This window comes from Okeania hirsuta, from assembly GCF_003838195.1.
GTDB lineage: Bacteria > Cyanobacteriota > Cyanobacteriia > Cyanobacteriales > Microcoleaceae > Okeania > Okeania hirsuta.
In genome coordinates this window covers 1-40,608 of the sequence record NZ_RCBY01000050.1, presented here as the reverse complement: position 1 = coordinate 40,608, position 40,608 = coordinate 1, and the positions used below count along the sequence as shown (strand labels likewise).

At 35.4% G+C, this 40,608-nt stretch carries 32 protein-coding genes; 20 read left to right on the top strand and 12 right to left on the bottom strand.

Translation table 11 applies throughout. From position 1 onward, the window contains the following. Positions 1–679: 679 nt before the first annotated feature. On the bottom strand, positions 680–1,015 hold the full coding sequence (locus D5R40_RS11130; protein WP_124144647.1) for a hypothetical protein: 336 nt from the start codon (positions 1,013–1,015) through the stop codon (positions 680–682). A 439-nt stretch (positions 1,016–1,454) separates the two neighbouring features. On the opposite strand from D5R40_RS11130, the gene D5R40_RS11125 reads away from it, so the two are divergent. Together D5R40_RS11125 and D5R40_RS11120 are read left to right on the top strand one after the other, a co-directional pair. Then, positions 1,455–1,700 (top strand): hypothetical protein, encoded by a 246-nt coding sequence (locus D5R40_RS11125; protein ID WP_124154659.1) that lies wholly within the window; start codon positions 1,455–1,457, stop codon positions 1,698–1,700. A gap of 11 nt (positions 1,701–1,711) precedes the next feature. Continuing rightward, complete coding sequence (locus tag D5R40_RS11120; RefSeq protein WP_161564977.1) at positions 1,712–1,912, top strand: recombinase family protein; 201 nt, start codon at positions 1,712–1,714, stop codon at positions 1,910–1,912. Positions 1,913–2,886: 974 nt separating this feature from the next. Here D5R40_RS11120 and D5R40_RS11115 read toward each other — a convergent pair. Then, on the bottom strand, positions 2,887–4,275 hold the full coding sequence (locus tag D5R40_RS11115; RefSeq protein WP_124144648.1) for an ATP-binding protein: 1,389 nt from the start codon (positions 4,273–4,275) through the stop codon (positions 2,887–2,889). A 1,431-nt stretch (positions 4,276–5,706) separates the two neighbouring features. Between D5R40_RS11115 and murI the strand changes: the two genes are divergently transcribed. From murI to D5R40_RS11080, 9 genes are all read left to right on the top strand, one after another. Next, positions 5,707–6,609, top strand: a complete 903-nt coding sequence (gene murI / locus D5R40_RS11110) for a glutamate racemase (protein ID WP_124144649.1) — start codon at positions 5,707–5,709, stop codon at positions 6,607–6,609. 803 nt (positions 6,610–7,412) lie between these two features. Continuing rightward, positions 7,413–8,777: a spondin domain-containing protein gene (locus tag D5R40_RS39450; protein ID WP_240038918.1), complete on the top strand. Its 1,365-nt coding sequence runs from the start codon at positions 7,413–7,415 to the stop codon at positions 8,775–8,777. A 675-nt stretch (positions 8,778–9,452) separates the two neighbouring features. After that, a complete protein-coding gene (locus tag D5R40_RS11100; protein WP_124154657.1) occupies positions 9,453–10,529 on the top strand; it encodes an nSTAND1 domain-containing NTPase in 1,077 nt (358 codons plus the stop codon). A 92-nt stretch (positions 10,530–10,621) separates the two neighbouring features. After that, entirely contained in the window at positions 10,622–10,897 is a 276-nt protein-coding gene (locus D5R40_RS41950; protein ID WP_339379539.1) for a hypothetical protein, read from the top strand. A gap of 39 nt (positions 10,898–10,936) precedes the next feature. Further along, complete coding sequence (locus D5R40_RS41945; protein WP_339379538.1) at positions 10,937–11,290, top strand: hypothetical protein; 354 nt, start codon at positions 10,937–10,939, stop codon at positions 11,288–11,290. Between the two features lie 90 nt (positions 11,291–11,380). Next, on the top strand, positions 11,381–11,548 hold the full coding sequence (locus D5R40_RS41940; RefSeq protein WP_339379537.1) for a hypothetical protein: 168 nt from the start codon (positions 11,381–11,383) through the stop codon (positions 11,546–11,548). Further along, on the top strand, positions 11,545–11,835 hold the full coding sequence (locus D5R40_RS11090) for a hypothetical protein (RefSeq protein ID WP_124154656.1): 291 nt from the start codon (positions 11,545–11,547) through the stop codon (positions 11,833–11,835). The genes D5R40_RS41940 and D5R40_RS11090 overlap by 4 nt, the downstream gene beginning before the upstream one ends. Positions 11,836–11,953: 118 nt before the next feature. Further along, positions 11,954–12,565: a hypothetical protein gene (locus tag D5R40_RS11085; RefSeq protein ID WP_124154655.1), complete on the top strand. Its 612-nt coding sequence runs from the start codon at positions 11,954–11,956 to the stop codon at positions 12,563–12,565. Between the two features lie 195 nt (positions 12,566–12,760). After that, positions 12,761–15,484 carry an ATP-binding protein gene (locus D5R40_RS11080; protein WP_124154654.1) on the top strand — a complete coding sequence of 908 codons (2,724 nt, stop codon included), beginning with the start codon at positions 12,761–12,763 and terminating at the stop codon, positions 15,482–15,484. Between the two features lie 743 nt (positions 15,485–16,227). Here the strand turns inward: D5R40_RS11080 and recQ are convergent. Then, positions 16,228–18,423 carry a DNA helicase RecQ gene (recQ, locus tag D5R40_RS11075; protein ID WP_124154653.1) on the bottom strand — a complete coding sequence of 732 codons (2,196 nt, stop codon included), beginning with the start codon at positions 18,421–18,423 and terminating at the stop codon, positions 16,228–16,230. A 120-nt stretch (positions 18,424–18,543) separates the two neighbouring features. On the opposite strand from recQ, the gene D5R40_RS42560 reads away from it, so the two are divergent. From D5R40_RS42560 to D5R40_RS11065, 3 genes are all read left to right on the top strand, one after another. Then, entirely contained in the window at positions 18,544–18,672 is a 129-nt protein-coding gene (locus tag D5R40_RS42560) for an element excision factor XisH family protein (RefSeq protein WP_353734833.1), read from the top strand. A gap of 202 nt (positions 18,673–18,874) precedes the next feature. Then, positions 18,875–19,057, top strand: a complete 183-nt coding sequence (locus tag D5R40_RS39445; RefSeq protein WP_240038919.1) for an element excision factor XisH family protein — start codon at positions 18,875–18,877, stop codon at positions 19,055–19,057. After that, entirely contained in the window at positions 19,045–19,383 is a 339-nt protein-coding gene (locus D5R40_RS11065; RefSeq protein WP_124144653.1) for a XisI protein, read from the top strand. The genes D5R40_RS39445 and D5R40_RS11065 overlap by 13 nt, the downstream gene beginning before the upstream one ends. A 190-nt stretch (positions 19,384–19,573) precedes the next feature. On the opposite strand, the gene D5R40_RS11060 is transcribed toward D5R40_RS11065, so the two are convergent. Then, positions 19,574–20,506 carry an Rpn family recombination-promoting nuclease/putative transposase gene (locus tag D5R40_RS11060; RefSeq protein WP_124144654.1) on the bottom strand — a complete coding sequence of 311 codons (933 nt, stop codon included), beginning with the start codon at positions 20,504–20,506 and terminating at the stop codon, positions 19,574–19,576. Between the two features lie 531 nt (positions 20,507–21,037). Here D5R40_RS11060 and D5R40_RS11055 point away from each other — a divergent pair. Then, a complete protein-coding gene (locus D5R40_RS11055; protein ID WP_124144655.1) occupies positions 21,038–21,889 on the top strand; it encodes a methyltransferase in 852 nt (283 codons plus the stop codon). A gap of 188 nt (positions 21,890–22,077) precedes the next feature. On the opposite strand, the gene D5R40_RS11050 is transcribed toward D5R40_RS11055, so the two are convergent. The 5 genes from D5R40_RS11050 to D5R40_RS11030 all read right to left on the bottom strand — a co-directional run bounded on the left by D5R40_RS11050 (position 22,078) and on the right by D5R40_RS11030 (position 28,842). Beyond that, on the bottom strand, positions 22,078–22,638 hold the full coding sequence (locus D5R40_RS11050; RefSeq protein WP_124144668.1) for a Uma2 family endonuclease: 561 nt from the start codon (positions 22,636–22,638) through the stop codon (positions 22,078–22,080). 85 nt (positions 22,639–22,723) lie between these two features. Beyond that, complete coding sequence (locus D5R40_RS11045; RefSeq protein ID WP_124144656.1) at positions 22,724–23,869, bottom strand: glycosyltransferase; 1,146 nt, start codon at positions 23,867–23,869, stop codon at positions 22,724–22,726. A gap of 263 nt (positions 23,870–24,132) precedes the next feature. After that, positions 24,133–27,219, bottom strand: a complete 3,087-nt coding sequence (locus D5R40_RS11040; RefSeq protein WP_124154652.1) for a type ISP restriction/modification enzyme — start codon at positions 27,217–27,219, stop codon at positions 24,133–24,135. Positions 27,220–27,512: 293 nt separating this feature from the next. Further along, positions 27,513–28,175, bottom strand: a complete 663-nt coding sequence (gene nfi / locus D5R40_RS11035) for a deoxyribonuclease V (RefSeq protein ID WP_375339377.1) — start codon at positions 28,173–28,175, stop codon at positions 27,513–27,515. A gap of 283 nt (positions 28,176–28,458) precedes the next feature. Further along, complete coding sequence (locus D5R40_RS11030) at positions 28,459–28,842, bottom strand: hypothetical protein (protein ID WP_124144670.1); 384 nt, start codon at positions 28,840–28,842, stop codon at positions 28,459–28,461. 576 nt (positions 28,843–29,418) lie between these two features. On the opposite strand from D5R40_RS11030, the gene D5R40_RS11025 reads away from it, so the two are divergent. The 3 genes from D5R40_RS11025 (at position 29,419) to D5R40_RS11015 (ending at position 33,918) form a co-directional block, all read left to right on the top strand. Beyond that, entirely contained in the window at positions 29,419–30,675 is a 1,257-nt protein-coding gene (locus tag D5R40_RS11025) for an ATP-binding protein (RefSeq protein WP_124154651.1), read from the top strand. 1,130 nt (positions 30,676–31,805) lie between these two features. Beyond that, a complete protein-coding gene (locus D5R40_RS11020; RefSeq protein WP_124154650.1) occupies positions 31,806–32,468 on the top strand; it encodes a M23 family metallopeptidase in 663 nt (220 codons plus the stop codon). 1,009 nt (positions 32,469–33,477) lie between these two features. After that, positions 33,478–33,918 carry a hypothetical protein gene (locus tag D5R40_RS11015; RefSeq protein WP_124154649.1) on the top strand — a complete coding sequence of 147 codons (441 nt, stop codon included), beginning with the start codon at positions 33,478–33,480 and terminating at the stop codon, positions 33,916–33,918. Positions 33,919–34,222: 304 nt separating this feature from the next. Here the strand turns inward: D5R40_RS11015 and ftsH are convergent, their stop codons facing one another. Next, the gene (ftsH, locus tag D5R40_RS11010; protein ID WP_124154648.1) at positions 34,223–36,214 is read right to left on the bottom strand and encodes an ATP-dependent zinc metalloprotease FtsH; all 1,992 of its coding nucleotides are present in this window, start codon (positions 36,212–36,214) and stop codon (positions 34,223–34,225) included. Between the two features lie 455 nt (positions 36,215–36,669). On the opposite strand from ftsH, the gene D5R40_RS11005 reads away from it, so the two are divergent. Both D5R40_RS11005 and D5R40_RS11000 read left to right on the top strand, forming a co-directional pair. After that, the gene (locus D5R40_RS11005) at positions 36,670–37,254 is read left to right on the top strand and encodes a PadR family transcriptional regulator (RefSeq protein ID WP_124144663.1); all 585 of its coding nucleotides are present in this window, start codon (positions 36,670–36,672) and stop codon (positions 37,252–37,254) included. A 30-nt stretch (positions 37,255–37,284) separates the two neighbouring features. Further along, positions 37,285–39,183 (top strand): efflux RND transporter periplasmic adaptor subunit, encoded by a 1,899-nt coding sequence (locus tag D5R40_RS11000; protein WP_124154647.1) that lies wholly within the window; start codon positions 37,285–37,287, stop codon positions 39,181–39,183. 855 nt (positions 39,184–40,038) lie between these two features. On the opposite strand, the gene D5R40_RS10995 is transcribed toward D5R40_RS11000, so the two are convergent. Next, positions 40,039–40,242, bottom strand: a complete 204-nt coding sequence (locus D5R40_RS10995; protein ID WP_282433621.1) for a glycosyltransferase — start codon at positions 40,240–40,242, stop codon at positions 40,039–40,041. Positions 40,243–40,320: 78 nt separating this feature from the next. Then, positions 40,321–40,545, bottom strand: coding sequence for a glycosyltransferase family 4 protein (locus D5R40_RS10990; RefSeq protein WP_124154645.1), 225 nt, complete (start codon positions 40,543–40,545; stop codon positions 40,321–40,323). Between the last annotated feature and the right edge of the window lie 63 nt (positions 40,546–40,608).

The following is a 40,608-nucleotide window of genomic DNA, read 5'->3' as shown; positions in this document are numbered from 1 at the left end:
CAACTTCCCTCTAGATTTGGCTGCTGTAGAAGCTCCTTCTATCAATGGTTAATTTCTAGTTGATTGATTGAATTAAAAAAGTCCTCTATTTGGAGGGCTTTTTTTTTGCTTAAAAGTTTAATGAGCGATGGGTAACATGATCGCCTTTTTCAAAATCCCCTCTATCAAATATCACATGACTTGCGCAAAAACACCAGGTAGACAAAGTTCAAACTATAGTGTTTAAACTAAAACAGAGGTTAATTCAGAATTAATGGCTTAAGGTGTTCTTAGTAGTTTAGTAGTAAATTTTTTTAGCTTTTCAACCTCCTAATGTGAGGAAATATGCTGAATTTGCTAGTTTTTTTTAAAAGCCACAATTTCTGATTTGTTTTGTTTTTTACCTCCACTATAAAATGAAATTTAATTAATTCTTGCTCTATTTATTCAGTAGTTTTTTTGCGAGTAATTAACTTCATTAAAATGAGTGAGATAAATTTATTGAAAGTTTGTTAAAAAAAGATTATTGTAAAATTTGTTTATCTTTGTTCTTTATGGGTTTAATTCCCCACTGCCTACATGATGTCTAGAATTGCTTGGGGTAGATGCGGAGTGGCTTGTAAAAGACTATTCTAATACACTTTTTTTCCTTGTTCCTTCTTTCTTCCTCAAGCTCAAATAAATTATTTAATCATTAGAACTAAGTGCTTAAACCAAGAGTGCTTTCTAGAAATCTAACTTCAATATTTGCAATTTGTTTGCCTATATCGTGAAAGCCATTTAAATATTTAATTTCATTAGCATCATTTTCAGATGCTATATTTGCGAAAATACTGAGTTGATTTAGAGCAGAATTTGTATCAGTATTTTCAAGATAGTTATCTAGTAAAATTTGAAAATGTGCCATCAGCATTTTATTTGTTGTACATCTGATAATTTCTTTGAGGTTTTCTACTGAAAGTTGCTGATTATGGTTATTGGGATCGATTTTAAACTCCTCGCAGATTTGCTGAATAACTATTTCTTGAATATTCATTTTTATTTCTCCTTAATAATTGAGTGACTTGGCTCAGATAGATTCAGTTTCTCAATTTACTAGTGAAGAAGGCTGATAGCCTCATTTCACCTACAATTTGCATAATAGCCAAGGCTAGCAATGGATGTCAAGGTATTAGTGTAGATAAACAAGGTATTAGTGTAGATAAATAATATATAATTCCGATAATTAGTTATCGTATAAGTCAGTAGTCAGGAATCAGGAGTCAGAAGTTTAGAGTAGGGAGTCAGTGGTCGAGATCAAGGAAGGATGAGAGTAGGAATTATCTAGGGATATTCTGGGATTTTATGTCTGTTCTGTATTGAATGGAAGTATAAAGTGCGACAAATGTATAATCGGATTTCATATGAGTCTTGTTCTCAAACTCTATATCCCTTGCTAGAATAGAATTTAGCAATGGCTAGCAAAGGTTAAAGGTATGAAGAAACAAAGACCGAGAAACTCTGATGGGACATTTAAAGAAGACCCTGAAGCCTTGACCAAAAAATCTATAGGTCTGAGGATTAGCAAAAAGAAGATGCCCAAGTTAGAGAAAGTTGCGAAACAGAGCGGAATATCAACAACAGAAATTTGTAGAATGATTATTGAGGAATGGCTTGATGCTCTTGAGTCTAAAGATGAGCAAAAAAAATCTATGATTTCTGAGGGAAAGTTATTGGCCTGATTGGAGATTATTTGTCCAATCAAGTAAATCAACCTCTATCTTCAAAATATAATTCTACGAAACTTCACAAACAAAGAGCTTTAGAACTTTATTATGATGGACTTAGTTGTCAGGATATAGCTGAAAAATTAGAGTTTGAGGGTTATAGAAATCGTAAGAATAAACCTTTTAGTTCTACTTCAATTAGGAAATGGATTAAAGATAGCAGTTAGTAATTGAGTTGCACTAACCATACTGTAAAAGAAATAGCTAAAGTGCAACTAAAAGTTTTATTATCATCATTATTTAGACCGAACATGATATAGAAATCTGTGCAATAACTGTAAAATTTGCTTAACTAACTGAAAGCTGAATTACTGTTTGCGGGGCATTTCGTCAGAAAACACTTTTTAATATACACGAAAAAATCTAAAATTCTTTCTTAAATTAAGCTGTCTTATCATTAATTAATATATTTTCATACAACCGTATATTAAAGACTTCTATAGCAACTGCCATTACTACTCTTGACTTATGAAATATCTAAAACAACAGAATATTAATAATTAGGGTTTGCGCTCAAAAGTCTTTTAGTAGGGGTAGGAGACAGGAGACAGGAGACAGGAGACAGGAGAAATGGGAATGAGTGAGGAGGTAGGCGTAAGAATTGTCCCTTGATTTTTCTGCCATAATCGTCCCAAAATACTAGCTTTTTGAGCGTTTTAGACTGAAACAGGTACACTTTTTAAAGGCCCCAAAAAGGCACTTGTCTTTATATATCAATGCTTTTAGATTTATTCAGCAAGCCCTAATTAACTTTCTTCCTTCTTCCTTCTACTATATATAATTTTCAAAGAAGTTTTTAAGTTACCTTGAATGCTAGATATAAAAGATAATTTTGAGCGGCCGCTATAGACAAAAATAATCATTTCTCTTGCTTACCCTTTTAAGGAAATAAAAAGCGGTCGATTTTCGGAGTTTCCCGAAGGGTGGGATGGCAAGGAAACCCGCTCTTGCAGAGCAGCTCCGCTAACACCATATCCAATCCACCAAGAGAAAGAAAATTTTTGCATCTTATTGCCTCTCTATTACAGGAGGTACTGATAACTGTTAGCACAGTTCCTCCAAAGGAGGCTATCTGATAACTGAATTGATATACGTTCAAATTTTTTGCTAAATAAAAAACAACTAATTAACCTCATAAGTTTTACTTTATAGGCAACAATATTTCAAATTCAGTTCCTACTCCTGGAGTTGAGTTAATATGTAATTTTCCCTGATGGTTATCAACAACAATTTGATAACTAATTGCCAGTCCTAAACCAGTACCTTTACCTACAGGTTTTGTAGTAAAAAATCTATCAAAAATTTGCTTTTGAATTTCGTAGGCAATACCAAGACCATTATCAACGATACGAATTGAGAGCCAACCATAAATTTCTTTAGAATCTTCAGTAGAAGTTACATTACCTTTCATCTGATAATTAGAATTTAATTCTATGTCATGAGCAGATTTATCCACATTTTGATCTGTATTTTCAGATAAATCTTTAGCTTTAGTATGAATCCATATTTTACCTGGTCTACTATCAGTTTCTTTTTCTTGATACTCTTCTAGAGCATCAAGAGCATTCGTAATCAAATTCATAAACACTTGACTAATTTGACCAGAATGACACAAAATCAACGGTAAATCCCCATAATTTTTAATAATTTCAACTCCACTAACCTTCCAACGATTCTTTAAAATTAATAGAGTACCATCTAAACATTCATTAATATTTGTTTCTTTGCGTTTAGTACCTTCCATGTGAGAAAAATTGCGGAGACTACTAACCAATTGCATCATCCGGTCAGCCGAAATTTCTATACTATTCATCATCTCCAAGTAATCATGTTTGACAAATTCAAAATCAATATCTTCTTTTAAATCTTCAACTTCTTTTATTGGTTCAGGAATATTTTTCTCATAAGTATTAATCAATTTAAGAAAGTCTTGATAATAACCAGACATAAACTTAGAATTACCTGCCACACAATTAATTGGATTTCTCAGTTCGTGGGCTAAACCTGCCACCATTTGCCCTAACATTGCAAGTTTTTCAGTTTGAATTAGTTGTGCTTGAGTTTGTTTCTGTAATAAATCTTTAGCAAGTTGATGAATATAAGATTGAGCAATAAGTAATTTTTGAGTTTCTAAAACTTGATAATCTTCTGGAGAATTTTCTACAATAACTGGTTCATAAATAAATTCTTGAGGTCTCTTTACTGCTTTATCAGCAGCATCTACAATAGGTGTATCTCCTGAGAAGATTAATAATTCAGACTTAATAAAGTCGTATAAGACCTTAACGGAACGATTTAAAAAAATTTCTCTTCCATATTGGCGACTCAACGTTTTGAGAAATTGCTGTTGAGAAATCATACCAATGAATTTACCCGATTTTGTTAAAATAATACCTGGAAGTAGGGGATTTTCTTCAAAAACTTTAGCTAAACTAATTCCTGATGTATCAATTTCAACCCGGATACTATGAAGTTGTAAATCTTTTACAGTGGAACCTAAATCAAGATGGTTATTTAAGTAAGAAAACATAGGTAATAAAGAATAATTAATGACTATTGTAAAGTTTGAGTAATTTGTTCTTAAATCTTTTTAGCTAAGATACCGAGTGACTTAAAATACAGTTCCAGATGAAGTAATAACTGATAAATATTGATGGTTTTATCATACCAATTTTTTTAAATAAATTTAATTTTATGCAATAAAAGCATTACTAATTGAGGATGAAGCACCTGAGTTTACTCCCAAACCTGTTTAACATTACTAATCTCTATAAGCTTAAAAATCAGTAGACAATTTATTTGTCAGAAGGTCTTATAAATTGCTTTTCAGTTTGTTGAATAAAATATTTCGTTTGTCTTGATGTTCCAATCAAATATACCTTTGCCTATTTATTGAAGAGTTAATTGCCAAGATTCTTGAATTCGCAAAAGACAAATATAAACATATTTTACAACAATTAAAAACTATTTATTTTTCCATTTTACTTCAACTTAAGTATTTATACTAAACTAACATATAAAATCTATAAATTTCTTTATAGTTTTCATCATCTCCTTAACTTTTTCTTTGCCTGAAAATAATCTTTATCTGAATTTTTATCAAATTATTTTGGGCTATTTATCTCTATATAATTATGCATAAAAATTTATTGATAGATGATAACTTCAAACCATTTATAGCAATTTTAAATAAAAAAGTATTAGACATCTGTGAATATCAATCAAAATTATTAGCTAAAGAATATTGATTATTAATAAAATGCTTGAGAGTTACTTAATTCATAAAATAGAGTAAAATTCCTTATTTACAGAGCTAAATCAAATACTTCTTAGTAGAACCCATTTGATATCTTTGCACGCGGTATGTGCTTTTGGCATAGAAGTCAGAATTCAGTCCTGGTCAAGTCAGGAAATTCAGGAACGAGAATAGGGGAAAAAGCGGATGCAACCCCGTGCCGCCCTTAAGCGCAAGCTGTCGGAACCAGGCATTCCCATTCCGGGACGGTAGGGAACGGTGTCTTTGCCATGGGAACGCCGACCAAGAGAAGGGAACGCGCACCAAACAAGTAGAAAAATGCTCCCATCTCCCCATTTCCCCATCTCCCTATCTTTAACTATATAAGTAGTGAACACCGGATCTGGGAACAGCGGGAAAACATTCGGATCATCATCAGCATAAGTCCTAACCTACCTGTCTATTACTATAAATAAAATTTTTGCCCTTGTGTTTTCCATGAGGAATACCTCTAAATTGACTTGTGACTTTTTTAAAAAAACTTTTGACCAGGACGAGTAATCTCAATAATTAGATTTAAGATTCATACTAAATCCGGTTTCGATCAACACTATAGTGCTTAAAGGTAAAGGGTCAGCAGCAAATCATAGATGCTAACCCTAATTTATTCCTATTTAGCAAGGTTTGGCTCCAAACCTACTATTTTTTGTCAATTCTATTGTAACGATGACAAATATTTTTTATCAATTTAATAAGGGTAAATATATTACCTCTTACCCAGGGCAAACTCAATCTAGACAACTACAAAGATATCCAATTGGCATCTTTGATAGTGGTGTGGGTGGAATTGGTGTCTTAAAAGAATCATATCGCCAACTCTCCAGAGAGACCTTTATATATTTTGCTGATACAGCACGACTCCCCTATGGTACAAAATCTCAGGCAGAAATCGTACTATTTGTACGTCAAGTGCTAACATGGATGCAACATCAGGGTGTAAAAATGGTGATCGTTGCCTGCAATACTGCTACTGCTGCAGCAATAGATCGAGTAGCAGTTGAATACAATTTTCCCATTATTGGTATGATTGAACCTGGTGCAAATACAGTTGTCAACAGAGGGAACAAAAAAATAGGTGTCATCGCCACTCGACAGACAGTCAACAGCAATGCTTATCTAAATACTATTCTTAAATTAGATCCTTCAGTTTTAGTATTTCAAGTAGGAGCACCTGCTTTAGTACCATTAATTGAACAAGGCCGCATTAATGATGTGTATACTTTTGAGGTAGTGCGACAATATCTTAAACCCCTAATGGCACAACAGATAGATACCCTGATCTTAGGTTGTACCCACTACCCCCATCTACTTCATTTATTTAGACAAATTTTAGGCAATTCAGTACAGGTAGTAGACCCTGCCATTGCTGTTGTTAGCACTGCTGCTAGGGAACTTCAACGTTTGGGGATATCAAGCGATCGCCCTCCACACTGTACTAACTTCTATGTCAGTGGTAACCCAGAAGAATTTGCAAAAAAGGTGCAGCTATTCCTGGGTTTTACTCCGATAGTAGAGCAAGTTTGTTTAGAAGTGGAAAGAGTAACAGTTAAATCTGAATCTGTCGCTTGATTCATATAGCAGGGAACAGCGGTGCGACACCGCGGGGTGCGACAGAGGTCTGAACAAAGCGCCACCTGTGGGCGCATTCGCAAGCCAATCTAGCATCTGGTAGCGCACTCGGTGTGAGGGAACAGGCAACAGTGGAAAAAGAATTTCTAGGTTTGATCATCAGTCTATTTCCTAACCAACTTGTTCCTTGCTATAGCAATCCTATTTCAGTTGCGGGTAAAAATATCTTTGAATTTAGGGGACAGGGGTAAAAGTTTCAGAGTTTTTATATATCCTTAGATTTTTTACAAATCATTTAGGATTGTTATATAGCAAGCGTTAAAATATCCTTTTTATCGCACTCCTCAAAAAGAATTCTATACTTATGCAAAACTTCAATGATTCAGTAATTAGTAAGATTCAATGACGTTCATAGCTATTATTAGCCAGTAAGTGTATATTATTCTTATGTTTACTACTCCCACTCTCCATCTCCCCATCTCCCCATCTTCCCCACTGCCCCACTCAAGAAAACATAGAAAAGTTTTTGAGATTTGCTATGATTTGGTGCCGTTCTGAGACTTACATTGTATTCAACAGCGTCAAATATTTTTTTTAGTAGAAACTAGATTAATTTGATTTTTTTAGATATTATTTTTATTTTGTTCCATTTCAATTGAGCCTTAATTAGTTGATTTTAATCAAGTTCAATTAGTTTATATGTATCAAAATATAGGCATAAATATATCCTATCTATTCACAAATTGTATTTGTTATGCTAAACTCTTGTGCATCAATATGGTCATCACTAAGGAAAAAAATTTATGGCTGATATTACAGTTTTAGTTGAGAATGTAGCTTCTGGAGAAAGTGCAGATAGTAGTATATTCTTATCTCAGATGTGGGTGGGTTTTCATGATGGAAACTTTGACCTTTTTAATTCAGATCCAAGTGAAGCTGCTACTCCTGGTTTAGAAAGGTTAGCTGAAGATGCTATTATTGAACCAACAGGTGAATTTACAACTACTTTATCTACTGAATTTGACGATAGTGGAGCTGGTACTGTTCAAGGAATAGTTCAAGGACCAGTTGTTGAGGGGAGCAATTTTAGGGATTTTTTCCAAGGAGACATTGGTGTTGCCCAATTTACTGTGGATGAAAATGCTGACAGCAGTAGCTACTTTAGTTATGCTTCCATGATCCTGCCTAGTAATGATGCCTTTACTGGTAATGGAAATCCTACTAGGTTTGAAATTTTTGATGACAATGGAAATTTCTTAGGACTAGATTTTGTTGCTAATGGAACAGATATCTGGGATGCAGGAACAGAAGTAAATGATGAAGAACCTGCAAATACAGCAGCGCTAGGTCAAGAAGCTCCAGATACAGGAGAAGATGAAGATGGAACTGTTATGTTACATCCTGGTTTTATTGGCAGTGTGCGAGAAGGTGACGACGCACCAGGGAATATTTTACAAGCACGCCCTGACGCTGATTTCACCACAGAAGATAATGGTGTAGGTAATGAAATCGCCCGCATCAGTGTTTTACAAAATACGATCGATACTTCTGGTGAGAATCTTCTCAACGGTTCCGATACAGAGGATTTTCTCTCCGGTCTTGGAGGTGATGATACTTTAAATGGTCTTGGTGGAAGAGATTGGTTAGTTGGTGGTAGGGGTAACGACCTGCTCAGAGGTGGTGAAGGCGATGATATTTTGGCAGGTCGCATTGGGAACGATCGTATGCTTGGCGGTAATGGTGATGATATTTTAAATGGTGGTCAAGGTCGCGATCGCATCAATGGTGGTGCTGGTAACGATACTCTAACTGGTGGTGCAAGTATTGACCGCTTTATCTTCAACACTAATAGTACATTTTCTGCGAATGATGTAGGTGTAGATACAATTACTGATTTCAATCAAGGGCAAGACTTGATACTCCTTGACAAGACTACTTTTGCTGCGCTCCAAAGTGATGCTGGAGCAGGATTTAGTATTAGCAGCGAATTTGATGTGGTTGAGTCAGACGAAGCTGCTGCTACTTCTTCAGCTTTAATTGTTCACAGTACAGAAGCTGGTAATTTGTTCTATAATCCAAATGGTGCTGCAGAAGGTTTTGGTAATGGTGCTCAGTTTGCTAATGTACTTCCTGCTTTAACTGCAGACGACTTTGTTTTGCGAGCTTAGTTCCCATTTATACCTACACTTATAAGTAATAATTAGAGGGCAGGTTTTTAGAACTCGATCGCGCTTAAGTTAAAGCTTTCAATTAAACCTGCCCCTACAATTTTTTTTTACCTTTACAGGACTTACGCATAAGGTACGAAAAATTAGGATTTGAGATGGCTTCTGTGTGGGTCGCAATGACTAAAATTCGTTGTACTGTGTAAGTCCTATTTTAATTAGAGCTACCTACTTACCTCTGAATTTAATGCTTGTTTATTCACGAAATTTCAATCCAGGAAAAGGGTAGAAACAACTGCTTTTAGTACAATCAATAGCCCATATAATCCCCATTTTCTCTTGTTTAAACAACGTTCTCTACCACATCTAAGACACATATAATGGTTGCCGTTGTTGTTATCTTTTACCCACAAGCAATTATTTTTGTTACATTATTTTTGCATGATTTTTTTGCTCCTAAAGTCAACCTACAATTTCAGGATATCTAATTGTTATTTGGCTGTACAGGTAGACTTTTTGGCTCTACCCTAATTCTAGCTAGGAGTAATTTGGGGTAATTTGAGGTAATTTGGAGTAAATAATTTACCCTTTTGTTACAAAGTACATTTTCTAGTTATACTACATTAGGATAGAGTACTAATTGAGCTGATGGGGAACTTTGAACAGTGGGATTAATTTTTGAGAACTATTGCTAACCAAGCTGATTTGAAGGGTGAAGATAGAAAATTTTTTTTAAAGATATTTGACATAAAAAATGAAAATTTGACGGAAGAAAAATTTCGCGAGCAATTCCTTAGTAATTACTCTAAATACACATTTGAATATTACAGAAAAGCAGTTTTTCGTCAATTAAAAATTATTTGTAAAGATATAGACCATGATAGAAAAGGTAAATCTAAAGAAATCTTCAATTGGCTGAAAAGAGAATATGAAACTTGGTATACTCGAAAAGAACATCCTGATATTTTAACAGAATTTCCACAAAAAGTTTCTACTTTTAACAATTTTGATGTTTTACCAGAATCTCAACAACAAGTTTATAATCCATTTATTCCATTGACAGGAATTATAGATAATCCAAAGCTCTTTTTTAATAGAGAGCGAGAAATTAATAGAATTTTTGAGGTACTTAATAGTGGTAGTAGTGTTGCTATTATTGGCAATAGTGGAGTGGGAAAGTCTTCTCTGTTGAGGGCGATCGCTCAAAAAGCTACTCAGTATCTCAGGCAACCTCGAAGGCCAATTGATATAGATTTGCAGCATATTCATAGTGATAATGATTTTTATACAGCTCTTTGTGATGAAGTTGGTATTGAAAAGTGTAGCGGTTATAAATTAAAAAGAAATATCAAGGAATATCGAATTTTACTGTTGCTTGATGTGGTAGAAAATATGATTTATGACTGGTTTACCAATCAACTTCGTGGTCAGTTACGCGCTTTAGCAAATGATATTGTTCCTCCTTTACGTTTGGTAGTTGCTGCTTCTAAGAGACTAGATATTTTATTTCCAGATAGTGGGGAGAAAACTTCTCCATTTAAAAATATTTGTATTGAAGAATATCTAGAACCTTGGAATGAGGAAACTATTTGTGCTTTTATTAAGAGTCGCCTTCGGGCTAATTTTTTGGAGCAAGAATATCAAGGAATTAAGTTTAGTGAGGATGAGATTTCAGAGATTATTAAAACAAGTGGTGGCTATCCTGGTAAAGTGAAGCATCAATGTTATGAATTATTTGAAAGGAAAAAACTATAGTATTTCTTTAATCTATGAGATATAGTTCCAAATATTCCCTATTCCCTATTCCCTATTCCCTATTCCCTCCTATAATAACTGAAATAACTGAAATGACTATATTTCCCCACGACCAATTTGCCAAACAATATTTAGAAGAATTACTATCAAGTATTGGGGAAGTAAAAGCACCTCGTGAAGTTCGAGGAGAAGTCAGACAAATAGATGTTTGGTTTTCACCCCAACCACAACTTCAAGGAAATCCAGAAGAATTAGGATTATTAGGTCGCTTGGCTACAACTTCAGCTTTATTTGAACCTTATCGTAATCCTGTAACCCCTGATGAAATTGATAGTTGTCTTCTCAAATTACTGGAAGTTAAAGGATAAATTAAACGGGAAGCGAACCGAAATAAAACTCGTATTTCTATGAATGATTATCCTAAATTATGGATATTAACTCCTACAGCTTCCCAGAATATATTAGATGGATTTAGAGCTATATTAGATGAAGAAAACTGGTGTTCGGAAATTTACTTTTTAGGAGAATATTTCCGCACAGCAATAGTAGTGATTCATCAATTACCAAGAAGACCAGAAACAATGTGGCTGAGAATATTAGGTAGGGAAAAAGTTCAGTCTCAAGCCATTGATGAATTAAAAGCATTGCCCAAGGATAATATCCATCGAGAAAATGCTTTATTGTTATTAGCAGATTTGCTGAGTAATATAGAAGCAAATCCAGATAAAGATCCAGAAGATAGGGAGTTAATTATGAGATGATCACCACTTTTTTCTCAACGTTTAGAAGAAGCTACTCAGTCAGGAGTACAACAAGGAATACAACAAGGTGTACAACAAGGAATACGACAAATGATCGAAAACTTACTTGTATTTCGCTTTGGCCAATTAGATGACCAGCTAGAGGTAATTATTGAACAGATTATGGAGTTGCAAAAAGAAGATTTGAACAGGCTAATTTTACAGTTATCTAATTTATCTCGTGACGAATTATTAGCTAGATTTAGAGGAGAGAGATGAGATTATCACCACTTTTTGCTCAAGCTTTAGAAGAGGTTAATCAGTTGGAAAAACAAGAAGGAAGACAACAAGGTATACAACGAGATATACAACTAAGAAGACAAAAAGGGTATCAAGAAATGCTCGAAAGCTTGCTTATATTTCGCTTTGGCAAATTAGATAGCCAACTAGAGGTAATTCTTGAACAGATTATGGAGTTGCCAAAAGAAGATTTTAATAGGACAATTTTACAGTTATCTCACTTATCTCGTGACGAATTATTAGCTAGATTTGGAGGTGAAAATTGATGAAATTATAGTAATAATGTGGCAGGGACGTTCCATGGAATGTCCCTACAGAGTTATCATTTTTTTAATGTGGTTAATTCTTACTTTTGACTTTTGACTTTTGACTTTTAACTTCCCTATGTCTAAGCATTCTATTCTTCAGGCAAATAAATCTTACACTTTTCGTTCTTACTTTGAGTTGCCCTACGAAACTGAGGATATTTTAGCTGAATTTGACTACAATTTCAAAAGAGCAAGATTATCTTTGCCTACATCAAGTCGGCAACTGGAACGTTTGTCAGAATTACGTCAGCGAATTGAGGAAACTTTGCCTTTAGTTAGTTTGAGTAGTGAAGCAGCACGGCGAGAAATTTTAATTGCTCCGGTACTTTTAGAGGTTGCTCGTTACTGTCAATGTCAGCTCAGAATTGAATATCCTTTGAGTGTGAATGAAAGGTTAAAGGGTAATCTTGATTACTTGCTACAATCTAATTCTCAACTGTTAGTAATTGAAGCAAAACATGAGGATATGACGCGGGGTTTTACGCAGTTAGCTGTGGAGTTAATTGCATTATCTGAATGGGAACCGGAGCAGGATTTAATTTTTGGTTGTGTGACTATGGGGGAACTTTGGATATTTGGTATTTTGGATAAAAAGCAACGTTTAATTCAGCAAAATATTGATTCTTTGAGAGTTCCTGGGGATGTGGAGGCTTTGGTTGATGTGCTTGTGGGGATTCTGGAAGGCTAAAACTACACACCTAAACAAGAAATCTGTCATTGCGAGCGGCAGCGTTTGCGTAGCATTCCGTCAGGAAAGCAATCTCCTCAACCTCTGAGATTGCTTCCTTCCACTCCGTTCCAGTCGCAATGACTATAATAACAAATTATCCAGATTTGATATAAGTCTTATTCTATTAATTTTATAACCTATTTGCCAACAATAATGAAAAAAAACTATGACTCTGTTCCCCGTCTCGATCTAGCACCACAGTTGAAGCGACCCCTCTCTATTTGGAATCCTTTGGATTATTTGCGGTTGTTGTATTGGGTGTTTTTCTTTCCCCAGGCGTTGCGGTGGTATGTGGAAAAGTATGGAGGAGGAGAAGGTTTAGCGGAAGAAACAAGCTGGCAAAGCAAGCTAGAATTTCTGCGCGAGCATCCTAACCAGTGGAAATTATTGTTTCAGGGATTAATTTTGACTGTTTGTGTTCCCTATTTGTTTTGTGGACTTCTGGAGCAAATAGGTATTACGATTAATTGGGTCGGCGTGGCAGTTGGCGTGGCGGTTGGCGTTTGGGTAGGGGTAGGTGTAGCCTCAGGAGTGGGGGCAGGTATAGCGTTTGGCGTGGCATCAGGCGTGGCATTAGACGTGGCATCAGGCGTGGCATCAGGCGTGGCATCAGGCGTGGGGGTAGGTATAGCGTTTGGTATGGCATCAGGCGTGGCATCAGGCGTGGCATCAGTTGTAGTGGGAGGCATAGCGGTTGGCATGGCGGTTGGCGTGGCATCAGGTGTGGCGGGAGGCGTGGCATCATGTGTGGTGGGAGGCATGGCGTTTGGCATGGCGTTTGGCGTGATATTAGGAGTGGTGGTTGGCATGGCGTTTGGCATAGCCTTTGGCGTGGCATTAGGTGTGGCGATTTGGCATCCAGAAAACTGGTTAATTGGCGTAGGACTTAACTTGATGTCAATTCAGAATCGTAGTTGGCTCCTACCTAGAATCACCCCTATTCCTTTACCCTTACTAACAACTCGCTTAAAATTTTGGCTAAGAAAAGATTGGCAACTAGGTCTAGAAAATATAGATCAACTCTTAAGATATAGCCTACAGTTTATTCCGGTAGTTAATGCTATTAATCAAGTGCTAGCAGAAATTCCCCCAGACGAGATGATTTATCGAATTTCCCAGCTAGCAGAAAATTCCTATGATTGGAGACTTGTAAAATTTGCCTCTGCATCTCTAGTAGAAGAGTTGAAATTAGAGTTTTTTAGAGGATTAGATATTTTTAGCCTTATAAGAGTTTCATCAGCACTGACTCACTTAGACACTCCATCCCGTGCAATAGCTGCAGGTTTCTGGCATCTCTACGAAAAAGAACCTGAAAAAGCGACAGCAGCATTTGAGAAAGTACGCCCTCTCCTCTACGGCGAGGAAATATTCCTTTTAGCTCAAACCCTAAACGAATTTCAAGCAGCAGGATCTGCTAATGCCATTGCCAAAATACAAGTTCCCAACTTTCCACCTGAAACTCATCTACGGCCTACCACCTGGGAAGCGCTCAGAGGTTTACGTCGCGTTGTTGAAGATACACAACTTGCTTTAAAAGCTACCTCAAAGTCAGCTCGTGTATCTGCTCTTTCCAGAGCTATGAGGCAATTAACAGACATCCTAGATAATGCTGATAGACTTCCCCAAATTGAACAAAGTTTAATTGTCTATATTGCTAAAAACTGGCAAATTGCTATGGATGAAGAAAACATTGCCACACAGTTTAGAGATGCATTTATTCCTAAAATTAATCCCTACGTCATTGGTGACCCAGTAGAGGGTGACTTGTTTGTAGGTCGGCAAGATATTATGAAACAGCTTGAGGAGCTATGGGTGACTAATTCTCAAATGCAGTCTGTTGTTCTCTACGGTCATCGTCGTATGGGAAAAACATCAATTCTAGTCAATATTGCCAACTTTTTTGGTTCAGATGTTGAAGTAGTTTATGTCAACCTGCAAAATTTGGGAAGTATTTCTGAGGGAATGGGTGAAGTATTTTTAGCAATTAGTGATGAAATTTCAGATGCTCTCAACATTCTCCCACCGGACACAGATGAACTTCTGAAACTCCCCCAACGAACTTTTAAACTCTACTTAAAGCGAGCAATTCAACAAATTGCTAAAAAGGGATTAATTATTTGCCTGGATGAATTTGAAACCATTGAAAACCTCATTAATTCAGGACAACTTCCTACTAATTTTATGGCAGTATTACGGGGGTTTGTACAGATGAGCCTGAAAATTGCCTTTGCCTTTGCCGGGTGGTTCACTTTTGAAGAAATGACACAGGATTATTTTCAGCCATTTTTTGCCAGCATTATTCCCATCCGCGTCAGTTTTTTAAATAGAGCTCCAACCCACCAAGTCCTTGCCAACCCAAACCCAGACTTCCGGCTTACCTACGAACCAGAAGCAATGGATCACATCTACGACCTCACATTCGGACAACCCTACCTAGTACAACTACTGGGATTTTTACTTGTCCGTCGCTACAACGACCAAACGTTCGAGCAGGGAAGACCACGAGAGTCAGTTTTTACTGTTGCAGATGTGGAAGCTATTATTCGTCAAAATGAACTATTCCCGAGTTGGCGTTATTATTTCACAGGGGTTTGGGGTCAAGCTGCTCAAGATGCACCGGGACAGCAAGATATTCTCATAGCTTTAGCTGACTATCCAGAAGGTTGTAGTCGTGCCACTATCCAGGAAATTACAGGTTTAGAAGAAAGTATACTAAATAATGCTCTTGAAACTCTTGCTCGCCACGATGTCATTATCGAAACCGAGGGAAACTTGCGGTTTGCAGTGGAACTATTTCGGCGTTGGGTAAAGAGTCAGGAGTCAGGAGTCAGGAGTCAGGAGTCAGGAGTTAAGAGTCGGGAGAATAGAAAGCAGTAAGAATAAGGAGATTTGCTCTGTGTAAGAGGATAGGTTTTTTGATCGTTAAATAATCCAGATTTTACAGTACTTCCTGCTGCTCGTGAGGTACACATCTAGCGGGCAAGATGCCCGCACTACAAACATTTTACACTTATATATCATTTGCCCGAAATATGCTGTATATCATCAACAGAAGTTACGCACGGACACTGAGGGCGAATGCCATTTGCGTTCCGCAGAGCTACCGCTAACGCCCCTACATATGGCGTTTTTAAGGTGAATTTGCGTAAGTCCCGTGTAATTATTTTGGTCAAGAACAAAAATAGTGGGAGCATCTTGCTCCCTTGGTTGTGTTTTACTCCATTGGTCGTATCTTGCTCCCTTGGATATAGGGTTTGCTCAGTTACCGAATAATTAAGGTTTAAAGTCTCTCATGAGCAAGGAGAAACAAGAAAAAAATTTTCCTTTTATTCAATCCTCTTCCTTTTAGGGAGAGGTAATTATCAATTATCCATTATCAATTATCAATTATCAATTATTGAAGCTACTGCTAACACACCCTACCAATAGCTTTGTCCGTTACGCTACCGCTAACACACCCTACCAATAGCGTTCATGCGTAAGTCCTGAATTATAGCAATGTGCGCTGGCATATTTACAAATTGCAGGAGGTTTCCAATAGCTAAAAGCCTTATATTATCAACTTTTTATTCCCCTTGTTGCCTGTTGCCTGTTGCCTGTTGCCTGCGCGCAGCGCTATACTAAAAATCTAAGCGATCGCTCCGCCAATATGCTCTAACTAATTTAATTTCATTATAATTATAACGTTCTTGTAAATATTCATAAATAGGTTTCAATGCTCCATCTCCTACTTCTTCTATTGCAGCAATAATTTTTTCCTGATGTTTGGGTGTTACTAATTTATCAATATCTACTGGTTGCTCTTTTTCTATTAATTCAGCTAAATGACCAGTAACAGTGCCAGAACTAATTCCTCTTTGATTAGCAATAGCATCAATACTTAATCCTTGTTTATGCAATTCTAATGTTTCTATTTGAGTAAAAGAAGGAAAATTATCTACAACTTTTGCTAGCTCTCGGATAGGTTCTGAATTAGTAGATAAACCATTCTCTGCACAATAATTTCTAATCGCTTGAATAAACTTTTTGCCATACTTATCTTGTTTGCGACTACCTACTCCAGAAATATCCATAAATTCATCCAAAGTTTGAGGTCGTTTCTGTGCCATTTGTTGTAATGTTGTATCTGGAAATACCACATAAGGAGCTACCATTTGTTCATCAGCAATTCGTTTCCGTAATGCCCGCAATTCTTCAAATAATCGTTGTTCATCTGCAGCTAAAGAAGTAGTAGTTTTTTCGATTTTACGTTTTTTTTCTATCGCAATTTCTACCTTTTTTCTTCGCCCCATTACATCCCAACTATTTTGATTAAGTTTCAACACTGAATAACCATCAGTTGTTTCATCCATTAAACCTTGATGTAAGAGAGATTTTGCCAAATGTTTCCATTCATCAACACTTCTATCTTTACCAATAGCATAAGTAGAAAGTTGGTCATGTTTTTTATCTAAAACTTTCTGACTTTTAGAACCTCTTAAAACATCAATAATATGATTCATACCAAACCGTTCTTTAGTCCTCGCCACACAGGACAAAAACTTCATTGCCTCAATCGTCCAATCTTCTATTGGCTTAGGATATTTACAATTATCACAATTTCCACAATTTTCGGGCAAATCTTCACCAAAATAGCCTAATAAAATTCGGTGGCGACATTCAGTAGCATCAGCATAATCAAGAATTCGTCTTAACTGTTGATAACCAATTCTTTGTTCTTGTTCATCAAGTTTTTGAGCAATTAAATATTCAATACCTTTCTTATCGCCATAACTAAAAAATAGAGTACATTTAGCAGGTTCACCATCTCGACCAGCTCTCCCAGTTTCCTGATAATAACTCTCAATATTTTTAGGTAGATCGTAATGAATTACAAATCTAACATCTGGCTTATTAATACCCATACCAAAAGCCACAGTTGCCACAATTACATCAATATCATCTCGGATAAATTTAGTTTGATTAATAGCTCTTTCCTCATCATCCATTCCAGCATGATAAGGTAATGCAGATACATGATTTTGTCGTAATTTATGAGCAATTTCATCAACTTTTTTTCGACTATTACAATAGACTATTCCAGAACCACCAAGTTTTCTAATTATTTGCAATGTTTCAGCAAAAGTATTTTTAGCATTAGTTTTTTGACGGACTTCATAATATAAATTTGAACGGAAAAAACTAGCAATATGAATATAAGGTTGTTGTAAATTTAATTGAGCAATAATATCTCCCCGGACTCGTTTTGTCGCCGTAGCAGTTAAAGCCATCATCGGCACATCTGGATAACTTTCTCGTAACATTTGTAACTGTCGATATTCTGGGCGAAAATCGTGACCCCATTCTGAAACACAGTGAGCTTCATCTATGGCAAAATTAGAGATACCTTGTTGAGCATTAATTAACTCTAAAAATGGTAAAAATCTCTCTGACAATAATCTCTCTGGAGCAACATATAAAAGTTTGATTTTGCCCTGCATAATATCTGTTTCTCGTTTTCGAGTTTCTGTCAGTCCAAGACTGCTATTTAAAAATGTCGCAGCAATACCATTATCTTGTAAACTTGCTACTTGGTCTTGCATCAAAGAAATGAGAGGAGATACTACTATTGTTAAGCCTGGTTTGAGTAATGCGGGTAATTGAAAACATAAAGATTTTCCCCCACCAGTAGGCATAACAATTAGCATATCTTTTTGTTGAAGTGCTGTTTCAATAATTTGTTTTTGCCCAGGGCGAAATGAATCATAACCAAAGTAATTCTTTAAATGTTTTTCTAAAGATGGTTGATTAAATTTTGTTTGATTTTGCACCGACATAGTGATAATTAATTTAAAAATTTATTATATTGTAGGTTGGGTTAAGCGCCAGCGCAACCCAACAAAAAAATGTTAAATTAATTTTGCACAGGTACTTAAACTTTAAGGAAACTTCCTGGAATTTCTGCTAAAGATATTTTTCATCAATTAGTTAGAACTGCTCTTGAGAATCAGGGTTGGATAATCACTCACGACCCCTATCGTATTGATTTAGGATTTGTTTATTTTTATATTGAGTTAGGTGCATAAAAGTTAATTAGTGCAACAAAATATGGTGAAAAAATTGCTATTTAAATTAAAACTTTTTTGGCAGCTTCAACAATTTATGAGTTTCACACTGCAGTTGGAAAATTAATTAATTTTTGTATTGCTTTGGAGGAATAAGAGACAGAACGAAAATTATATTTAGTAATTCCATTAGAAATTTATATAGGAGTCGCCATTACTATATTTGACATATCAAAAGCTTAACACTCAGACAACACTAGATTTTTATTTCTTCCTTCTTCCTTCTTCCTTCTGCTATAAACGCTTTTTTAAGTATCCATTCATTCAAACTGTAATTCATCGTAACCAAATTCCATTAATTATTTATGATTTTGAAAAGGAGGCGATCGCTCAATGGATAAATTAGATTTATATCGTCAATTAATTCAGGAATTACTAACAGCAAGAGCTAAGTTACGTTCTCCTAATGACCCAATCAAAAGTCAAACAATTTTTGACCGCGAAGGAGAACACTATCAACTTGTTAATTTGGGATGGAAAAATAACAGTACCAGAATTTATGGTTGTGCTATTCATGTCGATATTATTGATGGAAAAATCTGGGTACAACATGATGGGACTGAAGAAGCGATCGCCGACCAATTAATAGAAAAAGGAGTTCCAGCACAAGATATTGTTTTGGCCTATCATCCACCTAATCTGAGAAAATATACAGAATTTGCCCAAAATTAACTATTATTGTAAAGTGGATGATATGGCTCGCCAAGCTCGCTAAGGATTTCAATCCTTGGCTAATAGTTTAAGTCATCTTAAGATGACTCTTGAGGAGTATGCCATCTTTTTAATAAATTTGACTTTTGATTTGAAAGTTTTGAACCTATCAAATCTTACTTTTAACTTTTGACTTTTGACTTTTAACTTTTCAGGGGTTGCGAGAATTTAACCAACTCTCCAAATCTTCTAGACTGTTGAAATCTAACAAATCTTCTCCTAAACTTTCTAACTCTTCAACAGCTAAATCTTCAATTTGATTATTTATTGAAGTGGGAATATCTTTAAATCTTTTTTTCAGTAAACGCATAACAAAAGCGATCGCTTTTGTTATGCGTCCTTCGACTTTTCCCCTAGCTTCTCCTTCTTGTTCTGCATAAGCTATTTGTCCTCTTTGATCCTGCAATGCTATGGCCCGACGCTCAACCATTTCTAACTCTTCTGGTGTCATATTAATTTTATTAGCAATGTTTAAAGCTTGTTCAATTTCTGCAACTACTCCCAAATTCTCTGGAATATAATCTAAGCGAGCAGCTTCTTTAAGAAAGAAAATCCACTTCTCTGTCAAAGTTTCTAACTCGGCCAAAGTTTTTTTAAACTTCGGTAACTCCACAAATATTAGCCGCAATTCTACATCGGGATATTTCCAGTTTTTATCTTCATGTTTAAACACAAAAGAATTAATTACATCTACTACTTTTTTGTCTTTAAAGAAAATAAAATCTGTAATTGTTACCGCTATTGCTGGACGTAGTAGAAGATAATCATCTCCTGTTTTTAACTGGTTGCCATAACCTTTAATTAAATTGTACATGACTCGCTTACTAAAACCAGTCATCGATGCTACTTGCATTTCAATAACTACAACCGAACCATCAAATAAAACAGCTTTTATATCTAAATAGGTATCCTTTAAACTGATTACTTGACCCTGATTAAAGGGGTTAATAATCCTTAAAGACTCAATTGTTTTTTCTCCATTATAAATTATGGCATTTAGGAAACTGATTAAAATTTCTGTGCTTTCCTCGGAACCAAATATTTTTTTAAAAGCATAATCAACCTTGGGACTAACAAAATCCATAGTGATTTTTCCCTTAAGAACATTTGAATTATTAAAAATATTATAGCAATTTCCAAAAAGCGTGAGGTACAAAATTCCTTGTCATATTTGACAATAATAATAGTTTTTGAGACACAATAATTATTATAAAATCAACAACTAAAAGTATCTATAAAATCATAAATTATAGTTAATTTGACCCCAGACAGGCAGTTGAAAATTCCTGCGGAAATTCAACAGCAACTTAATCCAGGCGATCGCTATACAATTACAGAAGATAGCTTAGTTTTTTAGAAGATTAAAAAGGGTTTTGACTGGGATGAATGGGAACGAAGAATTGAAGCAGCTAACCCCGAACCCAACCAATTAACAACATAAGAAATTTGCGAAATTGTGCGGGAAGTACGTTATCAAAACAGTTTAAAAAATGACTAAAAATTGTGAAATTGGAGTTGGCACTTGGTAACAGCTTCTCTAGCATTAGCATTAGACCAATTTAATTTATGGTAAAGTCGTTAAAGTTCAAATCACTATGTCATAAAAGATAAAATTATGAATTTTTTTTTCAAAAGTATTGTTTCCCAAATTCTCCAAAATGATATTGCTTGGAGAATACTTTATAATACTGTAGTTCGGGCTTCGGAATTTATTAAGTCTGAAAGGATTATCTTACAAGAACCAAACTGTAAACAGGTCGTTAATCATAAAGATGAAGTTTTATCAATATCTCCTGATTTAATCGTTAAACACGGTCCTTTTAAAGGGATGAAATATCCTGACCAGAAATCAGTTGGTAGTGCTTTAATCCCTAAAATTGTAGGTTCATATGAATCAGAACTTCATCAGATTATAGGCCAAATATGTAACACGGATTATAGTGAAATAGTTGATATAGGATGTGCAGAAGGATATTATGCAGTTGGTTTAGCAATGCGAATACCTACTGCTAGAGTCTTTGTATATGATATAAAGGGTCAAGCAATAGATTTATGTAGACAAATGGCTCAAATTAACAATGTAGCTGATAGAGTAATTACTGGATCTTTCTGTGATATAAATACCCTTAAAAGTATTCCATTTACAAAAAAAGCTCTGATTATTAGTGATTGTGAGGGCTATGAAAAACAACTATTTACACAACAAGATGTTTCCTTCCTTGTGAACTGTGATTTATTAATTGAAATACATGATTTTATTGATCCTAGTATTTCCTCTACATTGCGAAAATGCTTTTCTGATACTCATTCGATCAATGTTATTGAAAGTATAAGCCATGTTATCAAGGCAAATTGTTCTTACTGTTATGAGGAATTACAAGATTACGGATTACTGGATCGCAGACGACTATTATCAGAAGGGCGCCCAACAATGATGAAATGGTTTTATCTCAAACCAAGTCTGTAACTTTTTCATCAAAAACTAATAAATTTACAAGATTTTGTTTTAATAAAATCTTACCGATAAATTGTGGGTATGTGCCTCCCCTTTTAAAGGTATAAAAAAAAGATAATTCCGTATTTCAAGCCTCCTTATTACAGAGGTACTGATAACTGATAACTGAAATGACTAGCTAATAGCTGATAGCTGAATGCTTAGATTAATAAATTAAATCCAGGTAAAACATCTTCTCCAGATAAAGATATAGGTAAAGTTAATATTTCCACAGGTTTTTGAGGACGATAAATTTCTGCAGTGCTATCTTGAGGATTAATTAACCATCCTAATCTCAAACCACAATCTAAATATTCTTTCATTTTTTCCTGTAGAGGTTTTAATCTATCGCTAGAAGAGCGTAATTCAATCACAAAATCAGGACAAACAGGTGGAAATTTTTTCCTTTCATTGGGAGTTAAAGTTTCCCATTTTTCTCGTCTTACCCATGAAACATCAGGAGAGCGACTACCACCACCAGGTAAATTAAATATTGTTGAGGAGCTAAATACAAATCCTAACTGAGTTTTTCGATTCCAAATAATAACATCAGCAATTAAATTAGCTTCTTGATTACCACTTTCTCCACCTACAGGCGACATAATAATCAATTCTCCATTACGACTAAGTTCTAATGACACCTCTGGATTAACTTGACAGAGTTGATAAAAATCTTCTTTTGTTAATGTAATTAATGGTTTTAAATCTAAAACAGTTCTCATAGTCAATTATTATCAATTTTATTCTATTGTAGCTTGACAAACATAAGTCGTACTTATGATACTATTTCTCTGTAATAACCAGATTTTAAATGCCAGCATTTTTAAATTCTGAATAACACTTTTCCACAAAATTTAAGTAACTATTTTGAAACACTTCCGGCGCAAATCTATAGGCGTGTTTTCTAATAATTTCTGCCTGAAAATATGCCTGATAATTTTCAAATTTTTCTACCACTTCAACCAAAGCTTTTTCTGTCTGTTCGGGAAACAATAAACCTGTTGCTGAATCTGGATATTTTCTCATATCTCGCACTGTTTCAGTCGCCCCACCAACACCATAAGCAATAACAGGTGTTCCGCAAGCTTGTGCCTCTACTAAAGCCATACCAAAATCTTCACAAGCAGCATAAATAAAACCTTTTGCTTCTGACATATATTGAGTAACTACTTCTTCAGGTTGCCAACCCATAATTTTGACATTAGTTTTAGCAAGACGGCGTAATTGATTTAATTCCTCACCAGCACCAATAACTATTAAATCTCGTCCTAACTGATTAAAAGCTTTGACAATTAAAGATATTTTTTTGTAGCTCACTAATCTACAAACAGTAAGATAAAAGTCTTGTTTCTGAGATTTAAAAGGAAATTTTTCAACATCTACTGGCGGGTAAATTACCTCAGCTTCGCGTCGATAACAACGCCAAATTCTTCTAGCGGTATGTTGAGAATTAGCAATAAAATAATCTACTCGGTTAGCAGAAATTACATCCCATTCTCTGAGTCTATGTAAAAGATATCTGGTAAAAATACCAGGGATACCTTTGCCTAATTTACTATTATTTAGATAGTCAAAAGTTAAATCCCAAGCATAACGCATAGGAGTATGACAATAACAAATATGTAATTGATAGGGTGTAGTAATAACTGCTTTAGCAACAGCGTGGGAAGAAGAAAGAATTACATCATATTCTCGTAAGTCAAGTTGTTCGATCGCTATTGGTAATAGAGGTAAATATTTTTGTACTCCGTTACGAGCTAAAGGCAAATTTTGTAAAAATGTTTTGCCTATTTTGCGTTGATAAAGATAACTTTCAGGATTGCTTGACTCGAAATCAATTAAAGCATATAAATCTGCATTAATATGCTGGAGAATTTCTTTAACAACCAGTTCTGAGCCACCAGTTGCTTTAGGCGTTAACCATTCATGAACAAGAGCATATTTTACTTCCACAATAGACTTTTAAATATTTAAAAATAGAACAACTTTTGATTTTATAGTATTTTTTTATATCGATAAAGCATATTTAATTATGTACGGCTTGCTGATTAAATCTCAAAGCATTTGCAGATAAAGGTTTTACCAATTAATGGTATTGAAAAAGTACCTGGTTTTCAGCTCTTCATGCTCAAAAAGTTGGCATTTTGGGCAAGAGTCGGGCAAAAAAATTACTCCCGTACTCCCCTACTCCCCCGCTCCCCCGCTCCCCCGCTCCCCTACTCCTTTAGGGACGGTAAGTTATTAACAATATCTACTGTTTCTAAACTAACTGTAATTACTTGACCAATTAATCGGACAATATATTGTTCGTCGTCTAAGCGGTTGGGGTCATTTTCAATGTCACTGCGTTTGTCTACTTTTACTTGGTAGCGATCGATAATCCAATCTAATGCGGAACGGTTTCCGAGACGATACTCAAAGACTTTTGGCGGAATATTGGCTAAGGTGAGAAATTCGTTATAAGTTAATTGGGTTTTATCTTTGCTGAGTTTCATTTTTTCGACTCGCCAATTTAAGGGAACTTCTTCATTCTCGATAAATGTTAAGGGATATTCTGGTTGTTGTTCGTAGTTGATGTGAATTTCGGCGAGGCGTTTTCCTGCTTTGGCAAATCGGTGAAAGTCTGAAGTGTAGGGAATGCGGGGTAATTCTCGTTTCAGGTTATCGGCGTATTTTTCCCGGTAGGTGGGATGGTGTAAAAGGGCGTAGATATAATAGAAGATATCCCATTTGTTGATAGTTGGGTTTTGGTATTTTTGGCGAAAGGTGTCTAAGCTCCAATCGGTGATATTTTCTTGGCGGTTGGTTCCATCTTCGTCGTAGGTGTAGAAAGGGAAACATTGGGTTTGTCGTCCACCATAATGAAGACAAGGAATATAGTTTGTTATTTGTGATGAAAAGGGAATTTGAGCTTCATTTACTACACAAATTACCCGATTCTCTTTCTCAGTTTCTGGAGTAGGGAATATGTAGGGAAATTGATAGCGACGATTATTTAAGCGAGCATCAAAATAAAGGCAAGATTTAGTAAAAGGACGATAAAGAGACTGTCTAATATGATTTTTGTCATATTCTACGATAATCCCTCGTTTTAAATGGTCTTTCAAATCTCCAGACCAACTAATTTGAGTATCATCATAAGTGACAAAATCATCTACCTTAACAGATTTGTCTTGCCTATCCTGCCATTTCCTGACTTGTTCATTATAAGTAGCGATCGCCCGTTGAATATTTTCTGCTAATTCATCAGGATTAAAATTATAAGCCCAAACATCGCGACTGGTATTAACTCCATTGCTAAATAATTTAAAAATAGTATCGGTTACTTTTCCCTTTGCAGCTTTAGTTTCCTTGGTTCCCATTGGGATAAAAGTTTCAAAATCAGCCTGCAACCCTGCCGTTAACCAGGTATTTTTTTTGTCCGGTTTAATTTCTTGCCAGTCAATTCCAGCAAATGTTTTTGCTTTTTCCAGAAAAGCAAATTTTTCTTGACGAGTAGCTTTCCAATCAACCTCACTGTAAAAAATCTGATGCTTTTTAATACCTTTATCTTTTCGTTTGATTAAAAATGTCACCGCTATACCCACCATTGCAGCTAAACCAAACACTGTATGTTTTTCTCCAATGGGGATACCTTCCCTCATCGAATCTTTTCTGACATTTCCTTTCAAATCTAAAACATAAATCACGTCAAAATCTTGTGCTAAATGCTTACGCATCCCATCAAAAGCAATATTATCAATAAAGCTATTATTAGTGACAAAAGCCACAATTCCCTCATCTTTAATTCTATCTGCTGCCCAACGAAAAGCTTTTACATAAGGATCTGAAAGCTTATTTTTTAAAGTTGCTTTTGAGTCCTTAGAATAAGTCTGAGCTACCCGTCGATCTACTTCTTCATACTTCCGGTTTTTATTATTATCATTCTCATTCACCTGTCCCATATTATAAGGAGGATTACCAATAACTACAAAAATCTTTGAATCTTGCTGTCGTTGCACCCGTTGAGTATTTTCTGGGGTAAAAAAATCAAGTTGTAACGCTTCTTGAACTGAAAAAGTATCCACCAAACAAATCCCTTCAAAGGGTTGATATTTACCCGTTGCTTCTAGATATTCATGCTCAATATTCATCGCAGCAATATAATAAGGCAATAACATCACCTCATTACAATGCAACTCATTTTCATATTTATAAGGTAAAACAGTTTTTCTAATTTCCCGCATTACCCGCATCAGAAAATTACCAGTTCCCACAAACGGATCGAGAATATGTACCCCTTTATCGCTGAGAGATTTCTTAAACTCTTTTTTCAGAATCTCATCAACACTTTTTACCATAAAATCAACAATAGACTGGGGAGTATAAACAATCCCATGAGTATCAGCAACCTTAACAGCAAACCCTTGGAAAAACTTCTCATAAACCGTGTTTAAAAAATGCTGTTTCTCGCTATAGTCATTAATAGTTTTAGCAGCTTCTTCTAACGCCCGATAAAAATAATCTACCTCCTCCAAAAAATGATTCCGACTAAAAGACTTCGAGGTTAAAGCATTAATCACCTTCTCAATTTCCACCGCAATAATATTCCGCCGAGTAAAATCTGGATTATCAAAAATCTGGCGAAAAATTCGTTCCGTTAGTAAATGCTGAATCAGCATTTCTTCCACCGCTGCATCAGAAATATTAGGATTAATAGACTGACGACAAATATTACTAAACCCATCAAACGCAGCAATAAACTTTTTATTAGTTTTGCGTTGACTCTGAATTAACTCAACTAATTTTTCCCCTAAATTATCAACTCTTTCCCCAAACTCTGTAGCAGCTTTTTCCCAATTTTCTATCTGGGGTGGGCGATATTCAAAAAATAACTTGAGACTTTCTACCAGAGCTTCCGGTTTCGTAATTTCTCCATCATAAACCTGTTTTCCCCCTTGCCAAATAATCACCCGTTCGGGAGACTGAAAAATAATATTATCTTTGGGATAACCTTTAGCAAATTTCTTTTTTACTTCCTTAGCTAAATCATCTTCGGTATCTTTCGCTTCCCAGATACCATGTTTGAGAGTATCATCTCTAACTAATAACCCATCAACTCGGATTAGTTTTTTCTTGGTTAATGGAATGCTATTTTCTTGTAGCAACGTCCAATTAAACTGTTGACAACAAGCCGTTAATAAGTCTGCAAAAGCCACTTTTACCGCCCCTTCATTAACAGCCCCCAACTGTATAAACTTGTTTAAACTTTGGTAATATAATTTGACTGGTTTGTGAGTAGGTTTGAGGTTGAGAATAGCCATTTCAGTTATCAGTTATCAGTTATCAGTTATCAGTAAATACAGTTCAGTAGACTGACACATCTAAAACTGTGCATTAGCTTTTAACTTGAAAATTCTTACTTTTTACTTTTTACTTTTTACTTTTTACTTTTGAATTGAATCTAATGCACCATTTTAGATGAAACAGTCCAGTAGAGTGTGTTAGCGATAGCGTAACGCACCATTACACAATATATAGTTCCTTTGCGTAAGTTCTATTATTTTTTCCCTCCTTTCTTCCTCCTTCTTCCTTCTTCCTTCCTCCTTCTTCCTTCTTAATTAGAAGCTAATTTATCAGCCCAACGAGTTGTTTCAGGCAACCGATATTTAGTAGTACATTTCAACACATAATTTATAGCAGTTATTAAGCTAATTCTATGACCAGTTGAAACATAAATTGGCTTAACTCCAGTACGAGTTCTAACAATAGCACCAATAACTTCTTCTTCATCTATTATTGGTTGCCAATTACCCCTTTCTAAACCAACAGAATTATATTGACCAATATAGTGAGATTTAGCTACACCAATACTAGGGATATTAACTAAAACTCCTAGATGACAAGCTATACCAAATCTACGGGGATGAATTAATCCTTGACCATCACAAAGCAATAATTCAGGAGTAATATTTAGCTTTTCTAGAGCATCTAAAATAGCAGGTATCTCTCGAAAAGATAATAATCCCGGAACATAAGAAAAATAAGTAGGACGTTTAACTATAGACTGTTCTAATAATTCCAATTGTGGAAAACTTAAAACTGCTACTGCTGCTTGAGTAATCTTATCTGAATCACTATAACCAACATCAATACCAGCTACATATTTAATAGTTCCAAATTGGTCTTCAGTTATTACTTGATGGCGGAGTTTTTCTTGCAGAGCGATCGCTGTTTCTACATCAGTAGGAAAAGGAAACTTTTGGTCTATTTTCATCATATTTAGTCTTTAGCAATTCAGCTAATTAAAATAATAAGTAGAACATGGTAATTTTTGAGCACTATGTATCAAATTGTCAATTAGCTCAAAAGTTTATATTCATTGCCTTTAAGAGTTTTTTGATTAAAAATGCAACGTCTTTTTTTTAGCCTGCTCTACTTAACTACTATAGACTTCTTGCAAAAGTTTTAATTAAATTAATTCAATATATGAAATCAACAATTTCATCTCCCTATTCCCCATTCCCTATTCCCTATTGCCTGACTTCTGCAAGAAGTCTTATTTAAGAAGATTTACTATCTCTTCTTCCCAATTCATAAACACCACAGATTACACAAACAATTATCCCAATACTAATTGACCAACTTTTATCTAAACCAATTTCTACACCCCAATTGCACAAACTTCCTACAATTAAAAAAGGCACAATACTAAAAATAGAAGCATAAAAAGCATTCTGAGATTCTCTTGCTTTGCGCGTCTTTTCAAATTCTTTCTCAGATGTATACAATGCTCTTTCTGCAAAATTAAACCAACGGTTAAGTTGTAACGTCACCCACTCACTCAGAGGAGAAAAACCCCAATATAAGGCCAAAGACCAGAGAGATGCACCTGCGATCGCTGTGGCATCTATGGCCAATCTAAAGGGAAAAATTTCTTCAAGTATCATTTTTTAAAATCTTATATTTTATTTATTAGGCAAAATATTAAATCCCTGAATTATAACAAATTTCAGGAATGATTATATTTTAAGTATTCAATTAAACATAAACATGAAATTAGATAATTGGTATTATCTATTGTTACTCGGTCGGAAAAATCACTTAAATTAGGATTATATCTAGAACAAGTTAATATAATTGTTAAAGAAACAGAATAATAGTTTATATCTAAAAGTTATCAGCTTTAAGACTGCTCAATCGAGCAATGAAAAAATAACTAGACAGGTAAAGTGTAGCTCTGGATTATATCTGATATGAAAGATACTTAAGAAAACAACGATTGAATAAAACATGATTACTAAATATCTCAGAACTAATACTGAGTGAACTTGAATAAATAGCCGAAGGATGATTTATGAACAAGGCAAATATATATAAATAATATCTAGAATTATATAATAATGTAATGACAAATTATGATTTTGAATCGGAATATAATTTCAAATTCATTGTTGCAGGAATTGCATCTAAAAATCGGCGAATAATTTTTTCAGGCTTGTGTTCAATACCTGGCTCAAGTTTTGCAAATAAAATATGGATTTATTGGAGAATTTATAGACAGTACTCGACCACAAATTAGGGTATTAGCTTTTTGGTCAGGAGACAGGTTTATACCTAATTTTAAATATTATATAGAAGGAACTCCTTGTAGTACCATTTATGAAACAGGTCTACAAATTTATCACCATTCAATTCAACAACTATTCCCAGAATATCGAGATTTATTAACTTTGCAAGCTGAAAGTTATTTAGGGATTTCTATTGTAGATAGTCATGGAAAAATTATCGGTCATCTTGGAGGTTTAGATACTAAACCTTTAAAACACAATTATGAACAACAAACATCTATCTTAAAAGTAATTGCTACTCGCTCTGCAGCTGAAATTGAGCATCAATTATCTAAAAAAGCCTTAAAAAAGCAAAATATTTACTTACAAAGAACTCTTAAAAAGTTGAAAAAGACTCAAGCTCAACTCATTCAGGCGGAAAAAATGTCTAGTTTGGGAGAAATGGTGGCCGGAATTGCTCATGAGATTAATAATCCTGTCACCTTTATTTTGGGTAATTTAAATCACGTTGATAACTATACTAAAGATTTATTAGATTTAGTTCATCTTTTGCATAAAAATTGTTCAAATTTACCCGATGAAATTGCAGAAAAAATTGAAGAAATTGAATTGGATTATATCGAAGAAGACTTACCCAAATTATTAGATTCAATGGAAGGAGGAGCAAATCGTATTAGTAAAATTGTTAAATCATTGCAAGTTTTCTCCAGCTTGGATAAAAAAAAAGTAATATCTGTAGATATTCATGTAATTATTGACAGTATCTTACTAATTCTTCAACCCCGTTTACAAAATCCATTGTTTCAGATTAAAGTCATTCAAGATTATGGCGAGCTGCCTCTAGTTAACTGTTTTCCTAACGCATTAAAGCAAGCAATAATGAATATTATTAATAATGCCATTGATGCACTAGAAATAAAATTTTATCAGAATAAATATGGAGTAGAACAACCAAAAATTTCTATCAGAACAGAAAAATTAGAAAATGATTGTCTCGGGATTTATATTTCTGATAATGGCTTGGGTATAACAGAGGAAAATTACTCTAAAATATTCGACCCCTTTTTTACAACTAAACCAGTCAGTCAAGGCACAGGTTTAGGGCTATCAATTAGTTATCAAATTATTGTTGAACAACATGAAGGCAGAATAAAATGTATTTCTTCTCCTGAAAAAGGAGCGGTATTTGTGATTGAAATACCAACTTGAAATTTTTTGATTTTGATCAGGAAGAAGGAATAGGGAAGAAGGAAGAAGGGAAAATCTTGTGTTGTCTGAATTTAGAGCTAGGGAGTAGGGGAGTAGGACAGGGTCAATTTATTGTCACTTGAGAAAAATTGTATCCTTTGAAATTTCCTACATCTTATACCAATTTCATAAAACATTGCTACAGTCACAACATAGGGAACAGGGAACACTTAACTGGGAACAGGGAAAGAAAAACATGATAAAAAAGAGGAAAAAATATTTGATTTTTATAAATTATGGGATTAATTGTTTTTTATTGTAGGAATAAATTACTAATTAAGATGTAACTACCTTTTTTGAATTTGGTATTACTAGGATTAGTTAACCAAAAATATAGAGTTCAGGAATTACGCCCAAACTCTACATATAGTAGATAAAAACTATAGCACTATGGTATATATAGTTTTTTTACCATAAAAATGCGTAAGTCTTGGAGTTGCAAATATTTTCTGACGACAAAGAATTAGCTCTGGGGGAGTGGGGGAGATAAAGACACCTAGAAATTAAAATCTATTGCACAGTAAAAATCACTCAGAATTTTCCATTTTCAGGATTGAAACACTATATATATATAGCACTATAGTTTTTCTTCTCTATATTTAGCGTTAATCTCCGAAATCCTATTTTGAGAGAAACTACTGAAAATTTTCAGGTACTAAATGGCTCAGACCTCTACATTGAGAGAGCCAAAATCACTCAGAATTTTCCATTTTCAGGATTGAAACACTATATATATATAGCACTATAGTTTTTCTTCTCTATATTTAGCGTTAATCTCCGAAATCCTATTTTGAGAGAGACTACTGAAAATTCTCAGGTACTAAATAGCTCAGACCTCTACATTGAGATAGCCAAAATCACTCAGAATTTTCCATTTTCAGGATTGAAACACTATATTCAATATATCAATACATATATAGCACTATAGTTTCAAAAAGCTTTCCTTAAGGGACGGGGCTTGAAACCCAAATTTTCAGTAAACTAATTTTTGACTAATGGCGACTTAGTTAAATTGATGATACAATTCCTCAGAATCTTCAGATGTATCAAATCATCCCTGGTCACAAGAAATTGAGGAGTGAATAAAAACCATGTCAAATCCAATCCCTCTTGGTTTGCCCTTGGTATCTAATCCTGTAAAGGAGTATTTTAATAAATCAAAAAAAATTTTACTATTACTAGGAATCATCGGAGTTGGCTTCACCACCACAGGACTTAAACAAGAATTAGTCACAGCTCAAGAACCCACAATTAATAATCAACAAATAGCCTACGTCAATAACTGGCAAAATGCTTCCTTCCCAGTGGAAAACTTTCAAGGATATACATCCCCCTTTGGCCCTAGAGGAGGGGGATTTCATTATGGGTTAGACCTAGCAGCACCCCAGGGAAGCTACATCCGAAATTGGTGGGCAGGCAAAGTTGTAGAAGTTTGGGAAGATAGACGATGTGGCACTGGCATAGTCATTAAGTCAGGCTATTGGGAACACGTTTACTGCCATGTTCAAGGAGGGGTAGAAACTCATGGCGGACGTCGTTATTTAGTAGATCGTGGTGGTGGAATTATGCTACTTCAAGGTCAAGTCCTGCCCGCTGGGACTCGAATAGCGAGAGTGGGAATGACTGGTCGAACCAGTGGCCCCCATCTTCATTGGGGTTTGAAATATGGGGGTCGTTGGGTAGACCCTGGTTTAATTTTACGAGAGATGTATGCTCAACAAACTAGGAGTCTATCAGGTTTACAAGGTAGATAATTCCATGTGTAGGGTTTAAAATTGTCAAACAAGAATTTTGAGCGAATAGTTACAAGACCTTTCGATTTTAAAGATTAGCTATAAACTAAGACGTTATAGTTTTTGAACTTTGAACATGGTTAGATATTTTCTCCAACCTATCAATATTTTGAGACTTTAAAACACCTTTTCCCTTTGACGCTTAAACTAAGACGTTATTTCTTTGCTACAGGTAATAAATACATCAGTTTGAAATGATGTCAACCCCATTTGGAGCTGTGAGTCATCAGAAATCCAAATAAGTTTCAACTTGGCTGAGAAAAATACAAAGTTGGGAATGTATAGCAACGAATACCTCGGTTAGGACATCGTATTTTTATTGAAAAGGAATGTAGAGGGTGAAAATCGTCTAGTGAAGTCGGTTTCCAGTTTTAATTTAAACATTTGATGCCGCGCCCAATGATGAAAAGCTTAATTACTTTTCACCCGAATAAAGAAGTATTCTAACACCTCCAGGTTTATTTTCGGCTTCAACACACAATTAAGCTGATTTGTCAAACTTGTATTTGATTAAGTATTTTAAAAAATTATGATTTCCTCATTGGTGTATTTTAGCAATCTTTAATTATGATAGTATTAAGTAACCTATTAAATAATAACCGATAAATATTTGAAAAAAACACATTGGTTTTTAGTTAAAAATTTATGAAGTTTTAATTCTAGTTTATCGGCTAAAATTAGTAACTGACAGGAAAACTGAAAAACAAAAATTCGGAAAGTAAGAACACGAACAATGAAACAAGTATTCATATTTAATGAAGCAGAAGCGCAAGAAGCACTCAAACAGTTTAAAATCTTGTACCCAGAATGGTAAAATCAGATAAAAAAACATGAAAAAACAATAGAGAAATGTTTATTAACTGGAGAAGAACCAAAGCTTGATGATCCAATACGCAATGAGAAATATCCCAGACTCTATGTTGATGAACAAGATGTAAAATCGGTACAAGACGAGATTGATGCCTGCGCAATGAGCGTTGCAAAAACACTTGTTGAGGCAGCTCTTTTAATTATTTCAATTGTAGCATTCAAGCCACCAATTAATACTAGGGTATATTATCTTGTAGGAAAAAAAATTGGTAAACAGGAAATACTAAGCCAATTCCGTACAGCAATTTTCAAGATTTCAGAAGCAATTCAAGCCAGTAATGCAACGGCAGCTGCCAGCGGAGTATTTGATCTTGCAAAAATGATATATGAAGTTGGCATAATACAAATAATCTTTGATGCTATAATAAGTGAATTAGATTTCTGGGATGTGGCTTTATTTGTAGCTACCAGCATACCACAAATTCTAGCATTTATTCTTTCAGGAGGAGCTGCAGCCATAGCAAAAATTGCCGTAGTAGTGTTGAATACAGTTTCATTTACACTATCAGTACTTGAAACAGTAGAAACATGTGATATATAGAACCCATTTGGTATCTCTTAAAACTTAGGCGATCGCTAATCTCTTAAGCATAAGCCTTATTGGACTTTGGACAAAAAAAAGATTAGTTAGCGTAAATATTATGCTAACTAATTAGATTAGGGTTTAGAAACCGAATAAAATCTGGAATTGTCTTCTTTTAAAAGTTGTACATAAATATAGTCAAATAATTTCAAATATCTTCATTTATTGGTACTAACCAGCTATACATATAATGTCTTTGGGTAAGTAGTCAGTAAAAATTTTTTTCAACCATCTACCTACCACCCAAAAACTAACTCAACCGTTAACCTTTCTTTTCCAAATTAAGAGAAAGTTTCTGTTTCTCAGGTAATGTTGTGTATTCCGAAACAATTCTCCGGAACTCCTCACCCTCAATAGTTTCCTTTTCTATTAACAGGTCTACTAACCTGTCCATCACCACACGATTTTCTCTAATGATTCGGCGAGCTTCCTCATAACAATGAACAGCTATTGCTCGAACTTGATGGTCAATCTTAGTCGCAACTTCCTCAGAATATTCTGACTGTGACTGCCAACCTCGACCCAAAAAGACTTCCTCACTGGGATTCTCTAGAGCAATTGGCCCTAAATCCGACATTCCATAACGAGTTACCATTTCACGGGTTAAATTAGCCACACTCCTAATATCGTTAGCAGCTCCCACCGTTACCTCCGCAGGGCCAAAAATCTCCTCCTCTGCAGCACGCCCACCTAAAGAAATTGTAATTCTGTCTATTAACCAAGAACGGGTATATAACCCACTGTCAACCATTCCTTCATCCATAATTGGTTGAGCAAAACCACCCACTCCTCCAGAACGAGGAATAATACTCACCTTATTTAAAGGGTCAGAATTTTTGAGTACAGTCATTAACAAAGCGTGTCCGACTTCATGGTAAGCAATTAACCGTTTTTTCTTACTATCCAATAATGGAGTTAAACTCAAACCGATGGTCACTCGGTCAATAGCATCATCAACTTCCGAAGGTGTAATTGCTTCCTTACGTCTTCTAGCAGTCAGAATAGCTGCTTCGTTCAGCATATTGGCTAAGTCTGCTCCTGAAAAACCTGGTGTCCGTCGAGCGATCGCCTCCAAGGAAATCTCTGGAGTTAGTTTTTTATTCCGAGCATGGACTTCCAAAATTCCCAAGCGTCCATTATAAGCAGGCAAGTCTACAGTTACTTGTCTATCAAACCGACCAGGACGTAATAATGCAGCATCCAGGACATCAGGACGGTTAGTTGCAGCGATAATAATGATGCCTGTATTGCCTTCAAACCCATCCATCTCTGTCAGTAACTGGTTTAGGGTTTGTTCCCGTTCATCGTTACCTCCACCAATACCAGCTCCTCGTTGTCTACCCACCGCATCTATTTCATCTATAAATATGATGCAAGGAGCATTTTCTTTGGCTTTACGAAATAAGTCCCTGACGCGAGAAGCTCCCACACCCACGAACATTTCCACAAATTCTGAGCCAGAGATACTAAAAAATGGAACTCCTGCTTCTCCAGCGATCGCCTTTGCTAATAGAGTTTTACCTGTTCCCGGAGGTCCTACCAAAAGTACTCCTTTAGGAATTTTTGCCCCAATAGCTGTAAATTTTTCTGGCTTTTTGAGGAAACTGACTACTTCTTGAAGTTCTTCTTTTGCTTCTTCGATACCTGCCACATCATCAAATAATACTCCTGTTTTGGCCTCCATCTGAAAACGTGCTCTGGACTTGCCAAAGTTTAAAGCATTTCCCTGTGACTGACTAGAACGACGCAGGATACTTAGCAGCACAATGATAACTACAAAGACGATGAGGATATTGAAAATAATACCCATAGCAGCGCTATTGTCGGGAGAGCGCTTCAGTTCAAAGTCAATTTTTTGAGCGCGAACTCGATCCAGTAGTTCTGGGTTATACTCAAATACATTGACGGTATACATAGGTTCATTACTTTTTTGCCCTTTCAGGCTAACTTTAGCAATTCCTTGAGAGGGATAAGCATCTATTTCTGTAACTTCACCAGCTTTAATTTTCTCGAGTAGCTGAGTGTAGCTCAGAGAGTTTTGAGTATTACTTTTATTAGCAAAAGCTGGAGTTCCTAGTAAGGCACCTTGAGCAATTATCCCAGTCACCAAAATTCTCCATATAAGTTTTTTATATTTTTGAAAAATAATAGTTTTGGTATTTTGGGTATTAGCTTTAGGATTCCACGGTGATGGGTGATAGTTGTTAATTTTATTCGGCCCATCTGTTTTTATTTGTTTCCAGAAATTTTTCATTAGTATTCTTGAGTCGTGGCCTTTTATCTAGATTAAGGGTACATATCTATATCAATAGCGTATTTCATTATCTTTGCAGTAGTGGTAGTTTGATTCATATCTGATACCAATTACCATGCATTAATGCTGAACTTAAGTAGCACTTCAATTATTAAGTAATTAAAACAAGCAAAATTACATTTTTGGTAATTAGGGCTTGCTGATTAAATATGAAAGCATTGACAGGTAAAGGTTGTAGCATTCCGATCGCCATTTCCAGGCGGGGTTGCGCGACCCAATTATTTTGATAAATAAAACAAGTAAGTTTCCGTTCTACTGAACTTATCCAAACTTACCCCCCAACCCAACTCCCAGGGCTATAGAATATAAGTTGAAGATTTTTTAATTTTTATTTCGTCAGATGAAATAAATTGAAATATAATTAAAAAATAAACAAATATATCAGACTGATATAAATGCTTGAGTTATCTGCCCTCGGTTTACTGCAAAAGAAGCCTCTGCACGGCTATCGTTTAAAGCAACAGCTAGAGTTATTTATGAGTAGCTGTATTAGCATCAACTATGGTGCTATATATCCGTTGCTGAAACGATTAGAAGAGCGGGGTTATATTTTCGTAGTTACAGAAGAACCAGGGAAAGCCGGGTGTAGTCGTAAAATCTATCAAATAACAGAAAAAGGGCGCGATCGCTGGCGTGAAAAAATGCTAGAAAATCTCAAAGAAAGTTGGGTAAAAGGTCGCTCTAGATTTCTGATTAAATTTTTCTTTTTCAGTGATTTAGAACCCATAGAACGAGTAAAACTGATCGAACATCGTTTAATAGTTTGTCAACTACGTCAAGAATATTTAGATAGTCAACAATCTGAAAATATACAACGAGACCCCTATCAATTTTCGGCTTGGAATCGAGCAAAATCAATGCTTAATTCAGAAACGCAATGGCTCAGAGAAGAATTAGTCAAAGAATTAGAACTGATAAATTTTGATTCTAATCAAGCAAAAAAACAGAATTTTAACTCTATATTAACTGCAGAAATTTAGTCAAAATCACAAAAAATAAAGGTTAAATAAATGTCAAATTTCAATTCATCAAACTCAGCAATTAAAGACAAAACTAAACCACCAGAAAATATCCAGGAGAATACCAAAATAGAAATATATGAAGACCAGACAAAAACTACTCTGGAATGGTTTCAACCTGAGAAAAAGAATTTTTCTGGTGTACTTTGGGCAACAGTAATTATTGCCACCCTCGGAGTAGGATTTTTAGGAGGACAATGGTGGCAGTCTCAAAGTAGCGAAACAGCTAACAAACCATCAACAGTAGCTCCAGGTAGACGACGAAGTACCCTAGTTAAAGCCATACCAATAGAAACTACCTCCCTCCAAGAAATCTCAGAATTTGTCGGGAAACTCGAAGCAAAACGCTCAGTCGAAGTTAGACCAGAAATAGATGGTAGAGTAGTAGAAATTTTAGCCCAGGAAGGAACCTTTATATCCAAAGGGCAGGCGATCGCTAAACTCAAAAGTGATAATGTGGAAGCCAACTTAAGGAGAACTAAAGCAAACCTCCGGCGAACTCAAGCACGTTTAGCAGAACTCAAAACCGGAGCAAGGCCAGAACAAATTGCCGCATCTAGAGCGCGTCTTAACCAATCTCAAGCACGTTTAGCAGAACTCAATGGAGCAAGACCAGAACAAATTGCCGCATCTAGAGCGCGTCTTAATCAATCTCAAGCAAGTTTAGCAGAACTGCAAGCAGGTACTCGTGATGAAGAAATTGCTCAGGCAAAAGCACAACTACAAGAGGCAGAAGCACGACTGGCCAATGCCAAGTCAGGTAGTCTGTTAGAAGAAATTGCTCAAGCTAAGGCGCAAATAGAATTACAACAAGCAGAATTAGAGTTAGCTAGCGAACAAGTAAAGCGAAATCAAAATTTGAGAGCAGAAGGAGCGATCGCTGAATTAACTTTTCAGGAAATTTTTAAACAAGAGAAGGCAGCTAAAGCAAGAGTAGAGGAAGCAAAAAGACGAGTGACCCAGTTGCAAAGAAATAGAGAATCTACAATTGAGACATTAGAAGCAGCAGTGGAACAACAACGCCAAGTATTGAGAAGGTTAGAAAATGGCACTCGTCCCGAAGAAATTGCCAGAGCACAAGCGGAGGTGGCTGAAGCTCGTAGTAATTTAGAGGAGTTACAAAACGGCACTCGTCCTGAAGAAATTGCTAGAGCAGAGGCGGAGGTTGCAGAAGCTCGTAGTAATTTAGAGGAGTTACAAAACGGTACTCGTCCTGAAGAAATTGCTCAGGCGAATGCAGATGTGGCAGCAGCACAAGCAGAGGTAGAGAGTTTAGAAGCGGAGTTACGGGATACGGTAGTTGTAGCACCCTTTGCTGGAATTGTGGGAAATATGATTGTGAAAATGGGAGATTTTGTTACTGATAATGACACTATTACTACTGTGACGGCAAATCAAGTATTAGAAATAAATTTACCAATTCCTTTGGAGCGACGAGGGGATTTAAAATTGGGTTTACCTGTGGAGATTAAGAATTCAGAAGAGAAACCTGTGGGAATGGGGAAAGTTAGTTTTATTTCTCCTACTGTTAGTAGTGACTCTCAAACTATTTTAGTTAAAGCAGATGTGGATAATAGTGCTGGAAAGTTAAGAGATGGTCAGTTTGTGCGGGTAAATGTGATTTGGGATAGACGTCAAACTGTGGTAGTACCAATGACAGCGGTAGGTTTTCAAGGAGAAGAAAGGTTTGTGTATTTGTTGGAAGGAGCGGGTGAGGAGCAGAAAGCAAAACGCCAGATAATAGAGTTAGGTTTGGTTAAGGGTGATGTGACTGAGGTGGTGTCTGGTTTACAATCTGGTGACAAGTTGATTGTTTCAGGGGTGCAAAAGTTGAAGGATGGCTCTGCTGTGAAGCTTTTAAATTCAGATAAAGGAAAGAATAAGAGATAGTTGAAACTTATATCATTTGCCCTCTCTCGGGGAGCTATGTCAGCGGATAATTAGTTATCATAAAATTTTTTTTGTAGTTTTGCTCTATCCCTTTAAATACTTGTCTTATATCATGTCTCTTTAAATACCCACAAATAACATTTATTAGGTAGTAGAGAGTAGGGGGCAATTTGATAGATTCTCAAAATAATTGAGAAAATATCATTTTTATTATGTCTAATTAATGAGACTTGATATTATGGATAGAGCAAAACTACGAGCCTCATTATAATTATAAGTTTTTTACTGTAAGCGTAGCTCCTTTGAAGAGGGAAAATGATGTTAAAATCCCCTGGCTCTCATCTTCAATTCCAGCTTTAATACCAAATTGATAAATTTTTGCTACAAATAGCTAGGATATTTCTTAGGAGTCAACCCACCCCTCGCCCCTCCCCCTCCCAGGAGGGGAAGTCAGGAGGACCGAGTCAGAATGAATGGTTTAAATACCATTTTTTAGGTCGTAAATCATTCTTTTCTCTTGGTGCGCTACCAGGTGCGACTGGCGTCGTCGCGGGGTCGCACCGCTTTGTTAAAGTGCATATCCTGCATTTGTATTTTTATTCCTCTTACTATTAGTAACATTCTTTTTTTAAATTGGTATAATCTACAGAAAAATTATAAATTTTATACTTCAATAGACATCTGATAAAATTGCAGATGTATAGCATTTTTTGTACCTTTTTTCAGAAATTTTATTTCCTATTGCCTGTTGTATACTGCTACAAAAAGTCTATTATTTTTCGCAGATGTCTAATTAATTTTAATTACATTATGATATATTTTTTCTGATTTTGCAGCATTTAATTTGAGGTTAAATTATGTTTCTATCCGTCTACGAACCAGGGTAGAAAATTTTTCTCTTAGTTCCACATTTTCAAACAAATTCAAAATATATTTAGCTAGACTCTCCCCATCTTTTTCTTGTGCTAAAAAACCCGTTTCTCCATCAATTATTGCTTCTGGAATACCTGCATGAATCGAACTAACAACAGGTAATCCCATTGCTTGTGCTTCTAGAATAACTATCGGTAATCACTCGGATTCTCCTGTAGCAGTAGTAACGCTTGGCGCTCCCAATAAAAAAGCTTTATTCATCAATTATTTGACAACTTCAGGTGGTTTAACTCCAAGAAAACAGTAATTAGATAACAAACTTCCAGCTAAACTTTCTAAAGATGAACGTAAAATTCCATCGCCAATAACTACTAATTTTATATTAGGAATAGTTTTTTGTACTTGAGCGATCGCCTGAATTAAATATTCACGTCCTTCTTCCCTGGCGTTGCTGAGTGGTAATGATTTTGAGATTAACTTTGGGCGCAAAACATCAGTTTTTCAATTTTACCTTCAGCTAATAGACATCTCCAAGAATCAAAAATCAATATC

Excerpts from the sequence above, each read along its gene's own strand:
- nfi (WP_375339377.1), bottom strand. The coding sequence starts at position 28,175 with ATGATGAAAATAGACCAAAAGTTTCCTTTTCCTACTGATGTAGAAACA.
- D5R40_RS11090 (WP_124154656.1), top strand. The coding sequence starts at position 11,545 with ATGAGATTATCACCACTTTTTGCTCAAGCTTTAGAAGAGGTTAATCAG.
- D5R40_RS11125 (WP_124154659.1), top strand. The coding sequence starts at position 1,455 with ATGAAGAAACAAAGACCGAGAAACTCTGATGGGACATTTAAAGAAGAC.
- D5R40_RS11055 (WP_124144655.1), top strand. The coding sequence starts at position 21,038 with ATGAATTTTTTTTTCAAAAGTATTGTTTCCCAAATTCTCCAAAATGAT.
- D5R40_RS11050 (WP_124144668.1), bottom strand. The coding sequence starts at position 22,638 with ATGAGAACTGTTTTAGATTTAAAACCATTAATTACATTAACAAAAGAA.
- D5R40_RS41940 (WP_339379537.1), top strand. The coding sequence starts at position 11,381 with ATGATCGAAAACTTACTTGTATTTCGCTTTGGCCAATTAGATGACCAG.
- D5R40_RS11085 (WP_124154655.1), top strand. The coding sequence starts at position 11,954 with ATGTCTAAGCATTCTATTCTTCAGGCAAATAAATCTTACACTTTTCGT.
- ftsH (WP_124154648.1), bottom strand. The coding sequence starts at position 36,214 with ATGAAAAATTTCTGGAAACAAATAAAAACAGATGGGCCGAATAAAATT.
- D5R40_RS11060 (WP_124144654.1), bottom strand. The coding sequence starts at position 20,506 with ATGGATTTTGTTAGTCCCAAGGTTGATTATGCTTTTAAAAAAATATTT.
- D5R40_RS11020 (WP_124154650.1), top strand. The coding sequence starts at position 31,806 with ATGTCAAATCCAATCCCTCTTGGTTTGCCCTTGGTATCTAATCCTGTA.
- murI (WP_124144649.1), top strand. The coding sequence starts at position 5,707 with ATGACAAATATTTTTTATCAATTTAATAAGGGTAAATATATTACCTCT.
- D5R40_RS11065 (WP_124144653.1), top strand. The coding sequence starts at position 19,045 with ATGGATAAATTAGATTTATATCGTCAATTAATTCAGGAATTACTAACA.
- D5R40_RS11130 (WP_124144647.1), bottom strand. The coding sequence starts at position 1,015 with ATGAATATTCAAGAAATAGTTATTCAGCAAATCTGCGAGGAGTTTAAA.
- D5R40_RS11080 (WP_124154654.1), top strand. The coding sequence starts at position 12,761 with ATGAAAAAAAACTATGACTCTGTTCCCCGTCTCGATCTAGCACCACAG.
- D5R40_RS39450 (WP_240038918.1), top strand. The coding sequence starts at position 7,413 with ATGGCTGATATTACAGTTTTAGTTGAGAATGTAGCTTCTGGAGAAAGT.
- D5R40_RS41950 (WP_339379539.1), top strand. The coding sequence starts at position 10,622 with ATGACTATATTTCCCCACGACCAATTTGCCAAACAATATTTAGAAGAA.
- D5R40_RS11040 (WP_124154652.1), bottom strand. The coding sequence starts at position 27,219 with ATGGCTATTCTCAACCTCAAACCTACTCACAAACCAGTCAAATTATAT.
- D5R40_RS11115 (WP_124144648.1), bottom strand. The coding sequence starts at position 4,275 with ATGTTTTCTTACTTAAATAACCATCTTGATTTAGGTTCCACTGTAAAA.
- D5R40_RS11015 (WP_124154649.1), top strand. The coding sequence starts at position 33,478 with ATGAGCGTTGCAAAAACACTTGTTGAGGCAGCTCTTTTAATTATTTCA.
- recQ (WP_124154653.1), bottom strand. The coding sequence starts at position 18,423 with ATGTCGGTGCAAAATCAAACAAAATTTAATCAACCATCTTTAGAAAAA.
- D5R40_RS11000 (WP_124154647.1), top strand. The coding sequence starts at position 37,285 with ATGTCAAATTTCAATTCATCAAACTCAGCAATTAAAGACAAAACTAAA.
- D5R40_RS41945 (WP_339379538.1), top strand. The coding sequence starts at position 10,937 with ATGAATGATTATCCTAAATTATGGATATTAACTCCTACAGCTTCCCAG.
- D5R40_RS11005 (WP_124144663.1), top strand. The coding sequence starts at position 36,670 with ATGCTTGAGTTATCTGCCCTCGGTTTACTGCAAAAGAAGCCTCTGCAC.